Origin of the sequence: Kitasatospora sp. NPDC047058, assembly GCF_040643935.1 — a bacterium.
Lineage (GTDB): Bacteria > Actinomycetota > Actinomycetes > Streptomycetales > Streptomycetaceae > Kitasatospora.
The window spans coordinates 1-47,463 of sequence record NZ_JBEYVJ010000021.1 but is presented as its reverse complement, the minus strand read 5'-3'; the positions used below and the strand labels follow the sequence as shown (position 1 = coordinate 47,463).

The following is a 47,463-nucleotide window of genomic DNA, read 5'->3' as shown; positions in this document are numbered from 1 at the left end:
CCTCTCCCGCCCCCCGCCCCCCCCGCGGCGGGCCCCGCCCGCCCCCCCCCCCCCCGCGCCCCGGCCGGCGGTGTCACGGGGTGCTCAGCGCTTGCCGCCCTTGGCGGCCTTGGTCGCCAGGCGGGTGGCCGCCCAGTCCTTGGCGACCGCGATCGAGCTGGTCTGCGAGAGACCGGCGGTCCGCGCCGCGTCGGCGATCTCGGAGGCCTCGATGTGGCCGTCACGGCCGGTCTTGGGCGTCAGCAGCCAGATCAGGCCGCCCTCGGCCAGGTATTCCAGGGCGTCGACGAGGGAGTCGGTGAGATCCCCGTCGTCGTCGCGGTGCCACAGCAGGACGGCGTCGGCGACGTCGTCGTAGTCCTCGTCGACGAGATCCGTCCCGGTGATCTCCTCGATGCCCTCGCGGAGTTCCTGGTCAGTGTCTTCGTCGTACCCCAGCTCCTGGATGATCTGGTCCTTCTCGAAACCGAGACGGTGCGCCGGGTTGGACTTGTCCGCGGGGTCCGCGGTCGCGCTCACGGGAATAACCTCCAGTATTCGGCCCGGCGTCCATGCCGAGGCTGTGGCCGTAGTCCACACGGGCGCGGCGGTTCGCGCAAGTACCCGACCCCCGATCCCCTCCAAAGGTTGACGTGTCGCGGCGGGACACGCCGGTCGACGTGTCGCGAATCACACCGATTTGCCCTTCTCTGCATAGGACAAGGATGCTTCGGGTGGCCCTGGTCCACAGGCCGTACGCGTGCCCGAGATGCGAACGGCATTCGGGTCCGCGCGTGCGCGGGCGTAGAGTCTCCTGTTGGCCCTCACCCCGACCGCCCGCCATCGGACGGTCGGGCAACCAGGTCGGACCACCTCTTTTCGTAACACCCGGTGGTGCGCGGCGCAGGCAACAGCGCCTGTTCCGCGCCCCGCCAGACCGTCCCGCCCGCCGGGCGGAACGGTTACCGATCGGTAGAGATGACGGATCTCCGAGCGCGGTAGCACGATGGAGGCGGCGCGACACACCTAAGTTTCGACCGACAGTGAAGGAACAGCGTGGCTTCCGGATCCGATCGCAACCCGATCATCATTGGCGGCCTTCCGAGTCAGGTCCCGGACTTCGATCCCGAGGAGACCGCGGAATGGCTGGAGTCGCTTGACGCGGCCATCGACGAGCGGGGGCGCGAGCGTGCCCGCTACCTGATGCTGCGGCTGATCGAGCGCGCCCGCGAGAAGCGTGTCGCCGTGCCCGAGATGCGCAGCACGGACTACGTCAACACCATCGCCACCAAGGACGAGCCCTTCTTCCCCGGCAACGAGGAGATCGAGCGCAAGGTCCTCAACGCCACCCGTTGGAACGCGGCCGTCATGGTCTCGCGCGCCCAGCGCCCGGGCATCGGCGTGGGCGGCCACATCGCCACCTTCGCCTCCTCCGCGTCGCTCTACGACGTCGGTTTCAACTACTTCTTCCGCGGCAAGGACGCCGAGGGCGAGTCCGGCGACCAGATCTTCTTCCAGGGCCACGCCTCCCCCGGCATCTACGCCCGCGCCTTCCTCCTGGACCGGCTCACCGAGCAGCAGCTCGACGCCTTCCGCCAGGAGAAGTCGAAGTTCCCGTACGGCCTGTCCAGCTACCCGCACCCGCGGCTGATGCCGGACTTCTGGGAGTTCCCGACCGTCTCGATGGGCCTCGGCCCGCTCGGCGCGATCTACCAGGCCCGGATGAACCGCTACCTGGAGCACCGGGGCATCAAGGACACCTCCGACTCGCAGGTGTACGCCTTCCTCGGCGACGGCGAGATGGACGAGCCCGAGTCGCTCGGCCAGCTGTCGCTCGCCGCGCGCGAGGGCCTGGACAACCTGACCTTCGTGGTCAACTGCAACCTGCAGCGTCTGGACGGCCCGGTCCGCGGCAACGGCAAGATCATCCAGGAGCTGGAGTCCCAGTTCCGGGGTGCCGGCTGGAACGTGATCAAGCTGATCTGGGACCGCAGCTGGGACCCGCTGCTCGCGCAGGACCGCGACGGCGTCCTGGTGAACAAGCTGAACACCACGGTGGACGGCCAGTTCCAGACCTACGCCACCGAGACCGGCTCGTACATCCGCGAGCACTTCTTCGGCGGCGACCTGCGGCTGCGCAAGATGGTCGAGAACATGACCGACCAGCAGATCCAGCACCTGGGTCGCGGCGGCCACGACCACGCCAAGATCTACGCGGCGTTCAAGGCGGCCCGCGAGCACAAGGGCCAGCCGACGGTCATCCTCGCCCAGACGGTCAAGGGCTGGACCCTCGGCCCGAACTTCGAGGGCCGCAACGCGACCCACCAGATGAAGAAGCTGACGGTCGAGGACCTCAAGCGCTTCCGCGACCGCCTGCACCTGCCGATCACGGACAAGCAGCTCGAAGAGGGCTACCCGCCCTACTACCACCCGGGCCGCAACTCCGAAGAGATCCAGTACATGCACGACCGCCGCCAGGAGCTGGGCGGCTACGTGCCGACCCGCAAGGTGCGGCCGCGCAAGCTGGAGCTGCCGGGCGACGACGCGTACAAGGCGGTCAAGAAGGGCTCCGGCAACCAGACCATCGCCACCACCATGGCGTTCGTCCGGCTGCTCAAGGACCTCATGCGCGACAAGGGCATCGGCAACCGCTTCGTGCCGATCGCCCCGGACGAGTACCGCACCTTCGGCATGGACTCGCTGTTCCCGTCGGCGAAGATCTACAACCCGCTCGGCCAGACCTACGAGTCGGTCGACCGCGAGCTGCTGCTGGCGTACAAGGAGTCGCCGACCGGCCAGATGCTGCACGACGGCATCTCCGAGGCCGGCTGCACCGCCTCGCTGATCGCCGCGGGTTCGTCCTACGCGACGCACGGCGAGCCGCTGATCCCGGTGTACGTCTTCTACTCGATGTTCGGGTTCCAGCGCACCGGCGACCAGTTCTGGCAGATGGCCGACCAGCTGGCCCGCGGCTTCGTGCTCGGCGCCACCGCCGGCCGCACCACGCTGACCGGTGAGGGCCTGCAGCACGCCGACGGCCACTCGCACCTGCTGGCCTCGACCAACCCGGGCGTCGTCGCGTACGACCCGGCGTACGGCTTCGAGATCGCGCACATCGTCCAGGACGGTCTGCGGCGGATGTACGGCTCCAGCGAGCAGCACCCGCACGGCGAGGACGTGTTCTACTACCTCACCGTCTACAACGAGCCGATCAAGATGCCGGCCGAGCCGGAGAACGTGGACGTCGAGGGCATCCTCAAGGGTCTGCACCGGTACGCGCCCGGCACCGCCGGCCAGATCCCGGCCCAGATCCTCGCCTCCGGCGTGGCGGTGCCGTGGGCCCTGGAGGCCCAGCGCATCCTCGCCGAGGAGTGGAACGTCAAGGCCGACGTCTGGTCCGCGACCTCCTGGAACGAGCTGCGCCGCGACGCGGTGGAGGCCGAGGAGTTCAACCTGCTGCACCCCGAGGAGCAGGAGCGCGTCCCGTACGTGACCCAGAAGCTCCAGGGCGCCGAGGGCCCGTTCGTCGCCGTCTCCGACTGGATGCGCGCGGTGCCGGACCAGATCTCGCGCTGGGTGCCGGGCCAGTACCAGTCGCTGGGCGCCGACGGCTTCGGCTTCGCCGACACCCGTGGTGCGGCCCGTCGCTTCTTCCACATCGACGCGCAGTCGGTGGTCCTGGCGGTGCTCACCGAGCTCGCCAAGCAGGGCAAGATCGACCGCAGCGCGCTGAAGGACGCGATCGACCGGTACCAGCTGCTGGACGTCGCGGCCGCCGACCCGGGCGCCGCCGGCGGCGACGCCTGACCGGCCGGTAGGCACTGAGGGGCCGGACCTCCACCACGGAGGTCCGGCCCTTCGCCGTTCCCGCCCGGGGAAGGGTTCTCCCCCCGGGCGGGTACGACAACGGCCCCGGACCCTGGGGGGCGGGTCCGGGGCCGCGCTCGTGGCGTCCTCCCGCGGGTGCGGACGGCGTCAGATGTGGACGGCCGGGCCCGCGTCGGTGCTGCCGCGGCGGGTGAGCAGGCCGAGCAGGGCCGCTCCGAAGGCGACCACGGAGGCGACCGCGAAGGCGAGCGACATGCCGCTGACGAAGGAGTCGTGGACGGCGCCGGCCATCGCGTCGACCACCTGCTGCGGGGTGCCGGCCGGGGCGGGCGGGGCGATGCCGAGCTGGGCGGCCTGGTCGAGGCCCGCGGCCTGGGCCCCCTCGACCGGCGGCAGGCCGGCCCCGGCCCACTTCCCGGGCAGCACGTCGGTGACCTCGGCGGCCATCAGCGCCCCCAGCACCGCAGTGCCCAGGCTGCCGCCGACCTGCATCGCGGCCTGCTGCAGGCCGCCGGCCACGCCGGAGAGCTCCAGCGGGGCGTTGCCGACGATGACCTCGGTGGCGCCGACCATGACCGGGCTGATGCCCAGGCCCATCAGCACGAACCAGAGCGACATCACGCCGTTGCCGGAGCCCGCGTCCAGGGTGGCCATGCCGGCCATCGCGGCGGTGGTGATCAGCATGCCGGTCACGATCGGGATCCGCGGGCCGAGCCTGCCGATCGCCAGGCCGGCCAGCGGGGAGCCGACGATCATCATGCCGGTCATCGGCAGCAGGTGGACGCCGGCCTGGACCGGCGACATCCCGTGCACGTTCTGCAGGTAGAAGGTCACGAAGAAGATCGCGCCGAAGAACGAGAAGGCCATCAGCACCATCAGCAGGGTGCCGGCCGACAGCGGCAGCGAGCGGAACAGGCCGAGCGGGATCAGCGGCTCGCGGGCCGCCCGCTGCCACAGCGCGAAGGCCGTCATCAGGACCACCGCGCCGCCCAGGAACAGCAGGGTGGAGACGTCGCCCCAGCCCCACTCGGGCGCCTTGATGATGCCGAAGACCAGCGCGAACATCGCCGCCGAGAGCAGCACGATGCCGGGGACGTCGAAGGACTTGGCGGCCTTCTCGGCCCGGACGTCCTTGAGGACCCAGAGCCCGAGGGCCAGCGCGATCAGGCCGACCGGGATGTTGATGAAGAACACCGACTCCCAGTTGACGTGCTCGACCAGCAGGCCGCCGACGATCGGGCCGGCCGCGGTGGACGCACCGATCACGCCGCCCCAGATGCCGATCGCCATGTTCAGCTTCTCGGCCGGGAAGGCGCCGCGCAGCAGGCCGAGCGCGGCCGGCTGGAGCAGCGCGCCGAACAGGCCCTGGAGGACGCGGAAGGCGATCACCGTCCGGATGTCGCCGGCGAAGCCGATCGCCGCGGAGGTGGCGGCGAAGCCGACCGCGCCGACCAGGAAGGTGGTCTTGTGGCCGAACCGGTCGCCGATCTTGCCGGCGGTGATCAGGAAGACCGCGAGCGCCAGCAGGTAGCCGCTGGTCACCCACTGGATCTCGGAGGGCGCGGCCTTGAGGTCGGCCTGGATGACCGGGTTGGCGATCGCGACGATCGTGCCGTCCAGGGCGACCATCATCACGCCGACCGCGACGGTCAGCAGGGTCAGCCAGGGGTGCCCCTGGAGGCCGCCCCCGGACGGTGTCGTGCGCTGCGGCGGGCGGTCCGCCCGGGTGCTCTTGACGGCGGACTGGCTCATCTGGGGCCCTCCGGAGGCATGGGGCTGCGAAACGGGTTCGGGTGCGACGGGCATGGGTGTGGCGCCCCGGCCCACCCGTCCCCACGAGTTACCCGGCCGTCGGGCGCCACCCCGGGGAGATTATGTCAGCGACTGCCATTCGGCAACCACTGACTTGTGACCTGAACTGACATTTGTCAGACCGCTACAGTTGTGCTCCTGCCCCACGTCCGAAGCCCGTCCGGAAGGCCCCCGCCATGGCCGCTCAGCCCCCGCCCGCCGCCACCGACCCCGCCGGCGGCTCCGGCCCGGGCACCCCGGCCGGCAGCCCCGGCCTGCGCGAGCGCAAGAAGCAGCAGACCCGGGAGGCCCTGATCGACGCCGCCCACCGGCTCTTCCTCGGCCAGGGCTTCGCCCGGACCACGGTGGACGAGATCGCCTCCGCCGTGGACGTCTCCCAGCGCACCTTCTTCCGCTACTTCGCCAACAAGGACGAGGTCGCGCTCGCCGTGCTCGCCGACGCCGAGGACCACTTCATCGGCCTGCTCCGCCGGCGCCCCGCCGAGGAGAACCCGCTCCGAGCGATGCGCGCGGCGATCGTGGAGTCCTGGCGCGACCTCGGCTCCCCGCTCCGGACCGGAAGCGGCTCGGTCAGCCGCGCCCTGGAGCTGCTCCAGATGATCGAGGACAACCCCACCCTGCTCGCCGCCCACCTGCGCCGGGTCACCGAGCAGGAGCGGGTGGTGGCCCAGGTGATCGCCGCCCGGGAGGGCCTGGACCCGGCCGAGGACCTGCGCCCGACCGTGATCGCCGCCGTCTTCGGCAGCGTGCTGCGCGCCGCCCACCTGTCCTGGACCGCCGACCAGGAGGACACCGGCCCCGAGGGCATGATCGCCCTGATCGAGCGCCACTTCGACCAGCTCGGCCCGGCGCTGGCCGGGGACTGGCGGGCCTGAGGCGCCTCCGGCGACGGCGGCCCGCCCCCGTACGTCATACCCGGGTACGACGCCGGATCCCGGCCCCCGGTCCGATGACGGCCGCCCCTCCCCCGCCTAGGCTGGCGGAATGATCAAGCCGCCCTCCGGGCCGGGACGGGTGGCGCCGTGACCGCTCTGCTCGCCCTGCTCGCCCCGCTCGCCCGGCCGTCCGCCGACCACACCCCGCTGTTCGCCCACGCCTCGCCCCGCTGGGTCCGCCACCTGCCCCTGGTGCTCGCCGCGGCGGCCGTCTCCGCCCTGCTGCCCAGCGCGATCAACGTCCTGCACAACGACTACGGGCTCGGCGCCGGGCTGGCGGCGGCCCTCGCCGTCGCCCAGACCGTCCCGCTGCTGCTCGCGGTGAGCCGCCCGCTGCCCGCGTGGTGGATGATCGGCGGCGCCGACCTGGCCGCCTCCGTCCTCGTCCTGCTCCTCGGCAGCGGCTCGGCCAGCCTGCCCTGGCCGGCCACCGGCCTGGTCGGGTACCTGCTGCTGATGCTGCCGCTCGCGCTGCGCGAGCCCCGGCGCGTCCTCGTCCCGGTCTGGCTGGTCACCGCGGCCGTCGGCCTCGCCCTGTCGGTGGCCGGGCTCGGCCGCCCCGGCGGCGACAACAGCGTGCTGGCGCTGGCCCTGACCGGCGCGGTCCTGGTGCTCGGCGGGGCCCTGCGGGAACGGGCCGAGGCCCGCCGGCTGCTCGCCGAGCAGGAGCACATCAGCGAGGCCGAGCGCGAACGGCGCACCCTGCTGGAGGAGCGGGCCCGGATCGCGCGCGAGCTGCACGACGTGGTCGCCCACCACATGTCGGTGATCGCCGTACAGGCGGCCAGCGCCCCGTACCGGATGCCCGGGGTCCCGGCCGAGGCCGCCGAGGAGTTCACCGCCATCGCCAGCACCGCCCGCGCGTCGCTGGCCGAGATGCGCCGGCTGCTGGGCGTGCTGCGCAGCGAGGAGTCCGCCGCCGACACGGCGCCGCAGCCGGGGGCCGGGCAGCTGGCGCAGCTGGTCGAGACGGTCGGCCGGGCCGGGGTGCCCGCCGAACTGGCCGCCCCGCCCGGGCTGGCCGACGCGTTGCCGCCGGCCGTCGGCCTCTCCGTCTACCGGATCGTGCAGGAGGCACTGGCCAACGTCGTCCGGCACGCGCCCGGCGCGCAGGCCTGGGTCTCCCTGGCCGTCGACGGCCACCGGCTGCTAGTCACCGTGGTGAACGGCGCCCCGCCCGCCCGCGCCGAGTCGCTGGAGGCCTCGGCCGAGGGCACCGGCCACGGCCTGGTCGGAATGCGGGAACGCGTCCGGCTGCTCGATGGCAGGCTGGACACCGGCCCGCTGCCGGACGGCGGCTTCAAGGTGGCCGCAGCGCTGCCGCTCGACACCCCCGGGGAGACCACCGCATGACCATCCGCGTGATCATCGTCGACGACCAGGCGATGGTACGGGCGGGCTTCGCCGCCCTGCTGAACGCCCAGAGCGACATCGACGTGGTGGGCGACGCGGCGGACGGCGCGCAGGCCCTGGAGCTCAGCGGCCGCACCCACCCCGACGTGGTGCTGATGGACGTCCGGATGCCCGGCATGGACGGCCTGGAGGCGGCCCGTCGGCTGCTCGACCCGGCCGTCCCCGGCGCCCACCGGCCCAGGGTGCTGATGCTGACCACCTTCGACGTGGACGACTACGTGTACGAGGCGCTGCGCGCCGGGGCCAGCGGCTTCCTGCTCAAGGACGCGCCCCCGGCGGACCTGATCGCCGCGGTCCGGGTGGTCGCGGCCGGCGAGGCGCTGCTCGCCCCCTCGGTGACGCGCCGCCTGATCGAGGACTTCGCCCGGACCAGGCCGGCCAGGCGCCGCGACCCGAAGCTGCGGCTGAACGGCCTGACCCCGCGCGAGACGGAGGTGCTGGAGCTGATCGCCCGCGGCCTCTCCAACCAGGAGATCGCCGCCGGGCTGGTGCTCGCCGAGCAGACCGTCAAGACCCACATCGGCCGCATCCTGGCCAAGCTCGGCCTGCGCGACCGCGCCCAGGCGGTCGTCCTCGCCTACGAGTCCGGTCTGGTGACGCCGGGCCAGTGACGGCCGGCCGGTGATACCCGGGTAGCACCCGGGAGTTGGCCCCGCGGTGTGACGCCCGCGGGGCCGTCGCCTTCCTACCTTCCTCTCCGTCGAGACCGGACGGACGAGGGAGAACACGGACATGCGGCAGCCGCGCACCCGGCACACGACCAGGCGGTTCCGGCGGAGGGCCGCCGCGGCGGCGGTGGCCCTGGCCGCCGTCCTGGGCGCGGGCGGCTGGGCCGCCGACGCCCAGCAGCCCGTCACCGGCCCGCCGCCCGGCAGCGCGGCCTGGGTCGCGGACACCACCCCCGGCCTCCGGCCGCCCGACCCGGGCACCGCCTCCCCCGCCGAGGTGGCGGCCTTCTTCGCCGGGCTTCCGCCCGCCCGGCAGGACGCGCTGGCCGTCCGTCACCCGCTGGTGGTCGGCAACCTGGACGGCGCCCCGGTCCGGCTCCGGTACCGGGCCAACGCGCTGGCCCTCGCCGGGGAGCGCGGGCGCGAACTGGCCCGGGCCGCCGACCCGGCGCTCACCCCGCAGGACCGCACCGCCGCCCGCGAGCGCGCCGAGCGCTACCGCACCCTGCTCGACGGCGGCCGGCAGATCCTCGCCTTCGACCCCCGCGGCCGCGGCCAGGTCGCCGAGGTCCACGGCGACCTCGCCACCGCCCGCCGGACGGCCGTCGTCGTCCCCGGCTCCGACATCGACCTGGGCAGCTTCGACCGGCCCGCCGACCCGTACGGCACCCCGGACGGCATGGCCCGCGCACTGTACGAGGCCACCGGCCGGCAGACCGCCGTGATCGCCTGGGCCGGCTACACCACCCCGCTCGGGCTCGGCCCGGACGCCGCCACCGAGACGCTCGCCCGCGCCGGGGCGCAGCGGCTGGCCCGGCTGCTCGACGGGCTCGCCGTCAGCACCGCGCCGACGGCGCCCGCCACGGTGTTCTGCCACAGCTACGGCTCGGTCGTCTGCGGACTGGCGGCCCCCGGCCCGCAGCAGGCCTCGGGCGTCGTGGTGCTCGGCTCCCCGGGGATGGGCGTCGGCTCCGCGGCCGAGCTCGACCCCCGGGTGCCGGTCTGGGCCACCGCACGCAACGGCTCCGACTGGATCGGCAACGTGCCCAACGTCTCCGTCCTGGGCCTCGGCCACGGCGCCGACCCGACCGGACCCGGCTTCGGTGCCCGCCCGCTGCCCGCCACCGGATCCCACGGCCACACCGGCTACTTCGCCCCCGGCACCGCCTCGCTGGCCGCCTTCGCCGCGGTCGCCCAGGGGCTCGCCGCAGACCGCTGAGCGCGCGCCTCGCCCCCCGAAGAAGCACCCGCAGCACCGGCAGTACCCGGAACAGCCACGGCCCGCCCGACCCGACCCGCCCGAAGGAGCACCGCGATGGCCCACCCGCTCGCCGCCCTGCGCCGCGCCGCCGCCCAGGCCGACGCCCGCACCCCCGACACCCGCGACCGCGGCCTGGACGGGCTGCGCGCCCTCGCCCTGCTCGCCGTCCCGGTCGGGCACTGGCTGCTCGGCGGCTTCACCCGCTCCGCCGACGGCGCCCTGCACAACGCCAGCCCGCTCGGTGCGCTCGGCTTCTTCGCCCCGGTCAGCTGGGTGCTGCAACTGCTCGGCGTCTTCTTCCTGGTCGGCGGCCACTCCTCGGTCCGCTCGCTGGAACGGGCGCGGGCCAGGGCCCGGGCGGCGGGAGGGGACGGCACCGGCTTCGCGGGCTGGCTGTGGGCCCGGGCGGTGCGGCTGCTGCGCCCGGTGCTCGGGGTGGCGGCGGTGTGGGCGCTGCTGGTCCCGTTGCTGGGGTGGCTCGGCGTGCCGGACGACACCGTCCGGACCGGCTCGGTGCTGGTGGTGCAGCCGCTCTGGTACATCGCCGTCTACCTGGGGCTGACCGCGCTCACCCCGCTCTGCGTCGCGGCCGCCCGGCGGCTGCGCGGCTGGTCCGCGGGCCTGCTGGTGGCGGCGGTCGCCGTGGTCGACCTGCTGCGGTACGGCCCGTGGGCGGAGGCGGTGCCGTCCTGGCTCGGGCTGCTGAACGTCCTGCCGGGCTGGCTGTTCGGCTACCAGCTGGGCGTGCTCTGGGCGCAGGGCCGGCTCGGCCGCCCGGCCGCCCGGCTGCTGCTGGCCGGCGGCGGTGCGCTGTTCGCCCTCCTGCTGCTGGCCTTCCACTACCCGGCCAGCATGGTCGGCGTGCCCGGCGCGGGGCGGACCAACTCGCACCCGCCGTCCCTGCTGGTTCCGGCGCTGGCGGCGGTGCAGTGCGGCGCCGCGGTGCTGCTGCGCGAGCGCCTCGGCCGGCTGCTGGAGCGCCGTCCGCTGCTGTGGCTGCCGGTGGTGGTGCTCAACCTCTCGGCGATGACGGTCTTCTGCTGGCACCAGAGCGCGATGCTCGCCGTGGCGGTGCCCGGCGCGGCCGCCGTCGGCACCGTGCCCGGGCTGACCGGCGCCCCCGACTCGCCCGGCTGGGTGGCGGCCCGGCTGGCGCTGCTTCCGCTGTTCGGTGCCGTGCTGGTCACGATCGGGTGGTTCACCCGCCGGTTCGACGGCCCGTGGACGGCGTTCTCCCGCAGCTGGAAGGCGGCGGCCGGCACCGCGGCGGCGCTCTTCGCCGCGTACGCGCTGGGCGTGGTCTGACGCGCCGACCAGGAGCCCCGGCTCGGGCGGGGACTGACGGGGCGTGAGCCATTCGGGCACACGCCCCGTTCGCCGACGACACACCCCCACCAACGCAGTGCATCCGCATGCGAACCACCACGCACTGTGATGTTCTGTGACGGTCGGCAACGACCGCTGCGCCCGCGCCCGCCCACGGCCCGTCCGCCCGCGCCCGCCGGCCCCCTCTCCCGACCTCCCCTCCCCGAGGAGTCCCATGTCCCCGTCCTCACCGCGGCCGCTGTCCCGGCCGCGGGCCCGCCGCCGGCTGACCGGCGTCGCCACCGCCGTGGTCTGCGCGCTGACCACCGGCACCGTCCTGACCGCCGCCGCCCCCGCCCTCGCCCTGGTTCCCGCCCACGGCGGGGGCGACGACCCCGCCCCGCACGTCACCGCGCCCCGGGTGCTGGCCGAGATGCGGGACGACGAGGTCGCGGCACTCGGCCAGGAGCACGCCGAGGAGCACGCCCGGATGCGCGCGGCCGTCCGGGGCGTCGGCGACTACCCGCAGACCACCCGGACCAACCGGCTCAAGGCGCTGACGGACTCCCAGGCCACCACCAACGCCGCCTTCGACAAGGCCACCTTCGGCGGGTTCAACCAGTACTTCCCCTCGCCGGACTTCGGCGACCACGTCGCCCTGCTGCCGACCGGCAAGGTGCTGCTGTTCTCCTTCGAACGGATCGAGACCAACCCGGAGAAGGAGCCCGCGCCGACCCAGACCACCGGCACCGAGAACGCCGGCCGGGCGTTCCTCTGGGACCCGGCCAAGGGCTACGGCAAGGACGCCTTCAAGCAGGTCACCCCGCCGGACGTCGACATGCCGGACGGCCTCGACCAGCCCCGGCCCGCGCCGTTCTTCTGCTCCGGGCACTCCTTCCTGCCCAACGGCATGCTCGGCGTCTTCGGCGGCAACCTGGGCGGCAACGGCGGCACCGGCGCCAAGCTCTCGCTGATCTTCGACCCCTGGACCGAGACCTGGACCAGGAACCCCGACATGTCGGTCGGCCGCTGGTACCCCTCGGTGGTGACCGGCGCCGACGGCCGGCAGCTGATCATGTCCGGCCAGTCCGAGCTCGGCTGGGGCACCCCGACCCCGGTGGTGGAACGCTTCCCCGCCAAGGCCTTCCCGGTGCCGCAGCGCAAGTCCGACGTCCCCAGGAACCCGGTCGACCGGTTCAAGGCGGACGCCCCGTTCAGCCTGGACTACCCCCACCTGTTCTCGCTCAACGACGGCAACGTCTACGGCTTCGGCCGGCAGGCCGCCGAACAGTGGAGGTTCGACCCGGTCGCCGAGTCCCGCAGCGACCTGACCGCCCGCCCGGACGGCCGCAAGCGCAACTACGGCTCGGCCGTCCCGCTGCCCGGCGGCGTCAACGGCCCCGACTCCGCGCTGGTCCTCGGCGGCGACCGCGACAACCCGAGCACCCTGCGCTTCTCCAACGGCAGTTGGACCGCCGAGAAGTCCCGCGCCTTCGGCCGCACCCAGGACGACACCGTCCTGCTGCCCAACGGCAGACTGCTGACCGTCAACGGCGCGTACGACATCCGCGACTACGGCAACGGCCCCTACAACCCCAACGCCGACCTCAAGTACCGCCAGATCGAGCTCCGCGACGACCAGGGCAACTGGAAGCTCGGCCCGGTCCAGCGGCTGCCGCGCGGCTACCACTCCAACGCCGTCGTGCTGCCCGACGGGCGGGTCATGGTGACCGGTGACGAGCTCCAGCAGCTCGCCAACAACCCGGACGTCAACGGCACGGTGAGCGGCGTCCCCGGCACCACCGGCCCGGTCACCATGAACGGCACCATCGAGATCTACGAGCCCGCCTACCTGCACCAGGGCGACCGGCCCCAGCTGGGCAACGCGCCCACCGCCCCGGTCGGCTACGACAAGCGGTTCACCGTCACCAGCACGACCCCGGGCCTCGTCTCGAAGGCCGTCCTGCTGTCGCCGACCACCTCGACCCACTCGGTCAACACCAGCCAGCGCCACATCGACCTGCGGCTCACCAGCCGGGCCGGCAACCGGCTGGAGTTCCAGGCGCCGCCGGACGCCAAGGCCGCGCCGCCCGGCTGGTACATGCTCTTCCTCCTCGACGACCAGGGCGTGCCCAGCGTCGCGCAGTGGATCCAGCTCAGCTCCTCGGCCTGACCCCCACCACCCGGAAGGAACACCGAACACCATGGCAACGGATCTGAGACTCCGCGAGAGCGAAGAGATCCAGGGCGACATCCTCGCCGGCTTCAAGAAGGACAACGTCAGCGTCCTCCTCCTCAAGTTCGAGGACGCCACCCGGGCCCGCGACTGGGTCCGCCGGCTGGTCCCGCAGATCTCGACCACCCGCGAGGTCACCGCGTTCAACGAGGCGTTCAGCGAGGCCCGCAAGTCCTCGGGCGGCGACGACCCGAAGACGCTCAAGGCCACCTGGCTGGGCGTCAGCTTCACCTACGAAGGCCTGCGGATGCTCTCCGCCACCGACCCGTTCCCGGTGCCCCCGCCGGTCGGCAGCGGCCTGGAGGCGTTCAAGGAGGGTTCGGCCAAGCGGGCCGGGGCGCTCGGCGACACCGGCGACAACTCCCCGGAGAACTGGCTCTTCGGCAACGGCAGGAACCAGCCGATCCACGCCCTCCTCAAGATCTCCGCGGACACCGAGCAGGACCTGCAGGCCGCGATCGAGGCCCAGCGCATCGCGGCCGCCGAGAACCGCGTCCTGATCATCTACCAGCAGAACGCCCAGACCCTGACGGGCAGCCGCCGCGGCAAGGAGCACTTCGGCTTCAAGGACGGCATCAGCGAGCCGGGCGTCAGGTTCTTCGACCGGCCGGACCCGGCCAGACCCGAGGAGGTGGAGGGCCACCCGGGCACCCGGATCATCGCGGCCGGCGAGTTCGTCTGCGGCGAGGTGCCCGCACCGGGCAGCTTCACCGACTTCCCCGCGTGGGCGCGCAACGGCTCCTTCCAGGTGGTCCGCCGGCTCGCCCAGGACGTCCCCGGCTGGTGGTCGCAGGTCTCGGTCAAGCTGCGGGAGCTCAAGCAGGCCAAGGCCGTCCCGGAGAGCGCCACCACCGAGTGGCTCGCCGCCCGGATGGTCGGCCGCTGGCGCTCGGGCGCCCCGGTCTGCCACCACCAGGACCGAGACGTCCCGAACAACCCGGGCGCCGCCTCGGACAACGACTTCGACTTCCGGGACGACCCCGAGGGCCTGGTCACCCCGCTCTGGTCGCACCTGCGCAAGACCAGCCCGCGGGCCGGCCTGCAGGAGAGCCCCGACAAGCCCCCGTTCGACGCCGGCGTCCTCGACGGCCGGCGGATCATGCGCCGCGGCACCCCGTACGGGGCCCCGTTCGACCCGGCCTCCGAGGGCCCGGGCGGCCCCGACGACCCGCGCGGGCTGCTCTTCATCTGCTACCAGGCGGACATCCAGCGGCAGTTCGAGTTCATCCAGGCCGACTGGATGGACCAGCCGAACTTCCCGCCGAACCGGGACAGCGGCGGGACCACGCCGCCCGGGCACGCCAACCCCAGGCCGGTGCCCGGCAAGGACCCGGTCACCCAGGAGGCCCCCGACGTCGACTTCGAGAACCGGGAGCCGGACGGCCTGGTCAAGCACACCCCGGTCGGCTTCCTGCAGTTCGTCCAGACCACCGGCTCGGTGTACGCCTTCATGCCGTCCCTCAGCGTCCTCAAGGCGCTCGCCGACGGACAGCTCACCCCCCGCGGCGGGCAGGCCACGGCCCAGGAGCAGGACGGCGGCCGTCCGCAGCCCACGCCGCAGCCCGTGAAGGCGTACCCGTGCGACGAGTTCCTCGCCGTCCCGGACCAGCAGCGCCGCGGCGGGCAGAGCCAGTACTGGGCGTTCCACGGCGACCGGTGCCGGCTGGTCTCGGTGGCCGACGGCTCCGGCCACGCCGACCGCAAGGTCGAGGACGACACCTGGCTGACCACCTGGAGCTGTCTGCAGGGCGTCGGCCGGGTCGACTGCATCCTGCCCATGCCCGACCTGCAGAACCCGGGCGGCAAGAGCTGGTACTGGGTGTTCCACAGCATCGCCGGCCGTCCGCAGCAGTACCGGGCCGTCTCGATCACCTGCGGCACCGGCGGCCACAGCACCGCGCTGGAGCGCCCGGACCGCGACCTCACCGCGTGGGGCTCGCTAAGCGGCGTCGGCCAGGCCGACTGCTGGCTGCCGGTGCCCGACCAGCAGCGGGTCGGCGGCAAGAGCTGGTACTGGGTGTTCCACACCACCGGCGGCCGCCAGCAGTACCGGCTGGTCTCCATCGCCGACGGCTCCGCCCACACCGACGTGCGCGAGCGCACCGACCGTGAGCTCTCCCAGTGGGGCTCGCTGAACGGGCTCGACCGGGTGGACTGCTTCCTGCCCGTCCCCGACTGCCAGCGGGTCGGCGGCCAGAGCGAGTTCTGGGTCTTCTCGGGCCAGCGGTACCGCCGGATCACCGTGGCCGACGGCAGCGGCCACCCGGACCGGCAGGTCGCGGGCGACCGCTCCTGCGACGCCTGGGCTTCGCTGCTCTGACGGACCGCCGGAAGGCCGCCCCCGGTGCGCCGCGCGTACCGGGGGCGGCCTGTCGGAGCCTTGGCCTACGCTGCCCCCATGGTGACGTTCGACGAGTTCCGGGCGCTGGCGCTCGCCCTGCCCGAGGCCGAGCAGCAGCCCACCTGGGAGATCGAGACCCTTCGGGTCCGGGAGAAGATCTTCGCGATGGGCTCCCCGGACGGCGGCACCGTGAGCGTCAAGGCCTCCCGGGAGGACCAGGCCGAACTGATCGCCGCCGATCCCGAGGTCTTCTCGTACCCCAAGTACGTCGGCCGCCACGGCTGGGTCGGCGTCCGGCTCGACCTGGTCGACCGGGAGGAGCTGCAGGGCCTGCTGGCCGAGGCCTGGCGGCGGGCGGCGCCCAGGCGGCTGGTCCGGGAGTTCGACGCAGGTACCGACGTTGGTACCGACAGCGGGGCCGACGCCGGTGCCGACATCTGAACCGGCCGGTAAAGACCGGAGACGCCGGCCGGATGCCTCCGGTTCATGTGATCCATCCCACAGTTTGAGGCGGCCCGGTCCTCCCTGCGGGCCCCTAGGCTGGCCCAGGGAAGTTGGCAGTCGAAGTTGGCAGGCGTACCACCCTCCGGGCCCCGCCCGTGGAACGGTCACGGGCCCCAAGGGAGTTGACGCGATGCGCCGTCGGCGGTGGAAGCATGTACTGATCGGTGCGTTCGCAGGATGCGCCGTGCTCGCCGATGCCGGCGCCGCCGCGGCCCAGGCCGCCGCCTCCACCGAGCAGCTCGCGATCTCCACACCCCCGGCCGGCAGTGCCGCCTGGGTCCAGGACCACTCCTTCGGGCGTTCCCTGCCCGATCCGGCCGCCACCACGCCGGCCGCCGCCGCCGAGTTCTTCGCCTCGCTGGCGCCCACCGAGCTGGACCGGCTGATCCAGGACTACCCGCTGGTGGTCGGCAACTTCGACGGCGCCCCGGTCGAGCTGCGCTACCGCGCCAACCGGATCGCGCTCACCGCCGAACGCGACGCCGCCCGGGCCCGCGCCGCCGACCAGAACCTCGACTCCGACCTGCGGGCGCTGGCCGTCTCCCGCGCCAACGACGTCGAGCACCTGCTCGCCCCCGAGCGCCAGGTCCTCGCCTTCGACCCGCGCGGCCGCGGCCTGGTCACCGAGGTCTGGGGCGACCTCGGGAACGCCGACCGGATCTCCGTGCTCGTCCCCGGCTCGGACGCCGACCTCGGCCACCACGACCAGGCGGTCGAGCCGCTGCGCTCCCCCGCCGGAATGGCCCGCGCGCTGTACGCCGAGCAGCACCGGCAGGCCCCCGGCACCCGGACCGCGGTGATCTCCTGGACCGGCTACGTCACGCCCTCCGGCCTCGGGCCGGACGCCGTCACCTCCCGGCTCGCCGACGTCGGCGCACCCCGGCTGGAGCGGCTGCTCGCCGGGCTCAAGGAGACCACCCGGCCGGACGCGCCGCCGTCCCTGCTCTGCCACTCCTACGGCTCGGTGGTCTGCGGCAGCGCCGCCCCCGAGATCCCGCGGGCGGCCTCCTCGCCGTCCGACACCTCCGGGGTCACCGACCTGATGGTCTTCGGCAGCCCCGGCATGGGCGTGCAGAGCACCGCCGAACTGGGCACCGGCGTCCACGTCTGGGCCACCCGCAACGGCAGCGACTGGATCAGCAACGTGCCGTACCTGGAGGTCGGCGGGCTCGGCCACGGCGCCGACCCCACCTCGGCCGACTTCGGCTCCGAGCAGATCTCCTCGGCCCGCTCCTCCGGCCACAACGGCTACTTCACCGAGGGCACCGACAGCCTGCACAACTTCGCGGCCATCTCGCTCGGCCACTACGAGGACGTGGTCCGCCCCGCCGCGGACGCCTGAGCCGCACGGCCGCCGGCCGCCCCCGACCGTCGCTAACCCTCCCGGTAGAGCCGGGCCGCTTCGGCGGCGGCCCGGGCCAGCTCGCGGCGGGCCGCGGGCGGCGCCAGCACCTCGGCGTCCGCACCGAAGGCCAGCAGCGCGCGGACGGCAGGCAGCGACTGGAAGGCCATCGCCAGCTCCATCCACTCCTCCCCGCCCCCGGGCCCGGTGCAGGACGGCTCGGGCGGCGGCGCGGTGATCCGGGCGCCGTGGATCCGGACGAACATGTCCAGCCGGGCGCGCCGCACCCGCACCTTCACCGGCACCTCCTTCGGCAGCCGCTCGACCTGCTCGCGCAGCACCGTCCAGACCTCGCCGAGCCCCACCCCCGGACGGCGCCGCACCGGGTCCTCGACGGTCTCGGCGGCCAGCACCCGATCGGCCCGGAACAGCCGGGGCTCCCCCTGCAGATCGGCCACCAGGTACCAGACCGCGGCCTTGGAGACCAGGCCGTACGGGTCGACGGTGTACTCCACCGGCACCGGCGTACCGCTGTGGCGGTAGCGCAGCCGCAGCCGGCGGTCGGCGAAGACGGCGTGCTGCAGCTCGCCGAGGTCCGGCCCGGCGGGCACCCCGGGCTGCAGCCAGCGGGCCGGGTCGACGAGCACCCGCTCGCTGATCCGCTCGGCGGCCGGGCGGTGCGGGGCGGGCAGCGCGGCCATCACCTTGCGCAGCGCCGAGCCCAGCGCACCGTCCAGCCCGAGGTCGCTGTGCGCGCCCTGGGCGGAGAGCACGAACAGGGCCCGCGCCTCGTCCGCGGTGAGACCGCTGACGTCGGTGCGGTAGCCGGGCAGCAGCGCGATCCCGCCGTGCCGGCCGCGCTCGGTGTAGACCGGGACCCCGGCCGCCGAGAGCGCCTCCACGTCGCGGTAGATGGTGCGGACCGACACCTCCAGCCGTTCGGCCAATTCGGTGGCGGACACCCGGCCGCGCGTCTGGAGCAGCAGCAGTATCGAGAGCAGGCGGTCGGCCTTCATGCCGGAAGGATCCCAGAAAGCCTGACGGCGGTTGTCAGGTTTTACCGGGAGATTGCCTCCCAGAAGACGAAAGACCTTCCGTACCGATGGAGTTGACCCCGCATGGACACCACCCAGGACCCCCGCCCGCTGTACCTCCTCGCGCTCGGCCAGCTGGAGAAGCTGATCGCCGAGGTGACGCCGGACGCGCTGGGCCGCTCCACCCCCTGCACCGAGTACGACCTGCGGCAGCTGCTCGGCCACGTGGTCGGCGGCGTGCACCGCTTCGCCTACATCGGCGAGGGCGGCCGGGCCGAGGACGTCGTGGCGGCCACCGGCGACCTGCCGGACGACGCGTGGCCGGCCGCCTTCGCCCGGGCCCGCGCCCGGGCCACCGCCGCCTGGGCGGACGACGCCAAGCTGGACCGCCCGTCCTTCGCGCCCTGGGGCGAGGTCCCGGGCCGGGCCGCCGTCGGCGGGTACGTGATGGAGGTGGTCACCCACTCCTGGGACATCGCCCGGGCGCTGCGCAGCGGGACCGCCCTGGACGAGCAGCTGGCCGAGGTCGCGCTGGGGATCGCCCTGGCCGTCCTGCCGGCCGACCGCCGCGGCGGCCCGGTGCCGTTCGGCGAGGTGCGGCCCGCACCGGCGGGCGCGGACGCCTACACCCGGCTGGCCGCCTGGCTGGGCCGCGAGCTCTGAGCGGCGGGGTCCCGGCCGCGCGTGCGGGCCGCGGCGGGCCCGGGAGCAGCCGCTCCCGGGGCCGGGGCTCCGCCCCGGCTACTCCCGGCCGACCGAGGTGAAGGCCATGTCCGGGTAGCGGTCGCCGGCGACCAGGCCGGCCACCGGCTCCAGCGCGGCCAGCTCCCCGGCGTCCAGCCGCAGCGTCGCGGCGGCGGTGTTCTCGGCGAGCCGGGTGCGCTTGCGGGTGCCGGGGATCGGAACCACCGTCAGCCCGTGCACCTCGGCCCGCTGCTGGACCCAGGCGAGCGCCACCTGGGCGGGGGTGATCCCGCGTGTCCCGGCGATCGCCCGGAGCGGGCCGAGCAGCCCGGTGTTGGCCGCCGCGTTGCCGCCGGAGAACCGCGGCTGGCTGCGCCGGATGTCGTCCGCGGCGAGCTCCTCGGCGGCGGCGAACGAACCGGTCAGGAAGCCCCGCCCGAGCGGGGAGTACGGCACGAAGGCGACGCCCAGCTCGGCCGCGGCCGGCACCGCCGAGCGCTCGACGTCCCGGGCGAACACCGACCACTCCGACTGCAGGGCGGCGATCGGGTGCACCGCGTACGCCTCGCGCAGCTCGGCGCCGGTCACCTCGGAGAGCCCGAGGTGGCGCACCTTGCCCGCCCGCACCAGCTCGGCCATCGCGCCGACCGACTCGGCCAGCGGCACGGCCGGGTCACGGCGGTGCATGTAGTAGAGGTCGATCACGTCCACGCCGAGCCGGCGCAGCGAGGCGTCCACGGCGGCGCGGACGTACGCCGGGTCGTTGCGGATGCCGCGGTGCCCCGGGTCGTCCTCCCGGCGCTCGATGGCGAACTTGGTGGCGAGCACCACCCGGTCGCGGTTGGCGCGGACGAAGGGGCCGATCAGCTCCTCGTTGCGGCCGAAGCCGTAGGCGTCCGCGGTGTCGAAGAGGGTGACACCGCGTTCGAGGGCGGCGTCCAGGGTGGCCAGCGCCTCGGAGGTGTCGGTCGGGCCGTAGAACTCGCTCATGCCCATGCACCCGAGGCCCTGCACGCCGACGGCCGAACCGTCGGTGCCGAGCTGCGCGGTGGGGAGAGTGGGGAGGCTCATGCGGTCTGCTTCCTCTGCGGAGTCTGCGGGAGGTCCGCCGGTCCGCCGCGGTCGGCGATCTTCCCGGCGTAGAGGTCGATCTTGTAGTCGAGGACGGCGAGGGTCGCGTGCAGGTCGGCGATCCTCTGCCGGACCTCCTCGCGGTGGGCGAGCAGCAGGTCGCGCCGGTCCTCGAAGGTCTGCTCGCCGAGACGGGCCAGTTCGACGTACTTGAGCATGTCGGCCACCGTCATGCCGGTCAGCCGCAGCCGGCCCAGGAAGGCCAGCCGGTGCAGGTCGGCGTCGCAGTAGCTGCGCCGGCCGGAGGCGGAGCGGTCGACCGGGTCGAGCAGGCCGATCCGCTCGTACCAGCGCAGGGTGTGGGCGGTCAGTCCGCTGGCCGCCGCGACCTCGCTGATGCTGTGCCGCGGGGTGCGGTCCGGTTCGCCGACCGGGCTGCTGAACACCTCGGAGCACGTCCGCATGTCGACCTTGATCGGAGCGAGTGTTGCCATGACCGGAACCCCCAGTGGTGAGCGGCCCGCTTCGGACGAGCAGGCACGACGCTAGCGAGTTGGAGTGCACTCGAAGCAAGCCTGCCAGCCGGGTGCCCGGACCACCCGGCTGGGCGGCCCGCGGGAACGGCCGGGAGGTCCCGTTAGAGTCGGGCGCATGGAGAGCTTGCGGATGATCGAGACCTGGCCGGTGCCCCACGCGGCGGCGGCCGTCGTGCGGGGCGCGGACGGCGCGGTGCTGGGCGGGCACGGCCCGCAGGACCACCTGTTCCCGCTGGCGTCGGTGACCAAGCTGCTCACCTCGTACGCCGTGCTGGTCGCGGTCGAGGAGGGCGTCTTCGAGCTGGACGACCCGGCCGGCCCGGAGGGCTCCACCGTCCGCCACCTGCTGGCGCACACCTCGGGGCTGGCCTTCGACGAGCACCGGACGATGGCCGAGCCGGGCAACCGCCGGCTCTACTCCAACGCCGGCTTCGACGTGCTGGCGCAGACCCTCCAGCAGGCCGCGGGCATCGAGTTCGGCCGGTACGCCGCCGAGGCCGTGTTCGAGCCGCTCGGCATGCGGTCGACGCTGATCAACACCGCGCACAAGTCCCCGGCCGGCGCCGGCGGCCTCTCCACGGTGGCCGACCTCGCGCTGTTCGCGGCCGAGCTGCAGGCGCCCAAGCTGCTGGACCCGTCCACCGTGCGCGCCGCCACCCGCGAGGTCGCCTTCCCCGGCACCAGCGGCGTGCTGCCCGGCTTCGGCCACCGCCGGCCGAACGACTGGGGCCTCGGCTTCGAGATCCGCGACGGCAAGGCGCCGCACTGGACCGGGACCACCAACTCGCCCGCCACCTTCGGCCACTTCGGCCAGTCCGGCACCTTCCTCTGGGTGGACCCGGAGGCCGGCGTCGCCTGCATCGCGCTGACCGACCGGGACTTCGGGCCGTGGGCCGCCGAGGTCTGGCCGGTCCTCGGCGACGCCGTCCTGGCCGAACTGCGTAGCTAGGACAGGCCCGTCAGCCGTACGCGACCGGGGAGTGCATCTCCCAGAGCAGCAGCTGGGCACCGTCTTCGCCGGCCGTCGGGTCGGCGAAGGCGTCGCCGGTGATCCGGACGCTGTCGCCGGGCACCATCGAACGCCCGCCGCCCTGCGGCCCGGGCACCGTGCGGTAGCCGAGCGAACCGGCCGTCAGGTGCGCGTACCGCCAGTCGGCGGCCGGGAGTACGGGCAGCGGCTGCCAGGGGCCGGCGGTGGCCAGCCAGAGCGCGGCGTCGCTGCGGCGCAGCCGCAGGGCGTCCGTGCCGGCGTCCCGCTCCAGGCCGGAGGCGAGCAGCGTCAACCCGTCGTCCGCCGGTTCCACCCGGCGCAGCGCGTACGCCGGGGGCGCGTCGAACACGTCCGGCTGGAGCCACATCTGGACGAAGCGGACCGGCCCCGCGGCACCGCCGACGTTGCGCTCGGTGTGGGTGACGCCGGAGCCGGCGCTCAGGTGCTGCAGCATGCCGGGGCGGACCACGCCGCTGTGGCCCCGGGAGTCGCGGTGGGCGAGCGCGCCCTCCAGCACCCAGGTGAGGATCTCGGTGTCCCGGTGCCGGTGCTCGTCGAACCCCGCGCCGGGGGCGAGCCGCTCCTCGTTGCACGCCAGCAGCGCGCCGAAGTGCGTGTTCTTCGGGTCGTAGTGGCCCGAGAAGGAGAACGCGTGTCTGGTCTCGATGCCCTCGGCCGGGGCGGAGAGGTAGCGCTCGGCGGTGCGGCGCAGGTCGGCGCGGGGGCGGGCGGGGGCGTCGGTCACGGCCCCACGGTAACGTGCGCGAAGGCCCGTTCCGGGCGCTCCGGACCCGGCGCCGCCGCGCCTCCCCGGGCCGGCGGCCGGCAGGCGCCGCCGGCTCCGGCGCGCCCCGCGGCGCGCACGGTGTAACGGGCGCCACCGTGCCGCTCCGCCGGGGGGCGTGCACGAGCAGTCACTCCGGTGAGGCAGTCTTGTCCTTGTGCCAGCCGCATCCGCGAACTCCAAGAGCGATCCGACCGCCGAGCCCGAGAAGAACGGGAAGGGCCCGACCCCCGGGGCGGGCCGTGACCGTCCCGGCCGCGCGGCGCCACGCCTGACCGCCCAGGAGCGCAGACTCGCCGCCGAGCGGGCCGAGCGCCGGGCCGCGACGCTCAAGCGGCTGGAGAAGTCCGCGGGCAAGCTGGCCACCGCGGCGATCGCGCGGATGGACGACCAGCTCGGCTGGTACCGGCGGATGCCGCCGGAGCACCGCTCCTGGATCGGCCTGGTCGCCCAGGCCGGCATCGCCGCCTTCACCGAGTGGTACCGGCACCCCGACACCCCGCAGGCGATCTCCACCGACGTGTTCGGCACCGCGCCGCGCGAGCTGACCCGGGCGATCACGCTGCGCCAGACCGTCGAGCTGATCCGCACCACGATCGAGGTGATGGAGGAGGCCATCGAGGAGGTGGCCGCCCCCGGCGACGAGGCGGACATGCGCGAGTCCGTGCTGGTCTACGCCCGCGAGATCGCCTTCGCCACCGCCCAGGTGTACGCCCAGGCGGCCGAGGCGCGCGGCGCCTGGGACGCCCGGCTGGAGGCCCTGGTCGTCAACTCGCTGCTCTCCGGCGACGCGGACGAGGGCGTGCTGTCCCGGGCCGCCGCGCTCGGCTGGGGCCAGCCGAGCCAGGTCCGGGTGGTGATGGGCAGCGCCCCGGACGGCGACAGCGAGCTGGTGGTGGAGGCGATCCGCCGCGCCGCCCGGTACGCCAAGCTGCACGTGCTGACCGGCGTGCTGGGCAAGCGCCTGGTGGTGGTGGTCGGCGGCGAGAAGGAGCCGGTGCACGCGGCGCGCGCCCTGATCGGGCAGTTCGCGCCGGGCCCGGTGGTGGTCGGCCCGACCGTGCCCGACCTGCTCTCGGCGACCCGCTCGGCGCACGCCGCCGCGGCCGGCCTGCGGGCCTGCGCCGCCTGGCCGGACGCGCCCCGCCCGGTCCTGGCGGACGACCTGCTGCCCGAGCGCGCGCTCGCCGGCGACCAGGCGGCCCGCCGCCAGCTGGTGGAGGAGATCTACACACCGCTGGACGAGGCCGGCTCGGCACTCCTGGAGACCTTGAGTGTCTACCTGGAACAGGCGTCCTCGCTGGAGGGCGCCGCCCGGATGCTCTTCGTCCACCCCAACACGGTGCGCTACCGGCTCCGACGTGTGACTGACGTCACGGGCTACGCTCCGTCCGACGTACGTTCGGCGTTCACGCTGCGTATCGCACTGGCGCTGGGACGACTCACCGCGGCCGGGGAGCAGGGCTGACCCTCGATGTAGGGACCTTACAATCCCGGATGCTTTTCTTCGTTACCGTCGCCTACCCGCCCGCGGGCGTCCGGCGAGAGAGGGTTGAACCGTGCTCGTAATCGTCGCCCCTGGACAGGGTGCCCAGACCCCCGGTTTCCTCAGCCCCTGGCTGGAGCTCGACGGTGTCGCCGACCGCCTGCGTGGCTGGTCGGAGGTCGCCGGGCTCGACCTGGTGCACGCCGGAACCGAGGCGTCCGCCGAGGAGATCAAGGACACCGCCGTCGCCCAGCCGCTGCTGGTGGCCGCCGGCCTGGTGACCGCCCGCGCGCTGTTCCCGGACGAGGACCACGCCCGTCGGGTGGTCGGTGCCGTGGCCGGCCACAGCGTCGGCGAGATCACCGCCGCCGCCGGTGCCGGGGTGCTGTCCGCCCACGACGCGCTGACCTTCGTCCGCGAGCGCAGCCTGGCCATGGCCGAGGCCGCCGCCGCCACCGAGACCGGCATGATCGCGGTCCTCGGCGGCGACGCCGAGGCCGTCGCCGCCAAGCTGGCCGAACACGGCCTGACCGCGGCCAACAACAACGGCGGCGGCCAGATCGTCGCCGCCGGCACGCTGGCCCAGCTGGACGCCCTGCGCGAGGACCCGCCGGCCGGCGCCCGCCTGATCGCCCTCAAGGTCGCGGGCGCGTTCCACACCGAGCACATGGCGCCCGGTGTCGAGCGGCTGGCCAAGCTGGCCCCGACGCTGCCGGCCGAGGACCCGAAGGTCGCCTACGTCTCCAACCGGGACGGCCAGGTCGTGACCTCCGGCGCCGAGGTGCTGGACCGCCTGGTGTCGCAGGTCTCCAACCCGGTCCGCTGGGACCTCTGCATGGAGACCCTGCAGCGGCTGGGCGCGACCGCCGTCATCGAGCTCGCCCCCGCGGGCACCCTCACCGGACTGGTCAAGCGCAACCTCAAGGGTGTGGCCACGCTTGCCCTGAAGACCCCCGCCGACCTGGACAAGGCCCGCGAGCTCGTCGCGGAACACGGCGGGCAGGAGGAGAACCAGGCATGACCACTCCCCAGATCAAGCCGGTCGGCGGCGCCCAGTACGCGCGCATCCACGGCGTCGGCGGCTACCGCCCCGTCCGGGTGATCCCGAACGCCGAGGTGCTGAACTGGATCGACTCCTCGGACGAGTGGATCCGCACCCGCAGCGGGATCGCCGAGCGCCGCTGGGCCGGCCCGGAGGAGTCCGTCGCCGAGATGTCGGTGCAGGCCGCCGGCAAGGCCATCGCGCACGCCGGGATCGACGCCGCACAGATCGGCGCCGTGATCGTCGCGACCGTGTCGCACCTCAAGCAGACCCCCGCGATCGCCACCGAGATCGCCGAGCGGCTGGGCTGCGGCACCGCGCCGGCCTTCGACATCTCGGCCGCCTGCGCCGGCTTCGGCTACGGCCTGGGCCTGGCCGACGGCATGATCCGCGGCGGCAGCGCCGAGTACGTGCTGGTGATCGGCGTGGAGCGGCTCAGCGACCTGACCGACACCTCGGACCGGTCGACCGCCTTCATCTTCGGTGACGGCGCCGGCGCCGCGATCGTCGGCCCGTCCGACACGCCCGGCATCGGCAAGGTCATCTGGGGTTCGGACGGCTCCCAGAAGGACGTCATCTCGCAGACCCAGGCCTGGGACACCGCCTTCGCCAAGGAGGACGCCGTCAACGGCGCCGGCGAGGGGACCAGGTGGCCGGCCCTGCGGATGGAGGGCCAGACGGTCTTCCGCTGGGCGGTCTGGGAGATGGCCAAGGTGGCCCAGCAGGCGCTGGACGCCGCCGGGATCACCGCCGACCAGCTCGGGGCGTTCATCCCGCACCAGGCCAACATGCGCATCACCGATGCCATGATCAAGGCGCTGAAGCTGCCGGAGTCGGTGCCGGTCGCCCGCGACATCACCGAGACCGGCAACACCTCCGCCGCCTCCATCCCGCTGGCGATGGAGCGCATGCTGGAGAGCGGCGAGGCCCGCAGCGGCGACCTCGCCCTGATCATCGGGTTCGGGGCGGGTCTGGTCTACGCGGCGGCAGTCGTTACGCTCCCCTAGGCACTTTTCGCCCAACCATCCACAAAGCCTGCGTCCGTCCGCCGGGCGGCCGCATTCAACACCGAAGAGGAGCAGCCAGTATGGCTACCAAGGACGAGGTCCTGGAAGGTCTCGCTGAGATCGTCAACGAGATCGCCGGCATCCCGACCGAGGACGTCGAGCTCGACAAGTCCTTCACCGATGACCTGGACGTCGACTCGCTGTCCATGGTCGAGGTCGTCGTGGCCGCCGAGGAGCGCTTCGACGTGAAGATCCCGGACGACGAGGTCAAGAACCTGAAGACCGTCGGCGACGCGGTGGACTACATCCTCGCCAACGCCTGAGCGTTCGACCCGATCGACGCCTGACGTCGGCCGGCTCCCCCCGAGCCGGCCGACCCGCCGGCCGGGACGCCCCTCCGGGCGCCCGGCCGGGCCCCACCCCCCGGCGCGCCGCCGCAATCCCGCACGAACGTGAGAGAAGAAGATCCAGTGACCGTTGAAAACCGTACCGTGGTCGTCACGGGTATCGGCGCCTTCACGCCGCTGGGCGGCGACGCCGCCACCACCTGGGAGAACCTGCTCGCCGGGCGCTCCGGGGTGGCTGCCCTGACCGAGGAGTGGGCGGCCGACCTGCCCGTCCGGATCGCCGCGCGCACCGCCGTCGACCCGGCTGAGATCCTCCCCCGCCCGCTGGCCCGCCGGCTGGACCGCTCGGCGCAGTTCGCGCTGATCGCGGCCCGCGAGGCCTGGGCCGACGCCGGCTACGAGACCCCGGCGACCGACGAGTCGTCGAAGCTGGCCCCCGAGCGCCTGGGCGCCGTGATCGCCTCCGGCATCGGCGGCGTCACCACCCTGCTCGACCAGTACGACGTGCTGAAGGACAAGGGCGCCCGCAAGGTCTCCCCGCACACCGTCCCGATGCTGATGCCCAACTCCCCGGCGGCCAACGTCGGCCTGGAGGTCGGCGCCCGCGCGGGTGTGCACACCCCCGTCTCCGCCTGCGCCTCCGGTGCCGAGGCCATCGGCTACGCGATCGAGATGATCCGCACCGGCCGCGCCGACGTCGTGGTGGCCGGCGGCACCGAGGCCGCGATCCACCCGCTGCCGATCGCCGCGTTCGCCAACATGATGGCGATGTCCAAGAACAACGACGAGCCCGAGCGCGCCTCCCGCCCGTACGACAAGGGCCGCGACGGCTTCGTGCTCGGCGAGGGCGCGGGCGTGGTCGTGCTGGAGTCGGTCGAGCACGCCGAGGCGCGCGGCGCCCGCATCTACTGCGAGGCCGTGGGCCAGGGCCTGTCCTCGGACGCCCACCACATCGCCCAGCCGGAGCCGACCGGCGCCGGCGTGGCCCGTGCGCTGGCCGACCTGTTCGAGCGCAACGAGCTGGACAAGGCCGAGATCGTGCACGTCAACGCGCACGCCACCTCGACCCCGCAGGGTGACACGGCCGAGCTGAAGGCGCTGCGCAAGGAGCTCGGCGAGCACCTCGACCACATCGCCGTCTCGGCCACCAAGTCGATGACCGGCCACCTGCTGGGCGGCGCCGGCGGCATCGAGACCGTCGCCACCGTGCTGGCCCTGCACAGCCGGACCGCCCCGCCGACCATCAACGTCGAGGCCCTGGACGACGACGTGGACGCGGACATCGTCCGGGACGAGCCGCGCACGCTGCCCGAGGGCCGGATCGCGGCGCTGAACAACTCGTTCGGCTTCGGCGGCCACAACGTGGTGCTGGCCTTCCGCACCGTCTGATCCCGCACGCGAAGGGGGCCGGCGCTCAGGACGAGCGCCGGCCCCCTTCCGGCTTTCCCGCGACGGCGGACGGACCGGTGGCGCGTCCGGCCGGCGGTGTCCGACCGGAGGCGACGGGCCGAAGGTGCCGGGCCGGTGTCAGACCACCTGGTGCAGCCAGCGCACCGGGGCGCCCTCGCCGGCGTAGCGGAACGGCTCCAGCTCGTCGTCCCAGGGCTTGCCGAGCAGCCGGGAGATCTCCGCCTCCAGGTCGGCCCCCTCGCTGCGGGCGCGGAGCAGGACGGCGCGCAGCCGGTCCTCGGGGATCAGGATGTCGCCGTGGATGCCCGTGACGGCGTGGAAGATGCCGAGCGTGGGCGTGCTGCTGTAGCGCTCGCCCTCCGCCGTGGCGCAGGGCTCGCTGGTGACCTCGTACCGCATCAGCTGCCAGCCGCGCAGGGCGGAGGCGAGCTTCGAGGCCGTACCGGGCTCGCCCTGCCAGGAGAGCTCGGCGCGCCAGTGCCCGGGTGCGGCCGGCTGGCGGATCCAGTCCAGACTCACCCGTACACCGAGCACCCCTGCGACGGCCCACTCGACGTGCGGGCACAGCGCGCGGGGCGCGGAGTGGACGTACAGGACTCCACGTGTCGTCACCGGGACCTCCAGGCTGTGGACGAGGGTCGCCTTCCCCAGCTGCCTCGCGTTCGCGCCTGTAGTTGATCCACAGTTACCCACGTTAGCCGACATTAAGCCACTAAATTGAGCAAAACGGACAGGCTTTCGCTCAATGCTAGTCGAATCCGCAACGAGGTCCACCCCTCGGTCGGATCTCTCCCCCGAACGGCCCCATCGCCGGGCGGGACCACCGTACCGCGCCGCCCCGCACCGCGGCTGACGCACTTTCGGATCCGGCCGGAATGCGGTAGTGCGGCCGGATCCTCTGCGCCCGGTACGCAAACCGCCCCGCACACCCGGCGGGGCGGCGGGGCGGTGCGGCGACCGGAGGAGCGTCCGCACTGACGGCGCGTCAGCCGTCGAGACGGACCACCATCTTGCCGGTGTTGCCACCGCGCAGCAGGTCCAGGAAGGCGTCCACGGCGTGCTCGAAGCCGTCCACGACGGTCTCCTCGCTGCGCAGCCTGCCCTCCCGCAGCCAGCCGCCGACCTCGGCGACGAACTGCGGCTGCAGGGCGGCGTGGTCGCCGACCAGCATGCCCTCCAGGCGCAGCCGCTTGCCGATAGCCAGCGCGAGGTTGCGCGGGGCGGCGGGCGCCGTGGTCTCGTTGTACTGCGCGATCGCGCCGCAGAGCACCGCGCGCCCGTGCACGCCGAGGGCGCCGATCGCGGCCTCCAGGTGGCCGCCGCCGACGTTGTCGAAGTAGAGGTCGATGCCCTCCGGAGCGGCCGCGGCGAGCTGCTCGGCGACCGGCGCGTCCTTGTAGTTGAACGCGGCGTCGAAGCCGTACTCGTCGACCAGCTTCGATACCTTCTCCGCCGAGCCGGCCGAGCCGACCACCAGCGAGGCGCCCTTGAGCCGGGCGATCTGGCCGACCATGGTGCCGACCGCGCCGGCCGCGCCGGAGACGAAGACCCGGTCGCCCTCCTTGAGGCCGCCGACCGCCAGCAGGCCGGCGTACGCGGTCAGGCCGGTCATGCCGAGCACGCCGAGGTAGGCGGAGAGCGGCACCGACGGGTCCACCTTCACCGCGCGCCCGGCCTCGACGGTGGCGTACTCGCGCCAGCCGAGCCCGTGCAGCACGGCGTCGCCCGGGGCGAAGCCCTCGGCCGCGGAGGCCACCACGTAGCCGACGGCGCCGCCCTCCATCACCCGGCCGAGCCCGAACGGCGGGAGGTAGGACTTCACGTCGTTCATCCGGCCGCGCATGTACGGGTCCACCGACAGGTAGGCGTTGCGGACCAGGATCTCGCCCGGGCCGGGGGTCCGGACCGGGGCCTCGGCCAGCGCGAAGTCGGCCGGGACCGGCCAGCCCTGCGGACGGGCGGCGAGGTGCCACTCACGGGCGGTGGCGGGTGCGTCCTGCTCGGCCATCGGGGTACTCCTTGGTGCATGAAAGGTTGACTTACTGAAGTAACGATGGACATGAAAGGTTCACGTTGTCAACTGTTCAGGTAGACTGTCGGGCATGGACACCCAGCCGACCCGGGCCGCCACGCCGCAGCCCGAGGAGATCACCCGTGAGGTCGTCGACCTGATGGCCAATCTGGTCGCGCTCTTCCACCGCGAGTACGAGGAGGCCGCCGCCGCCCGCTCGCTCACCGGCGCCCAGGCCAAGGTGCTCGCCCTGCTGCGGCGCGGACCGATGCCGATGCGCCACATCGCCCAGACGCTCAGCTGCGAGCCGTCCAACATCACCGGCATCGTCGACCGGCTGGAGTCGCGGGGCTTCGTCACCCGCGAGGCCGACCGGCAGGACCGCCGGGTCAAGCTGGTCGCCGCCACCGACAGCGGGGCGGCCGCCTCCGCGGAGCTGCGCGAGTCACTGAACTTCGCCCGCGAACCGCTGGCCGCGCTCGACGCGGACGAGCGGACCCAGCTGCGCGACCTGCTCCGCCGGATGCTCTCGGGCGCCTCCGGCCCCGGGGCGTGAGCAGCATCACAGCCCTGACGGCCGGTCCGGCGCAATTGACCGGCCTCCGACGGTAACCGAACACTCCCGCGAAACGTCTAACGTTCGGGACTCGCACCGGCCTGCCCAAACGCCGGTGCGTGCAGGGAACGACACCAGAAGACGGGGGGACCGGGACGATGAGCAGCAGCTTGCGCCGCCGGCGCATCGTACGGACCGCCGTGGGCCTCGCCGCCGTCCTGGTGCTGTCGGTGGCCGGCGCCGGTGCCTGGTTCTACCACCGGCTGGACAGCAACATCACCACCTTCGACGCTGGCGGCGTCGCCACCGAACGGCCGCCGGCCCCCGTCCCGGTCACCCCCGGCGCCTCGGTGCCGGTGAACGTCCTGGTGCTCGGCTCGGACACCCGCGACGACGGCAACGCCGACCTCGGCGGCGGCGAGGAGGGCGTCGGCCACTCCGACACCGCGATCCTGCTGCACATATACGCCGACCACAAGCACGCCGTCGGCGTCTCGATACCCCGCGACGCCCTGGTGACCATCCCGTCCTGCCGGCTGCCCAGTGGCAACTGGACGACGCCGAGGACGAACCAGATGTTCAACTCGGCGTTCACCGTCGGCGAGTTCCCCAAGGGCAACCCGGCCTGCACGCAGAACACCGTCGAGACCCTCACCGGCCTGCGGATCGACCACACCATCGTGGTCGACTTCAAGGGCGTCGCGGCGATGACCGAGGCCGTCAACGGCGTGGACGTCTGCGTCCCCAACGACGTGAACTCGCACAACATCCACCTCCGGAAGGGCATGCAGAAGCTCTCCGGGCAGCCCGCGGTGGACTACCTCCGGGCCCGGTACGGCATCGGCGACAACTCCGACATCGGGCGGATGAAGCGCCAGCAGGCCTTCCTCTCCTCGATGATCCGCAAGGTCCAGGGGCTCGGCTTCTCCCTGCCGACCCTGCTCCCGCTGGCCGACGCCGCCACCCGGTCGCTCACCGTGGACGAGGGCCTGGGCACCGCGATGAAGCTGGTGGACTTCGCCCAGTCGCTGCAGCAGATCAAGCTCTCCGACATCACCTTCGTCACCACCCCCTGGCGCTACTCCGGCGACCGGGTCGCCCTGGTCCACCCGGACGTCGACACGCTGTGGAAGCTGCTGCGCGAGGACCGCACGCTGGACGGCCAGAGCACCGGCCTGGTCCCCGGCCCCTCCCCCACGACCACCCCGGGCGGCCCGGAGAGCGGCCCGGCCACCCCGCCCGGCCCGCTCGCGCCCGAGCAGGCGGCCGCACCGGTCACCGTGGTGAACGGCGTCGGCACCCCCGGGCTGGCCGGCAAGGGGGCGGAGGCGGTCCGCGCCAGGGGCTTCCAGAACGTCGCCCTCGGCCCGACCAACGGCGGCCGGCTGCAGACCGAGATCGCCTACGACCCGGCCCTGAAGGCCGCCGCCGACCAGCTGGCCCCGCTCTTCCCGGGGGCGCGCCTCACCGAGGAGGCGGGCACCGAGGGGATCACCGTCACGCTCGGGCGCGACTACCTCCCGGCCCTGTCCACCGGACTCGACGCCGTCGGCGCCCCGGCGCCCGGCCCGACCGGCGGAGGCACCGGCGCCCCCACGGCCGGCGCCACCCCGCCCGCGCCCAGCGGCGTCCCCACCGGGATCGCCGAGAACGCGCGCGGGGCCGACACCGACCCCTGTGCCAACCTGACCTTCGGTTAGGGGCTGTCCGGGTCCGGCAGGCCGGTGATCACGGCGGTGAGCCGGGTGCCCGCCGGAAAGGCGCCGGCCGCCGCCAGGTCGTACAGGGCGGCGAGCATCTTGGCGACGTACCGGCGCTCCAGCGCGATGCCGTGCCGGCGCTCGAAGTCCTCGGCGAAGGCGGCCAGCCCGGCCGGCACCCGGCCGTAGCCGCCGCCGTGGTGCTCGTGGTCGATCCGCCAGTTGCCGGACTCCCGCCCGAAGGCGGCCCGTTGCAGCCGGGAGACCTCGCCCTCCAGGTAGCCGGCGCCGCCGCGCAGCACCGCCACCCCGAGCGCCCGCGCGCCCGGCGGCAGGCCGGCCGCGATGCCCGCCAGGGTGCCACCGGTGCCGACCGGGCAGCAGAGCACGTCCCGTTCGCCGAGCCCGGGCAGCTCCGCCGGGACGGCCGCCGCGCCGACCGCCGCCAGCGCGTTGGAGCCGCCCTCCGGCAGCACCAGGCAGGGGCCCCAGCGCCGTTGCAGCTCCGCGGCGACCGCGTCGTCCGTCCCGCACGCCGCCGCCGTCCGCCGGTAGTCCGTCCGGGACAGGAAGACCAGCCGCATGCCCGCCGCCTCGGCCGCCCGGAGCGACCAGTTGCGCGGCGCGGCGGCCAGTTCCTCGCCCCGGACCAGCCCGACGCTCTCCAGCCCCAATGCGGCCGCGGCCACCGCGACCGCGCGCAGATGGGTGGAGTAGGCCCCGCCGAAGGTCAGCAGCCGGGTCCGCCCCTGCTCCACCGCCGCCGCCAGGTTGGGCCCGAGCTTGCGCCACTTGTTGCCCGGGACCGCCGGGTGCAGCAGGTCGTCCCGCTTGAGCCGCAGCGTCACCCCGGCGCGGGCCAGCACCTCGTCGGTGCAGTCCACCAGCGGGGTCGGCAACAGGGCGGGTTCGAGCATCGGGCCAGGATACGAACCGCCCGGGCGGCCGGGCCAGACGGTAAAGAATGGGTAACGGCTACAACCCTGTCCCACCGTCACGGGTCCGCCCTGAAGAAGGCCGGATGACACGTCCGTTCGGCCCACCCCGCGTCGGTAGCGGGCGAAGCGATGCTTCACACTTGTACCACCCGAAGACCTTCAAACGAGTCTTCGATGTTCGAAATGCCTTTCATCTTGCTGGGGGAAAAAGCCGTGCCGCTCGCGCCGTCCGATGTGACCGATATGACAGAGGTCACGGCTGACCCCCTCTCACCCGGCAGAACCGGCGGCCCCGTCGGCGGAGGACGCTCCTCCCGATTCGGCCGCGGGCGCCCGGGGAGCGGTCTGCTGTGGTTCGCGGTCCTGGTGCTCGGACTGCCGCCGCTGTTCCACCTCGTCAAGGCCGACCTGCTCGGCTTCCTGATGCTCTGGATCGCCACCGCGACGCTGATACGGTCCTCGGCCACCGCCTTCGACCGGCTGATGATCTCGGGGGTCACGCTGGTCGGCTGGACCTGCGCGCTCGGCCTGGTCGCCAGCCGCTGGCCGTGGGGGCTCCACCCGCTCGCCCTGGCCGAGCTGACCGCCCTCGCCCTGGTCGCCGTCCGGGCCGTCCACGCCCCCGCTCCGGCCTCCAGGACGCTGACGCCCGGCGCCCGGATCCGCGCGCTGGTGCCGACCCGCGACCACCCGCTGCTGCTCTCGGCCGGCCTGGCCGTCGCCTTCATCATGTACCCGGTGCTCCGCCGGGACCCCACCGAGCGCCTCGCCCTGATCCTCTCCGCGGAGGACCTCGGCCGGCACAGCGCGCTCTACGACACCATCCTGCGCCTCGGCGGCCTCGCCTCGCTGCACCAGACGGACGCCGCCGGCACCGTGCAGCAGGGCCTGGCCACGTACCCGCAGGGCAGCCACCTGACCCTGGCGGTGATCACCAGCTTCCTCCGCGGGGGTGCCGACCGGGGCTCCTCGCTGGGCCAGATGTCGCTGTTCGTCGTGCTCTACACGGTGACCACCGCGGCGCTGGCCGTGGCGGTGCTCTGGGCGGTCCGCCGGGCCGCCGGACCGGCGCTGCGCGGCTGGCGGGGCATCGCCCTGCTGCTGCCCGTCACCGTCTTCCTGGTCGTCGCCGAGCTGCCCAAGATGTACCTCAACGGCTTCATCAGCGAGATCTTCGCGCTGGGCCTGCTGGCGGTGCTGGTCGCCCTGGCCGTCCGCCCGCTCAACCGGATCCACGAGCAGCTCGTCGCGCTCGCCGCGCTGACCGTCGGCATCTCCTTCGGCCACTACCTGCTGCTGCCGGCCGCCGGCATCACCGTGCTCGGCTGGGCCGCCGTCCACTGGCGCGGCTGGAAGCGGCACTGGGTGGCCGTCCTGGTGATCTCCGCCGTCGCCGGCGTGCTCGCGCTCTTCCCGATCTACGTGAACCTCAAGTCGGCCGGCTCCGCCGACGTGCTGACCCTGCCCGGCGGCATCGGCCCGGTCGGCCGGCACGTGCTCTTCCCGCTGGTGGCCGCCACCATCGTGGTGCTGCTGACCCCGGCCGCGCTCGCCAACCGCGCCCGCCGGGCGGCGCTGGTCTCCTGCGCCGCGATCGTGGGGCTCTCCTTCGCGATCATGGAGTACCAGCTCCGCTCGGTCGGCGGCACCTCGTACTTCTACGAGAAGATGCTCCACCAGCTGCTGGTGATCGGCCTGGTCACGATGGCCGCCGCACTGCTCCCGCTGTTCGGCCGCCGGGTCCTCGCCGGCGGGCGGTCCGCGGGCGCGCGCACCGCGGGACCGGCGGTCCTGCGGCCGGGGCTGCGGTCGGGCGTCGCGGTCGTGGCGGCCACCGGCTGCCTGCTGTACGGCGTGATCTCCGACAGCCAGCCCGACGCCAGCGCGGCGTCCGGCTGGGAGGGCAGCCCGGGCCGGGTCATGCTCCGCGGCGCGCAGACCCGCGGGGACGTCGCCAAGCGGGTCGCCGCGATCGACGGCTCCCGGCCGGCCAACGACCCGCGGGTCGCGGTGTCGCTGGGCGGCTCGCGCGCCTGGGGCGAGCAGACCTCGGACTGGAGCTCCAGCGAGGACAACCTCTGGCTCGGCGTGCTCAACCGGGACCAGGGCCGCTCCTGGAAGTCCTGGGAGTGGGCGCTCAGCCGCCGCAGCGCCCAGGACATCCTGGACTACGCGACCACCTCGCCCGACCCGCTGCGGTTCTACCTCGACGACGCCAAGCTGGTGGCCGAGGTGAAGGCGCTGGCCGCCAAGGGCAAGCACCCCGGCCTGGAGGTCTGCCAGGTCAAGCGCAACGCCAAGGGCGAGCTGGTGGTCGAGGCCGTCAAGCTCGGCTGAGCCCGCCGCAGGGCCGCCACCGTCCACCGGTGGCGGCCCTGCGGCTTCGGGCCGCGGTACGGAGACACCGGCAGAACGTCAGCACGACGGCGGCAGGGCAGCAGCACGGCGTCGTCAGGGCGGGTCCGCGGAGGACCGGGGCGGGCGGAGCGGAGTGCGGACCGGCAGCGGTACGGCAGGGGGCGTCAACGCGCCCTCGGGGCGGCCCTATTCGGGTGATTCCCGGCCTGTCGGTGCGGTCGCCGGGAGTCGCGGTCACTAGAGTTCGTGCAGATGACCGCACCTGGTCAAGCCCGGTCGTCCGGACGAAGGTGGGGCGGGTGGGACTCGAACCCACGACCAAGGGATTATGAGTCCCCTGCTCTAACCGGCTGAGCTACCGCCCCGGTTCGCCGCGCGACCGGTCACCGGCCGCGGCAGCAGCAGACGGCCCCGCGAGGCCGTCTCCGGGCAGCATAGCCGGTCGATCACCCGTGGTGCGCGCCGGGGGCGCACATGGGTGCGCGCGGATACACGCCTCCCCGCCCGGAGCAGCCCCGGTGGCGGGCGGGTGACCGCACCGGCGAGCCTGGGCGGATGACGGTACGTGAGCCGGGGCCGGTCTCCCGGGCGGTGGCCGGGGTGGCGCTGGCGGCCCTGACGGCGGCGGGCTGCACCACCGCGGCGGGACCGGGCGGCGCGACCCCGACGGTGCGGTCCCGGCCGGCCTCCGCAGCAGCCTCCTCCCCGGGTCCGGACGCGGGCTCCTCTCCGGGCCCGGACTCCGCCTCGGGCGACAGCTTCGGCTGGAGCCGGGAACGGCTGCGCGGGGCACTCGGCCGCCAGACCGGGGTCACCCGCACCGCCAAGCCCACCGTGCTCAACGGCCTGGTCGGCGCCGTCTTCACCCGCAACGCGGACGGCGACCACTTCTGCACCGCCAGCGTGGTCGACAGCGCCGGGCTGAACCTGATCGTCACCGCCGCGCACTGCGTCTGGGACCCACGGCTCGGGCAGCGCAGCGACCTGGTCTTCGTCCCCGGCTACCGGGACGGCGACACCCCGAGCGGCGTCTGGCCGCTCCTCGCGGTCACCGTCGACCAGGCCTGGAAGGACGACGCCGACCCGGACGTCGACGTCGCCTTCGCCGTGGTCCAGCCGCAGAACGGGCAGCAGGTGCAACAGGTGCTCGGCGCCAACCGCCTGGGTGTCGACCGCGGCTACCGGCTGGAGGTGAAGGTGACCGGCTACCCCGGCACCAGCGAGGTGCCGATCACCTGCAGCAACACCACGTCCGAGCAGAGCCCCACCCAGCTGCGGATCGACTGCCCGGACTGGACCGGCGGCACCAGCGGCAGCCCCTGGGTGACCGACTTCGACCCGGACAGCCGCACCGGCACCGTGGTCGGCGTGATCGGCGGCTACCAGGAGGGCGGCGACTCCCCCGACACCTCGTACAGCAGCTACTTCGGGGACCGGGTCCAGGCCCTGTACGACCGCGCCACCGGCTGACCGGGCCCCGGGGCCGGCGGAGCCGGGAGCGGGTTGGCGGGGGTTGGCGGAGCCGGGCGGGGGCTGGTAGATCTTGCTCACACGAACGGCGGTCCGCACGACCCGCAGGGCCCGCCCCGAGGACGAGACGAGACGGAGCCCGGATGACCCCCCGCCCGGTACGGCCCGCGCGCGCGGCCCAGGCGGTCGCACTGGCGGCCCTGCTGCTGGCCGCCGGCACCGCCTGCGGCAACGGGGGGCAGCAGGCGCCGACCGCACGGGTGGCGCCGCAGAGCCCGGCGGGCGACCGGATCGGCACCCTCGCCATCCGCACCGCCCAGGGCCCGCGGGCCTGCACGGCGAGCGTGGTGCACAGCCCGGGGCGCAATCTGCTGGTGACCGCCGCGCACTGCGTGCAGAGCCGCCGGATCGGCCTGCTGGACGGCCTGGTGTTCACCCCCGGCTACCGCAACGGGCACTCCCCGTACGGGAGTTGGCCGGTGCAATCGGTCACCGTCGATCCGCGCTGGTCGGCCGGCGACGACCCCGAGTACGACGTGGCGTTCGTCACCGTCCGGCCGGTGGGCGGGCGGGAGGTCGAGGACGCGGTCGGCGGCAACCCGCTCGGCACCGGCCAGGGCTTCGACCAGCCGGTCTCGGTGACCGGCTACCCCAACGAGCGCGACGAGCCGATCACCTGCTCGGTCCGCACCAGCGCGCAGAGCCCGACCCAGGAGCGGTTCGACTGCGGCGGCTACACCGACGGCACCAGCGGCAGCCCGTGGGTGACCCCGGCGGGCGCGGTCATCGGCGTGATCGGCGGCTACCAGGAGGGCGGCGCGACCCCCGGCACCTCGTACAGCATCACCTTCGACGGCCGGGTCGCCGAGCTGTACCGCCGGGCCACCGCCTGAGGCCCGGCCCCGGCCGCCCACGGCCCGGCCGGCCTCCCCGGCCTTCCCTGCCTTCCCTGCCTTCCCGGCCCGGCCGAGCGCGCGGGCGGGCGCCGTGTGACGAAGGCGACAACACGAAGGCCCCCCGGTCGACCGGGGGGCCTTCGCTCTGAGCAGTCACCGGGCGGACCCGGTGCAGCTCCCGCATTTGGACTCGAACCAAAAACCTGCCGGTTAACAGCCGGCTGCTCTGCCAATTGAGCTATGCGGGATCGCGGTGGACGACTGCCGCACCACGGACAGGAGAACCGACCCTGACGGGGCGGCCACCTGAGCTCCCCCAATTGGACTCGAACCAATAACCTGCCGATTAACAGTCGGCTGCTCTGCCAATTGAGCTATGGGGGATCGGCTTCCGCTTCGGCCCCCGGTTTCCCGGGCTCCTCGGCGCTCGCTGCGGGACATACATTAGCGCACTCGGGGGGGTGGTCCGCCAATCGCTTTCCCCGGCCGCCCCGCAGACCCGCCCGGCGCGCCCCGCGCGCGCCCCGCAGGAGGCCCGGGGATGCTGGGGGCACGGACGGTTCGCCGCCCCGGATGACGGGTAGGGCAATGCGGCAATGGCCGCCAGGAGAGGGTGGAATCCGATCATGTGGAAGCTGTCGTTGATCGTCGGACTCGGGGCGGGCTACGTGCTGGGCTCGCGCGCCGGGCGCCAGCGGTACGAACAGATCGCCAAGGTCACCCGGCAGGTCGCCCAGAACCCCAAGGTGCAGAGCGCCGCCGGCAAGGCCCGGCAGCAGGCGGGGGCGGCCGCCGGGAAGGCCGCCGGCGCCGTCGCGGACAAGGTCGGGGACCGGCTGCCGAACGCCGTCACCGACCGCGTGCCGTACTTCAACCGCCCCCGGGTGGAGGACGACAGCTGGGGCACGTTCCGTCCGTGACCGGGCGGTGACGGCGACCGGGCGGGCACCTCGTCCGCGACGGCTCCGGAGCGGTACCGAACGGGCAACACTTGCCCGGACGGACCGCGTCCGGACGGCCGCTGAGGCATGATCTCGACATGGCCATCGTCGCGGGGATAGACAGCTCCACCGGTCGCACCCGGATCGTCGCGTGCGACACCGGGACCGGCGCGGTGCTGCGGTCCGGCAAGGCCCCGCACCCCGTGCCCGAGGGCGCCGCACCCCGGGCCGGCGAGGCCGACCCGCAGGTCTGGCTGCACTCGCTCGGCGACGCGGCCACCGGCGGCCTGCTGGAGGGCGTCCGGGCGATCGGCGTCAGCGCGCAGCAGCACGGCATGATCGGCCTGGACGCCGGCGGCGTGCTGGTGCGGCCCGCGATCCTCTGGAACGACCCGCGCTCCAGCGGCGCCGCCGCCGCCCTGGTGGACGAGTTCGGCGGCCCGGCCGCCTGGACGGCCGCGATCGGCGCCGTCCCCGGCCCCACGTACACCATCGCCAAGCTGCGCTGGCTGGCCGAGTTCGAGCCGGCCAACGCCCGCCGGGTGGCCGAGGTGCTGCTGCCGCACGACTGGCTGGTCTGGCAGCTGCTGGGCCACCCCAAGCGGCGCACCACCGACCGGGGCGACGCCTCCGGCACCGGCTACTGGTCGCCGGTCACCGGCGAGTACCGGCAGGACCTGGTCGAGCTGGCGCTCGGCCACGGGCTGAAGGTGCCCGACGTGCTCGGCCCGGCCGAACCCGCCGGGCACACCCCCGAGGGCCTGCTGATCTCGGCCGGCACCGGGGACAACATGGCGGCCGCGCTCGGCCTCGGCCTGCGGCCCGGTGACGCCGCCGTCTCGCTCGGCAGCTCCGGGACGATCTTCGCGGTGCACGAGCAGGCCGTGGTGGACGCCACCGGGCTGGTGTCCTCCTTCGCCGACGCCACCGGCCGCCACCTGCCGATGGTCGCCACCCTGAACGCCGCCCAGGTGCTCCGCTCCACCGCCGCACTGCTCGGCCGCGACCTGGAGGGCCTGAGCGAGCTCGCCCTGCAGTCCTCCCCCGGCGCGTACGGGATGGTGCTGCTGCCCTACCTGGACGGCGAGCGGACGCCCGCGCTGCCGCACGCGGCCGGCACGCTGACCGGGATGCGGGCCGAGTCGATGACCCCCCAGCACCTGGCCCGGGCCGCCGTCGAGGGCATGCTCTGCAACCTCGCGGACGCACTGGACGTGCTGCGGGCCCGGGGCGTCGAGGTGCAGCGGGTCTTCCTGCTCGGCGCGGCCGGGCGGCTGCCGGCGGTCCGGCAGATCGCGCCGCTGCTGTTCGGCGTCCCGGTCGTGGTGCCGCCGCCCGGCGCCCACGCGGCGCGCGGCGCGGCCCGGCAGGCCGCCTGGGCGCTGGCCGGGACCCCCGAGCCGCCGCACTGGGAGCTGCCGGAGACGGTCACCGTCACGCCGGACCCGGAGCAGGACCTGCCCGTCGGTGCTGCGGTGCGCCAGCAGTTCCGGGCCGCCCGGGAGCAGGTCCACCCGGAGACGGCCGGCTGAGCCCTCCCACGGCCGGGCGGGCGCCGCGCGCGGCGGGCCGCGCGGATGGGGGGAGCTGCGCGCGCGGGCTGTCCTGCGCGGGCGTGTGAAGCCGCGTCACCCGCGGCCGACGGCAAAGAGGGGGACGCGGCGGCGTCGCCCGTCCCCCTTGTGGGCGTCCGGGATACCGGCCCGGACAGCCTTCCACCACTGACGCGTCCCGTACCCCGGCGCGTCCCCGTACCCCGGCGCGTCCCGGGATCCCCCTCCACCGGTGTTCCGGCGGCCCGGGCGCGGGCGAAGGCCACGGCGGGGTGGACGGCACGCAAGCGCCCACCCCACCGTGCGTCCCTGGTCACCGGGGCAGCCTCCCCCCGCGAGGCTGCCCCGGTCGTGGGGGATTCGGGACGTCAGGGATGCGGCCCGCGAACGGTGCCCGGACGAAGGATCCCGGCGCCGTTTCGGACCGACGAGAGAACTGTGCACGACTGACGCGTGATTGTTCGAGTGGCCACCGGGGTTGTGAGACACTTCCGTCCGTCTCAGCGCCATGACCTGGTGTTTGAGACGGCAGGCCGGTGAGGTTGGAGACGCGGAAACGCCCCCGGACCTGGGCCGGTGCCCAACTCGGCCCTGTTCATCCCGCGTCCCCCGTTTCCGATGTTGGGAAGACCGCATGGCATCCGCCTGGAAGCACCTGCCGGACGAACTGTCCGCCCCCGCAAGACGCCTGACGGAAGAGCTCCGCGCCGTCAAGGACGCGACCGGCCTCTCGCTGTCCGAGCTCGCGACCCGGACCCACTACAGCCGCGCCTCCTGGGAGCGCTGGCTCAACGGCAAACGCGTCGTCACCGAGCAGGCGCTGGAAGCGCTGATCAAGGCGGTCGACTGTGACGGCCCCGCACTCCGGGCGCTCTGGGCGAGTGCCGCGGAGGCGGGCGACGCGGCGGAGACCGCCGTGACCGCAGGGGCCGCAGGGGCCGCCGGGGCCGCGGCCGAGAACAGTGCCGCGCACGACGCCGGACCCGGCGTCACCGGGGCCGGGGTCCCGGCCGGATCCGAGGCCGCATCCGACGCCGGCTCCGACGCCGGCTCCGACGGCGGCTCCGACGGCGGCTCCGCGGTGGAGACCGCCGACGAGGGTGGTCCGGGTGCGGACGAGGAGCCCGTACCGGCGCCGGCCGCCGCGACCCCGCGCTGGTGGCGGCGGCCGGCGGCGCTGGTGGCCGGTGCGCTGGTGGCGGCGGTGCTGCTGGTCCTGGCCGGCTTCCGCTTCACGCACGGTACCGGGGAGAACTCGGCCACCGTCGCGGAGTCCGTCCCGCCCACGAGCCCTAGCGTGCCCGCCAAGCCCGTCTCGCCGGCCCCGCCCGCGGCCGCCTGCCAGGCCATGGGGTGCTCGCACAAGGACCCCAAGTCGACCGGCTGCGGCGCCGACGCCCGGACCCTGCAGACCGGCAACATCGGCAAGGTCGTGATCTACCTCCGGTACAGCCAGAAGTGCCAGGCCGCCTGGGCGGCCATCACCGAGGGCGCGCCGGACGACTGGGTGTCCGTCACGAGCAGCACCGGCGAGAAGGAGACCGGGACCATCCACTGGGGGTACGACAACTACTCGGCGATGGTGAACGCGGCGGACCCGGCCGCCACCTTCCAGGTCTGCGGCTGGCAGCCGGAGGGGAGCGACTGCACGGTGAGCGTCTCCGGCCTGGCCCAGATGGTCGCCTCCACCCCGATCCCGATCGGCCCGGCCTCGCCGCCGCCGGTCACGGCGAGCCCGTCCGCCGCCGCCGCTCAGTCCAAGTAGCCGCGGAGCTGTTCGGCGAAGGCGTGGTCGCGGAGTTTGACCAGGGTTTTGGACTCGATCTGGCGGATCCGCTCCCTCGTCACGCCGAACAGCACCCCGATCTCCTCCAGGGTGCGGGGGCGTCCGTCGTCCAGGCCGTAGCGGAGCTGGACCACCTGGCGCTCCCGCTCGCCGAGGGTGGCCAGCACCGCGTCCAGGTGCTGACGCAGCAGCAGGAAGGTGGCCGACTCGGCGGGTGAGGCGGCGTCGGCGTCCTCGATCAGGTCGCCCAGCGCCACGTCGTCCTCCTCGCCGACCGGGGTGTGCAGCGAGATCGGCTCCTGGGCCAGCCGGATCAGCTCGCGCACCCGCTCCCCGGTCAGCTCCAGGACGACGGCGATCTCGGCGGGGGTGGGCTCGGTCCCGCGCTCCTGGAGCAGCGCCCGCTGCACCCGGACCACCCGGTTGATCAGCTCGACCACGTGCACCGGCACCCGGATCGTTCTCGCCTGGTCGGCCAGGGCCCGGCTCATCGCCTGTCTGATCCACCAGGTGGCGTAGGTGGAGAACTTGTAGCCCCGGGCGTAGTCGAACTTCTCCACCGCCCGGATCAGGCCGAGGTTGCCCTCCTGGATCAGGTCCAGCAGGGTCAGCCCGCGGCCGATGTAGCGCTTGGCGACCGAGACCACCAGGCGCAGGTTGGCCTCGATCAGCCGCCGCTTGGCGATCCGGCCGGCCACCACCAGCGTGTCCAGCTCGCCGGCCAGCGGGTCGGCGGGCGGCGGCTCGCGGTTCAGCCGTTCCTCGGCGAACAGGCCGGCCTCGATCCGGCGGGCCAGGTCCACCTCCTCGGCGGCGGTCAGCAGCCTGATCCGGCCGATCTCGCGCAGGTACTGGCGGAGCAGGTCGGCCGCCGGGCCCGCCGCGGCGGCCGGGCCGGGGAGGCGCCCGGGGTCGGAGTCGGCTTCGGTGTCGGGGTCGGTGTCGGCTTCAACGTCGGCGTCGGTTTCGGCGTCGGTTTCGGCGTCGGCTCTCGCGCCCGGGGCGGCGCCGGCCTCGTGGTCCTCCGGGTGGCCCTGCGCGGGTACCCGGGCACCGTCCGGCCGCGGGGCACCGGCACGGCCGTGGTCGTCGTGGGGGGCGAGCGGGTCGGTGGTCGGGCGGGCGGTCGCGGCAAGGCCTTGGTCCACGGGCATCCCCTCGGGGCGGGCGCGACTCTGGCGGACCCGCGCTGAAAAGAGGTAGGACGCCCTCCAGTGTGGGGCACGCCACACTCCGCGGCCGAGACTCGTGCGCGGACTTTCTCCGGAGAGGACTACAGCCCCGCAGCACCCTGACTGCGCAGTCGCTGCTTGTACTGCTCAAGCTGCCAGAGCTCGCCGCTCACCGCGTTCCACTCCTCACTCGCGCCACGAGCGTGGAGCTGGTTGAGGTAGGCCCGCCCTTCGGTGATCCTCTGGTCCACTGCCTGGAGCCGCAGCTTCACCAGGAACTCCCCCGCATAGATCGCATCCGCCTTGCGGCGCGAACGCACCGGCTCCACGGTGAGCTCGGTCACCAGCGACCGCACCTGGTCGTCCGGGGACGCCTCGCGCACCGCGCTGGTGAAGTCGGCCCGGCCGGCGCCGTAGGCCGCTCCGCCGGCCTGGGCGATGGCCCGGCGCACCGCGGTGTACGGCGGAGTCGGGAACTCGTCCTCGCCGTAGTGATCGAACGCCGGGGCGACCAGGTCCGGGTGCTGAAGGGCCAGCTTGAGCAGCTCGCGCTCGACGAACTGGGCCGGGTCACGCGGGTTGAGGCGGAAGAGCGGGGTGACGGACCTGACCGGCTGCGGCTGCTCGGGGCGGCGCTGCTGGCCTCGCGGGTTCTGCTGGCGCTCGCGGTCCCAGCGGGCCAGCTGGGAGATCCGGCGGACGACGAACTGCTCGTCCAGGATGCCGAGCATGCCGGCCAGCCGGACGGCGTACTGGTGCTGGATCGACCGGTCCTTGATCTTGGCGACGATCGGCGCGGCCTCCTCCAGCGCCGCCGAACGCCCCTCCGGCGTCTCCACCCGGTGCCGGGCGACGGCCGAGCGCAGCGCGAACTCGAACAGCGGGACCGGGTTGTCGATCAGTTCGCGGACCGCGTCGTCGCCCTTGGCCAGGCGCAGGTCGCACGGGTCCATGCCGCCGGGGCTGACCGCGATGGAGGTCTTGGCGGCGAACTTCTGGTCGTCCTCGAAGGCGCGCAGCGCGGCCTTCTGGCCGGCCGCGTCGCCGTCGAAGGTGAACACGGTCTCGCCGCGGTACTGCGAGGTGTCCATCAGCAGCCGGCGGATGATCTTGATGTGGTCCTCGGCGAAGGCGGTGCCGCAGGTGGCCACCGCCGAGGTGACGCCCGCCAGGTGGCAGGCCATCACATCGGTGTAGCCCTCGACCACCACGGCCCGGCCCGACTTGGCGATCTCCTTCTTCGCCAGGTCGATGCCGTACAGCACGTGGGACTTCTTGTAGATCGGCGTCTCGGGCGTGTTCAGGTACTTGGGGCCGTTGTCGTCCTCGCGCAGCCGGCGCGCGCCGAAGCCGACCACCTCGCCCGCGATGTCCCGGATCGGCCAGACCAGCCGGCCCCGGAACCGGTCGATCAGCCCGCCGCGCTGGCCCTGCGAGGCCAGGCCGCCGAGCAGGATCTCCTTGTCGCTGAAGCCCTTGCCGCGCAGGTAGCGGACCAGGTGCTCCCAGCCCGCCGGGGCGTAGCCGACGCCGAAGGTCCTCGCCGCCTCCTCGTCGAAACCGCGCTCGGCCAGGAAACGGCGGCCGATCTCCGCCTCCGGGGAGGCCAGCTGCTCCTGGTAGTAGGCGGAGGCCACCTTGTGCGCCTCGACCAGACGGGTGCGCTCGCCCTGCTGGTGGCGGGGGCTGTAGCCGCCCTCCTCGTAGCGGAGCGTGATGTTGGCCTGGGCGGCCATCCGCTCCACGGCCTCGGCGAACGTGAAGTGCTCGATCTTCATCAGGAAGGCGATGGTGTCGCCGTTCTCCTGGCAGCCGAAGCAGTGGAAGACGCCCTTGGCGGGGTTCACGTAGAAGGAGGCGGACTTCTCGTCGTGGAAGGGGCAGACGCCCTTGTACTCGCCACCGCCACCGTTGGTGAGCTGTACGTAGTCGCCGACCACCACATCGATCGGCAGTGCGCTGCGCACCGCCTGTACGTCTTCGTCCCTGATCCGCCCGGCCACCCCGGAAGTCTACTGGGGTCGCCGGGGTTTCCCGGGTGAGCGGGCTCACCCGGGCCCGGGCGGCCACGGTGGCCCCTGGGACAGCCCCTACGTCCAGGCGGCGCCGACGAGCCGGCCGTGCAGGGCGAGGGCGGAGGCGTCGGTGAGGGTGGCGATCTGGTCGATCACCGTGCGCAGGGCGGCACGGTCGTCCTCGGCCTCCTGGTAGAGGGCGGCGAAGACCGGGTCCAGGCCCTCGGGGGCGCGCTGGTTGAGTACGTAGGCCAGTTCGGCGATCACGATCCGCTGGCGGGCCCGGAGCTGGGCCTGCTCGTCGCGCTGCATCACGAAGCGCACGGCGACGGCCTTGAGCACCGCGCACTCCAGCCGGACGTCGCGCGGCACCACCAGCTCGGCCGCGTACCGGGTGAGCCGGCCGGGGCCGTAGCGGGCCCGGGTGGCCTGCTCGGCGGCCAGGCAGAAGCGGCCGATCAGCTGGCTGGTGAGGTCCTTGAGGCCGGCCCGGGCGCGGGCGGTGCCGTCGTACGACTGCGGCCACCACTCCTGGCCGAGCAGCCGGTCCAGGGCGGCGGCCAGCTCCTCCGGCTCGGCGTCCGGGGCGTAGCGTTCGGCCACCTTGAACAGCTCGGCGCGCTCGCTCGGGGCGCGCAGCGCGGCCGGGTCGATGTGGCCCGCCTGCAGGCCGTCCTCGACGTCGTGGGTGGAGTAGGCGACGTCGTCGGACCAGTCCATGACGGTGGCCTCGAAGCACTTGCGCCCGGCCGGGGAGCCGGCCCGCAGCCAGCGGAACACCGGCAGGTCGTCGCCGTAGACGCCGTACTTGGGCGAGGCCGGGTCGGCCGGGTGGGCGCCGTGCGTCCACGGGTACTTGGTGGCGGCGTCCAGGGCGGCGCGGGTCAGGTTGAGGCCGACGCTGCGGCCGGGCCAGGGGGCGAGCCGGGCGGGCTGGTCGTCCTCCGGGGCGAAGCGCTTGGGCTCCAGGCGGGTGAGGATGCGCAGCGACTGGGCGTTGCCCTCGAAGCCGCCGCAGTCCTCGGCGGCCTGGTCGAGTGCCTCCTCGCCGGTGTGGCCGAACGGCGGGTGGCCGATGTCGTGGGCCAGGCAGGCGGTCTCCACGAGGTCCGGGTCGCAGCCCAGGGCGGCGCCCAACTCCCGGCCCACCTGGGCGCATTCGAGGGAGTGGGTGAGCCGGGTGCGGGGGAAGTCACTGCGCATCGGGGCGACCACCTGGGTGGTGCCGGCCAGCCGGCGCAGGGCGGCGGAGTGGAGCACACGGGCGCGGTCGCGCTGGAACGCCGTCCGGCCGGGGCGCTTGTCCGGTTCGGGCACCCAGCGGGCCTCGGCGGCGTGGTCGTACGGAGTCGGAGCGGCGGCGGGGCGGTGCGCGGTGTCGTCCATATGCCAATCACTGTAGGCCGCGGGTCCGACACCGGAGGTGAGCCGCGCGCGAAGGGGTGCGGGCCGGGGCGTGAATCCTCGCCGCCGCCGCGGGGCCCCGGCCCGGTCGGGGAGGGGCGGGCGTCAGGAGCGGATGACGCGGGCGAGCTGGGCGTTGACCCGGATCGGCGTGCCCTTCACCATCCCGGCGGGGAACTCGACCGTCCCCGGCTGGAAGACCAGGCAGAGGCTGGAGCCGCCGTAGCTGAAGTACCCGAGCTCGGTGCCCTTCTCCACCCGCCGGCCGGCCTCGACCTCGATGGTGACCGAGGAGATCTCCGTGATGCCGACGGGCATCACGCAGACCTTGCCGATCCGCGGATCGTCGGCCTCGATGAAGACCAGGCCGCGGGTGTTGACCGAGGACTGGTAGGCCTGGGAGAGCACGCCCGCGTCCTCGTCCCGGCCGGCCGACTCGGCGTTGCTGAACATCAGGCCGTCCACCACCTCGGCGCTCAGGACCCGGCCGGCGACGGGCGAGCGCCAGCGGTGGTAGTCGGCCCCGGAGAGGAAGGACTGGAAGACCGAGCCGCCGATGAAGTCCGCGGTGTGGACGCTGCCGTTCAGCATGTCCCGCAGCGAGTACGGCTGCCCCTTGACCCAGAACTCGTCGTACTCCCGGACGT

38 protein-coding genes and 3 tRNA genes are annotated in these 47,463 nt (G+C 73.9%); 25 read left to right on the top strand and 16 right to left on the bottom strand.

The annotated features are described in order from the left end of the window. Positions 1-84: 84 nt before the first annotated feature. Positions 85-519, bottom strand: coding sequence for a DUF3052 domain-containing protein (locus ABZ885_RS05420; protein WP_360183613.1), 435 nt, complete (start codon positions 517-519; stop codon positions 85-87). A gap of 516 nt (positions 520-1,035) precedes the next feature. Between ABZ885_RS05420 and aceE the strand changes: the two genes are divergently transcribed. Continuing rightward, positions 1,036-3,786 (top strand): pyruvate dehydrogenase (acetyl-transferring), homodimeric type, encoded by a 2,751-nt coding sequence (gene aceE / locus ABZ885_RS05415; protein WP_360183611.1) that lies wholly within the window; start codon positions 1,036-1,038, stop codon positions 3,784-3,786. 168 nt (positions 3,787-3,954) lie between these two features. On the opposite strand, the gene ABZ885_RS05410 is transcribed toward aceE, so the two are convergent. Next, positions 3,955-5,559: an MFS transporter gene (locus tag ABZ885_RS05410; RefSeq protein ID WP_360183609.1), complete on the bottom strand. Its 1,605-nt coding sequence runs from the start codon at positions 5,557-5,559 to the stop codon at positions 3,955-3,957. 236 nt (positions 5,560-5,795) lie between these two features. Between ABZ885_RS05410 and ABZ885_RS05405 the strand changes: the two genes are divergently transcribed. The 9 genes from ABZ885_RS05405 (at position 5,796) to ABZ885_RS05365 (ending at position 17,624) form a co-directional block, all read left to right on the top strand. Further along, positions 5,796-6,494 carry a TetR family transcriptional regulator gene (locus ABZ885_RS05405; protein WP_360183607.1) on the top strand — a complete coding sequence of 233 codons (699 nt, stop codon included), beginning with the start codon at positions 5,796-5,798 and terminating at the stop codon, positions 6,492-6,494. A 147-nt stretch (positions 6,495-6,641) separates the two neighbouring features. Then, positions 6,642-7,907: a sensor histidine kinase gene (locus ABZ885_RS05400; RefSeq protein ID WP_360183605.1), complete on the top strand. Its 1,266-nt coding sequence runs from the start codon at positions 6,642-6,644 to the stop codon at positions 7,905-7,907. Next, a complete protein-coding gene (locus tag ABZ885_RS05395) occupies positions 7,904-8,578 on the top strand; it encodes a response regulator transcription factor (protein WP_360183603.1) in 675 nt (224 codons plus the stop codon). The genes ABZ885_RS05400 and ABZ885_RS05395 overlap by 4 nt, the downstream gene beginning before the upstream one ends. Before the next feature lie 121 nt (positions 8,579-8,699). Beyond that, entirely contained in the window at positions 8,700-9,854 is a 1,155-nt protein-coding gene (locus ABZ885_RS05390) for an alpha/beta hydrolase (protein ID WP_360183601.1), read from the top strand. Positions 9,855-9,950: 96 nt separating this feature from the next. After that, positions 9,951-11,201, top strand: coding sequence for an acyltransferase (locus ABZ885_RS05385; protein ID WP_360183599.1), 1,251 nt, complete (start codon positions 9,951-9,953; stop codon positions 11,199-11,201). A gap of 235 nt (positions 11,202-11,436) precedes the next feature. Beyond that, complete coding sequence (locus ABZ885_RS05380; RefSeq protein ID WP_360183597.1) at positions 11,437-13,374, top strand: galactose oxidase early set domain-containing protein; 1,938 nt, start codon at positions 11,437-11,439, stop codon at positions 13,372-13,374. 31 nt (positions 13,375-13,405) lie between these two features. Continuing rightward, complete coding sequence (locus tag ABZ885_RS05375; RefSeq protein WP_360183595.1) at positions 13,406-15,757, top strand: Dyp-type peroxidase; 2,352 nt, start codon at positions 13,406-13,408, stop codon at positions 15,755-15,757. 78 nt (positions 15,758-15,835) lie between these two features. Next, positions 15,836-16,219, top strand: a complete 384-nt coding sequence (locus ABZ885_RS05370) for an MmcQ/YjbR family DNA-binding protein (RefSeq protein ID WP_360183593.1) — start codon at positions 15,836-15,838, stop codon at positions 16,217-16,219. A gap of 247 nt (positions 16,220-16,466) precedes the next feature. Beyond that, a complete protein-coding gene (locus tag ABZ885_RS05365) occupies positions 16,467-17,624 on the top strand; it encodes an alpha/beta hydrolase (RefSeq protein WP_360183591.1) in 1,158 nt (385 codons plus the stop codon). Positions 17,625-17,656: 32 nt separating this feature from the next. Here ABZ885_RS05365 and ABZ885_RS05360 read toward each other — a convergent pair whose 3' ends face one another. Then, positions 17,657-18,640 carry a YafY family protein gene (locus ABZ885_RS05360; RefSeq protein WP_360183589.1) on the bottom strand — a complete coding sequence of 328 codons (984 nt, stop codon included), beginning with the start codon at positions 18,638-18,640 and terminating at the stop codon, positions 17,657-17,659. Between the two features lie 102 nt (positions 18,641-18,742). Here ABZ885_RS05360 and ABZ885_RS05355 point away from each other — a divergent pair, with 102 nt between their 5' ends. Then, positions 18,743-19,321 carry a TIGR03086 family metal-binding protein gene (locus ABZ885_RS05355; protein WP_360183587.1) on the top strand — a complete coding sequence of 193 codons (579 nt, stop codon included), beginning with the start codon at positions 18,743-18,745 and terminating at the stop codon, positions 19,319-19,321. A 78-nt stretch (positions 19,322-19,399) separates the two neighbouring features. Here ABZ885_RS05355 and ABZ885_RS05350 read toward each other — a convergent pair whose 3' ends face one another. Then, on the bottom strand, positions 19,400-20,413 hold the full coding sequence (locus tag ABZ885_RS05350; protein ID WP_360183585.1) for an aldo/keto reductase: 1,014 nt from the start codon (positions 20,411-20,413) through the stop codon (positions 19,400-19,402). After that, positions 20,410-20,877 (bottom strand): MerR family transcriptional regulator, encoded by a 468-nt coding sequence (locus ABZ885_RS05345; RefSeq protein WP_360183617.1) that lies wholly within the window; start codon positions 20,875-20,877, stop codon positions 20,410-20,412. Before ABZ885_RS05345 ends, ABZ885_RS05350 begins: the two co-directional genes overlap by 4 nt. A gap of 187 nt (positions 20,878-21,064) precedes the next feature. Between ABZ885_RS05345 and ABZ885_RS05340 the strand changes: the two genes are divergently transcribed. After that, positions 21,065-21,898 (top strand): serine hydrolase domain-containing protein, encoded by an 834-nt coding sequence (locus tag ABZ885_RS05340; RefSeq protein ID WP_360183583.1) that lies wholly within the window; start codon positions 21,065-21,067, stop codon positions 21,896-21,898. A 10-nt stretch (positions 21,899-21,908) separates the two neighbouring features. On the opposite strand, the gene ABZ885_RS05335 is transcribed toward ABZ885_RS05340, so the two are convergent. Then, the gene (locus ABZ885_RS05335) at positions 21,909-22,685 is read right to left on the bottom strand and encodes a pirin family protein (RefSeq protein ID WP_360183581.1); all 777 of its coding nucleotides are present in this window, start codon (positions 22,683-22,685) and stop codon (positions 21,909-21,911) included. A gap of 310 nt (positions 22,686-22,995) precedes the next feature. On the opposite strand from ABZ885_RS05335, the gene ABZ885_RS05330 reads away from it, so the two are divergent. The 5 genes from ABZ885_RS05330 (at position 22,996) to fabF (ending at position 27,995) form a co-directional block, all read left to right on the top strand. Continuing rightward, positions 22,996-24,192, top strand: coding sequence for a helix-turn-helix domain-containing protein (locus ABZ885_RS05330; RefSeq protein WP_360183615.1), 1,197 nt, complete (start codon positions 22,996-22,998; stop codon positions 24,190-24,192). A 91-nt stretch (positions 24,193-24,283) separates the two neighbouring features. After that, positions 24,284-25,231 carry an ACP S-malonyltransferase gene (locus ABZ885_RS05325; RefSeq protein WP_360183580.1) on the top strand — a complete coding sequence of 316 codons (948 nt, stop codon included), beginning with the start codon at positions 24,284-24,286 and terminating at the stop codon, positions 25,229-25,231. After that, on the top strand, positions 25,228-26,259 hold the full coding sequence (locus ABZ885_RS05320; RefSeq protein ID WP_360183578.1) for a beta-ketoacyl-ACP synthase III: 1,032 nt from the start codon (positions 25,228-25,230) through the stop codon (positions 26,257-26,259). Before ABZ885_RS05325 ends, ABZ885_RS05320 begins: the two co-directional genes overlap by 4 nt. 80 nt (positions 26,260-26,339) lie before the next feature. Further along, a complete protein-coding gene (locus tag ABZ885_RS05315; protein WP_360183576.1) occupies positions 26,340-26,582 on the top strand; it encodes an acyl carrier protein in 243 nt (80 codons plus the stop codon). 147 nt (positions 26,583-26,729) lie between these two features. Further along, complete coding sequence (gene fabF / locus ABZ885_RS05310) at positions 26,730-27,995, top strand: beta-ketoacyl-ACP synthase II (RefSeq protein WP_360183574.1); 1,266 nt, start codon at positions 26,730-26,732, stop codon at positions 27,993-27,995. 138 nt (positions 27,996-28,133) lie between these two features. Here the strand turns inward: fabF and ABZ885_RS05305 are convergent, their stop codons facing one another. After that, a complete protein-coding gene (locus tag ABZ885_RS05305) occupies positions 28,134-28,628 on the bottom strand; it encodes a DUF3145 domain-containing protein (protein WP_238740953.1) in 495 nt (164 codons plus the stop codon). Positions 28,629-29,001: 373 nt separating this feature from the next. Further along, complete coding sequence (locus ABZ885_RS05300) at positions 29,002-30,024, bottom strand: NADP-dependent oxidoreductase (protein ID WP_360183572.1); 1,023 nt, start codon at positions 30,022-30,024, stop codon at positions 29,002-29,004. Positions 30,025-30,118: 94 nt separating this feature from the next. Here ABZ885_RS05300 and ABZ885_RS05295 point away from each other — a divergent pair, with 94 nt between their 5' ends. Together ABZ885_RS05295 and ABZ885_RS05290 are read left to right on the top strand one after the other, a co-directional pair. After that, positions 30,119-30,583 carry a MarR family transcriptional regulator gene (locus ABZ885_RS05295; protein ID WP_360183570.1) on the top strand — a complete coding sequence of 155 codons (465 nt, stop codon included), beginning with the start codon at positions 30,119-30,121 and terminating at the stop codon, positions 30,581-30,583. A 158-nt stretch (positions 30,584-30,741) separates the two neighbouring features. Next, positions 30,742-32,283, top strand: a complete 1,542-nt coding sequence (locus tag ABZ885_RS05290) for an LCP family protein (protein ID WP_360183568.1) — start codon at positions 30,742-30,744, stop codon at positions 32,281-32,283. Here ABZ885_RS05290 and ABZ885_RS05285 read toward each other — a convergent pair. Continuing rightward, on the bottom strand, positions 32,280-33,200 hold the full coding sequence (locus tag ABZ885_RS05285) for a pyridoxal-phosphate dependent enzyme (RefSeq protein WP_360183566.1): 921 nt from the start codon (positions 33,198-33,200) through the stop codon (positions 32,280-32,282). The two genes, ABZ885_RS05290 and ABZ885_RS05285, sit on opposite strands and share 4 nt — an antisense overlap. Before the next feature lie 387 nt (positions 33,201-33,587). On the opposite strand from ABZ885_RS05285, the gene ABZ885_RS05280 reads away from it, so the two are divergent. Then, positions 33,588-35,558 (top strand): hypothetical protein, encoded by a 1,971-nt coding sequence (locus ABZ885_RS05280; protein WP_360183564.1) that lies wholly within the window; start codon positions 33,588-33,590, stop codon positions 35,556-35,558. Between the two features lie 312 nt (positions 35,559-35,870). Here ABZ885_RS05280 and ABZ885_RS05275 read toward each other — a convergent pair. Next, positions 35,871-35,944 (bottom strand) — tRNA-Ile (locus tag ABZ885_RS05275). Positions 35,945-36,134: 190 nt separating this feature from the next. On the opposite strand from ABZ885_RS05275, the gene ABZ885_RS05270 reads away from it, so the two are divergent. Both ABZ885_RS05270 and ABZ885_RS05265 read left to right on the top strand, forming a co-directional pair. Then, positions 36,135-37,049: a hypothetical protein gene (locus ABZ885_RS05270; protein WP_360183562.1), complete on the top strand. Its 915-nt coding sequence runs from the start codon at positions 36,135-36,137 to the stop codon at positions 37,047-37,049. A gap of 143 nt (positions 37,050-37,192) precedes the next feature. After that, a complete protein-coding gene (locus ABZ885_RS05265; protein ID WP_360183561.1) occupies positions 37,193-37,942 on the top strand; it encodes a trypsin-like peptidase domain-containing protein in 750 nt (249 codons plus the stop codon). A 178-nt stretch (positions 37,943-38,120) separates the two neighbouring features. On the opposite strand, the gene ABZ885_RS05260 is transcribed toward ABZ885_RS05265, so the two are convergent. Beyond that, positions 38,121-38,193 (bottom strand) — tRNA-Asn (locus tag ABZ885_RS05260). A gap of 63 nt (positions 38,194-38,256) precedes the next feature. Then, positions 38,257-38,329 (bottom strand) — tRNA-Asn (locus ABZ885_RS05255). Between the two features lie 242 nt (positions 38,330-38,571). Between ABZ885_RS05255 and ABZ885_RS05250 the strand changes: the two genes are divergently transcribed. From ABZ885_RS05250 to ABZ885_RS05240, 3 genes are all read left to right on the top strand, one after another. Further along, positions 38,572-38,865, top strand: a complete 294-nt coding sequence (locus ABZ885_RS05250) for a hypothetical protein (RefSeq protein WP_360183559.1) — start codon at positions 38,572-38,574, stop codon at positions 38,863-38,865. Positions 38,866-38,984: 119 nt separating this feature from the next. Continuing rightward, complete coding sequence (locus tag ABZ885_RS05245) at positions 38,985-40,418, top strand: FGGY family carbohydrate kinase (RefSeq protein WP_360183557.1); 1,434 nt, start codon at positions 38,985-38,987, stop codon at positions 40,416-40,418. A 655-nt stretch (positions 40,419-41,073) separates the two neighbouring features. Next, positions 41,074-42,204, top strand: a complete 1,131-nt coding sequence (locus tag ABZ885_RS05240) for a DUF2690 domain-containing protein (protein ID WP_360183555.1) — start codon at positions 41,074-41,076, stop codon at positions 42,202-42,204. On the opposite strand, the gene ABZ885_RS05235 is transcribed toward ABZ885_RS05240, so the two are convergent. The 4 genes from ABZ885_RS05235 to ABZ885_RS05220 all read right to left on the bottom strand — a co-directional run. Beyond that, positions 42,192-43,373 carry an RNA polymerase sigma factor gene (locus ABZ885_RS05235; protein WP_360183553.1) on the bottom strand — a complete coding sequence of 394 codons (1,182 nt, stop codon included), beginning with the start codon at positions 43,371-43,373 and terminating at the stop codon, positions 42,192-42,194. The two genes, ABZ885_RS05240 and ABZ885_RS05235, sit on opposite strands and share 13 nt — an antisense overlap. Positions 43,374-43,498: 125 nt before the next feature. Further along, on the bottom strand, positions 43,499-45,400 hold the full coding sequence (gene dnaG, locus ABZ885_RS05230; RefSeq protein WP_360183551.1) for a DNA primase: 1,902 nt from the start codon (positions 45,398-45,400) through the stop codon (positions 43,499-43,501). Between the two features lie 87 nt (positions 45,401-45,487). Continuing rightward, the gene (locus ABZ885_RS05225) at positions 45,488-46,798 is read right to left on the bottom strand and encodes a deoxyguanosinetriphosphate triphosphohydrolase (RefSeq protein ID WP_360183549.1); all 1,311 of its coding nucleotides are present in this window, start codon (positions 46,796-46,798) and stop codon (positions 45,488-45,490) included. Between the two features lie 123 nt (positions 46,799-46,921). Next, on the bottom strand, positions 46,922-47,463 hold a 542-nt coding region (locus tag ABZ885_RS05220; protein WP_360183547.1), incomplete at its 5' end, for a phosphatidylserine decarboxylase.

What these genes read in the sequence shown, in the direction of transcription:
- ABZ885_RS05405 (WP_360183607.1), top strand. Translation starts at nt 5,796, where the DNA reads ATGGCCGCTCAGCCCCCGCCCGCCGCCACCGACCCCGCCGGCGGCTCC.
- ABZ885_RS05380 (WP_360183597.1), top strand. Translation starts at nt 11,437, where the DNA reads ATGTCCCCGTCCTCACCGCGGCCGCTGTCCCGGCCGCGGGCCCGCCGC.
- ABZ885_RS05360 (WP_360183589.1), bottom strand. Translation starts at nt 18,640, where the DNA reads ATGAAGGCCGACCGCCTGCTCTCGATACTGCTGCTGCTCCAGACGCGC.
- ABZ885_RS05265 (WP_360183561.1), top strand. Translation starts at nt 37,193, where the DNA reads ATGACCCCCCGCCCGGTACGGCCCGCGCGCGCGGCCCAGGCGGTCGCA.
- ABZ885_RS05385 (WP_360183599.1), top strand. Translation starts at nt 9,951, where the DNA reads ATGGCCCACCCGCTCGCCGCCCTGCGCCGCGCCGCCGCCCAGGCCGAC.
- ABZ885_RS05245 (WP_360183557.1), top strand. Translation starts at nt 38,985, where the DNA reads ATGGCCATCGTCGCGGGGATAGACAGCTCCACCGGTCGCACCCGGATC.
- ABZ885_RS05285 (WP_360183566.1), bottom strand. Translation starts at nt 33,200, where the DNA reads ATGCTCGAACCCGCCCTGTTGCCGACCCCGCTGGTGGACTGCACCGAC.
- ABZ885_RS05295 (WP_360183570.1), top strand. Translation starts at nt 30,119, where the DNA reads ATGGACACCCAGCCGACCCGGGCCGCCACGCCGCAGCCCGAGGAGATC.
- ABZ885_RS05340 (WP_360183583.1), top strand. Translation starts at nt 21,065, where the DNA reads ATGGAGAGCTTGCGGATGATCGAGACCTGGCCGGTGCCCCACGCGGCG.
- ABZ885_RS05395 (WP_360183603.1), top strand. Translation starts at nt 7,904, where the DNA reads ATGACCATCCGCGTGATCATCGTCGACGACCAGGCGATGGTACGGGCG.
- ABZ885_RS05355 (WP_360183587.1), top strand. Translation starts at nt 18,743, where the DNA reads ATGGACACCACCCAGGACCCCCGCCCGCTGTACCTCCTCGCGCTCGGC.
- ABZ885_RS05225 (WP_360183549.1), bottom strand. Translation starts at nt 46,798, where the DNA reads ATGGACGACACCGCGCACCGCCCCGCCGCCGCTCCGACTCCGTACGAC.
- ABZ885_RS05315 (WP_360183576.1), top strand. Translation starts at nt 26,340, where the DNA reads ATGGCTACCAAGGACGAGGTCCTGGAAGGTCTCGCTGAGATCGTCAAC.
- ABZ885_RS05370 (WP_360183593.1), top strand. Translation starts at nt 15,836, where the DNA reads ATGGTGACGTTCGACGAGTTCCGGGCGCTGGCGCTCGCCCTGCCCGAG.
- ABZ885_RS05390 (WP_360183601.1), top strand. Translation starts at nt 8,700, where the DNA reads ATGCGGCAGCCGCGCACCCGGCACACGACCAGGCGGTTCCGGCGGAGG.
- ABZ885_RS05345 (WP_360183617.1), bottom strand. Translation starts at nt 20,877, where the DNA reads ATGCGGACGTGCTCCGAGGTGTTCAGCAGCCCGGTCGGCGAACCGGAC.
- ABZ885_RS05270 (WP_360183562.1), top strand. Translation starts at nt 36,135, where the DNA reads ATGACGGTACGTGAGCCGGGGCCGGTCTCCCGGGCGGTGGCCGGGGTG.
- ABZ885_RS05290 (WP_360183568.1), top strand. Translation starts at nt 30,742, where the DNA reads ATGAGCAGCAGCTTGCGCCGCCGGCGCATCGTACGGACCGCCGTGGGC.
- ABZ885_RS05410 (WP_360183609.1), bottom strand. Translation starts at nt 5,559, where the DNA reads ATGAGCCAGTCCGCCGTCAAGAGCACCCGGGCGGACCGCCCGCCGCAG.
- ABZ885_RS05240 (WP_360183555.1), top strand. Translation starts at nt 41,074, where the DNA reads ATGGCATCCGCCTGGAAGCACCTGCCGGACGAACTGTCCGCCCCCGCA.
- ABZ885_RS05320 (WP_360183578.1), top strand. Translation starts at nt 25,228, where the DNA reads ATGACCACTCCCCAGATCAAGCCGGTCGGCGGCGCCCAGTACGCGCGC.
- ABZ885_RS05300 (WP_360183572.1), bottom strand. Translation starts at nt 30,024, where the DNA reads ATGGCCGAGCAGGACGCACCCGCCACCGCCCGTGAGTGGCACCTCGCC.
- ABZ885_RS05350 (WP_360183585.1), bottom strand. Translation starts at nt 20,413, where the DNA reads ATGAGCCTCCCCACTCTCCCCACCGCGCAGCTCGGCACCGACGGTTCG.
- ABZ885_RS05375 (WP_360183595.1), top strand. Translation starts at nt 13,406, where the DNA reads ATGGCAACGGATCTGAGACTCCGCGAGAGCGAAGAGATCCAGGGCGAC.
- ABZ885_RS05250 (WP_360183559.1), top strand. Translation starts at nt 38,572, where the DNA reads ATGTGGAAGCTGTCGTTGATCGTCGGACTCGGGGCGGGCTACGTGCTG.